Below are 55,982 nucleotides of genomic sequence, written 5' to 3' on the forward strand. Positions count from 1 at the left end.
AACCGCGGGTGGTGCCGGAATCGTCGACTGGGTCGCTCGGGTAACGGGGCGCTGCACGACGACCTCGCCCCGCCCGTCTGGACCGGCGTCGTCGCCGACGTGCGCAGCCGCTACCTCGGCCCCGACCGCCGAGCCGGCTCCAGCACTTACTCCCACCCCAAGGAACGCCACCAAGACGTCCTGGCCCGCTCCCCCGTTCTCCCAGGTCGAGACTGCCCACTGGGACCGCATCCACACCCGCACCCTGGACGAGGTCATCGGCTACCAGTTCAGCCTCTCCTACAGCAGCCCCGCCCAGCTCGGCACCGACAAGGACGCCTTCGAACGCGATCTCCGCGAAGCACTCACCGCCTTCCAACCCGACGGCCGATTCGACGAACGCATCCGCACCGAAGCCATCATCGCCACTCGCCCCAACGCCGAGGGAAGCTGAGGTGTGACCGGCGTCGTGCCGGGCCCAGGGCACCGCGGCAACCACCACGCCGTGCCGCTTGCACCTCACCCGGGGCGCGTCGGCCTCCAGGAACAGCTTCAGTCCGGCCGCGTCCAGGTGTTGCCAGCGGCGCCGACCGGCTCCGGCATCGAACCACATGTCCTGCGGCGCTGCCTGCTCGCATCCGACCAATGCCTTCAATACGGTGGTGAACCGCACGCCGTTCTCCCTGCGCATCTGATCCCGAGCATCAACACCTCAAGATCTGCACAGGGGACGGCGTGCACTGCGTCAGGCGCTCCGAAGCAACCCACAGATGGAGCACAAGAGCTTCATTTACCGCGGTGAAACCCAAGGCTTCGGCTTCGTCGGGAGAAGATGGCGCGGAATCCTCCGTTGAGGCCGCCAAGAGTCCAGGCTGGAATAGTAACTGAGGGTCACGGTCACGGCCAGCACGTGCTCGTGACTTTCCAGAGCGGATTCTGGAAGATTCCAGTACTCAGTACCACTGCATTCGAGCGCGAGATAGTTCCGTGTACTGATGTGTGTTCGACTGGGGACTTGTTCCAGTGGGGTTTCCTGTCCACGGCTGCCCCAGGACAACGTCATGTGGGGAGAGGAGTTTTTCCCACCCCATGGCGCTTCCGCATCCTTCGCGTCAGGCTGCCACTCCAGCATTGCATAGCCGTTCGCACCCTCCCATGGCCTCATTGGCAAAGGTGCGATTCTCTTCCATCCTGCCGTTGACATGGTCTCGGCAATCTTTTCGAGGCGCTCGCCCGGATCTCCATCGAATCCGTAGACCGCGATCACGTTGCGAGTGCATCCCACGCTCGGTAGGCGTCGGGGCGCTGCCACGGCAAAATGAAATATCGAGCGGACGGCACCGTGGCAGTAATCCCATGTGTCGGTGCCGAACCGGCGCAGCCCTGAAGCATCGCGTTCGAGTATGCTGAGGTTCTCATCCAGCCAGGAAACTGCGGAGGAATGCAGGTCGAAAAATTCCTGCCTGCGGGTCCATCGCGGCAAGTTGAATTGCCTCCTGCTGAGCAGAGCGGCCCCGAGCGTCCATGCGATGGCATTTATCGCCCGGGTCATGAGAAGGCGCAGTTGCATGTAGCAGTCCTCCTTGCAGTGGCATTCCCTTGCTGCCTGCGTGCCGATCAGCGATTACCGGCAGGGCCCCGGTCGGCAGCATACCCGTGTGGGCGTCGGCGAACTCGTAGATCGAACGAGGTCGCCGACGCCCACAGTTGCTCAAGCGGCTGTTGATGCCGGAGCGCGCCTCGTCAGCACGAGAGCTTTCCGGCCAGGCACTGGTTGATGAGGGTGGCGTATTCCGCTTGTCCGGTCTGGTTCGGGTGGTAGAAGCCCGCTACCTGGGTGGTGAGCGACGGTGCAATGAGCCAGGGGCTGCTGTCACACAGTGCGTGTCCGACGAACGCCGGCTGCGGGTTGACGTACTGGATGTCGACTCCATCGGCTTTGACCTGTGCCACGGCCTGGGAAATGGCAGTGTCAAGCTCGTCGCCGAAGTTGTTCAGCATCGTCTGGTCGGATACCGAAAGTTTGGTTGCAGTACCGAGCCATGTTCCTGAATTGCAGGGACTGGTCGGGGTCAACCGCGTGGGAAGACCGCGATGCGGCGATTAGCCCCTGAATCCAACGCCCTCGACCTGGCCGTCGGCACCTGGCTGGTGCCGGGAGTCGCTCTCGGCACCGACCGGCCCCGAGCCTTCTCTCCAAGGGTGTCCAACGCCATGATGAGGCTAGCCAACCCACGGAGGTCGCCGGGCTGGCCGATGGTGGCAGGGGCGCGCAGCGGTGCGGCAGACGCTGATGGCGGGATGGTTCAACGCCGACCGGCGTGGAACGGGAGCGGACGTATGACGAAGGGCGGGCCGCCCCGGTGTGAACCGGGGCGGCCCGCCCTTGTCGGGTCTCGCGTGAGTTGCGGCGAGGGGCTGCGTCAGTGGGTCTTGCCGTTGCCGCCGTTGCCGCCGTTGTTGTTGTTCCCGTTGTTCGTGCCGGGGCTGGCGGGGGTGGACGGGGTGGACGGGGTGGAGGGCTTGCTCGGCTGCTGGCTGTAGGGGGCCAGCGGGAGCTGAATATCCGGCATGCCAGACATGGCGTCCGTCATGGCCTGCTTCCAGATCGGCCCCGAGGTCTCGTAGCCGTAGGCGGGATCGTAGGAGTTGCCGCCGATGTCCACGCCGTTGAGCGACAGGCTCGGGTTGTTGGGGTTGGTCATCATCGTGGCGTCGGAGATCTGCGCGGTGAATCCGGCGAACCAGGCCTGGGCCTCGCTGTTGGTGGTACCGGTCTTACCGGCGTCCGAGTAGCCGATGTCACCGACGGTGGCGCCGGTGCCGCCCGGGTCGGCGACCACGGAGTTGAGGGTGCGGTTCACACCGGCGGCGACCGACGAGGACATCGCCTGGTGGCAGTCGGAGGCGGGGACGGCGAGGCTCTTGCCCTGGGAGTTGGTCACCGAGCTGATCGCCGTGGCGTTGCAGTAGGTGCCGTCGGCCGCGAAGGCCGCGTAGGCGTTGGCGATCTGCAGCGTGGTCAGCGAGTTCACACCGAGGGTGAGGGTCTGCACCTGGGAGATCGGCAGCAGTGCGGTACCGGCCTTGTTGGTTCCGCCCTGGTAACCGAGGCCGAGGCTCTGCGCCATGTGAACCACGTTGCAGAGGCCGACCTTGGCCTCCAGCGGTGCGAAGTAGGTGTTCACCGAGGCAGCCATGGCCTGCACCATGTCGATGTTGCCGTAGTTGGTGTCGCTGTCGTTCTCCATGCCGGGCGCCGGGAGGAGGTTGTCGCCGGCGCAGTCCTGCATCTCCGGGTAGTCGCCGTGGACCACTGCATTGATCGAGTAGGTCAGCGGGTAGCCGGCCTGGAGCGCGGCGGCCGCAGTGACTGCCTTGAACACGGACCCGGTCTGGAAGCCCTGGCCGCCGTCGTGGAGGGAGTCGACGTTGTAGTTGATCTCGGTCTGGTTCTTGCCGGTGCCGTACGGCTTGCTCTGCGCCATCGCCAGGATCTTGCCCGTCCCGGGCTGGACCATGGTGGTTGCGGCTACCGCGCTGTCACTGGAGTACACGTGGTCCTGGACGGACTTCTCCTCGGCGGCCTGGTCCTTCGGGTTCAGCGTGGTGTGGATGGACAGGCCGCCCTGGTCCCACAGGGCCTGCCGGGCGGCCTTGGTGGCGCCGAAGGCCGGGTCCTGGAGCAGCACCTGTTCCACGTAGTCGCAGAAGAAGCCCTCGCCCTTCTGCGCGGTGATGCAGCCCTCCTTGGGGGAGCTCACCTTGAGGTTCAGCGGGGTGGCCTCGGCGGCGGTGGCCTGGGCCGGCGTGATGGTGCCGTACTTGGCCATGTCCGCCAGCACCTCGTTGCGGCGCTGGAGCGCGTACTGCGGGTAGACCAGCGGGTCGTATCCGGTCGGCGACTGCACCATGCCGGCCAGCAGCGCGGCCTCCGGGATGGTGAGCTGGCTGGCGTTGACGCTGAAGTAGCGCTCGGAGGCGGCCTGGATGCCGTAGGCCTGCTCGCCGAAGAACGTGATGTTCAGGTAGTCGGCGAGGATCTGGTCCTTGCTGAGGGTCTCCTCCAGCTTTATGGCGTACCGGAGCTCCTGGATCTTGCGCCCGGTGGTCTGCCGCTGGGCCTCCAGCACCTTCGCCGTGTCGTTGCCCGCCTCCTCCACGAAGACGTTCTTGACGTACTGCTGGGTGAGGGTCGATCCGCCCTGGGCGACACCGCCGGAGCTGGCGTTCTTGGTGAGCGCGCGGAGCGTGCCCTCAAGGTCGATCGCACCGTGCTGGTAGAAGCGGTTGTCCTCGATGTCGATCAGCGCGCTGCGCATGACCGGCGCGATCTGGCTGAGCGGGACGACGGTGCGGTCCCGGGAGTAGACCGTCGCGATGACCCCGCCGTTGGCGTCGTAGATGGTCGACGACTGCGACAGCGGCGGTGCGGTGAAGGAGTCAGGGATGTTGTTGAAGTCGTCCGCTGCCGACTTCGCACCGAGGCCGAGTGCCCCTACGGCCGGTACCCCCAGACCCGCTACGAGTGCGCCTGCCAGCACACTCGCGCCGAGTAGGCGTACACCGAGACCGACCTTGTGGAGGGGAGAACCCGAGCGCTTCGCTGCCATGGCAGAACCATACGTGGCTGTTTCCCGTACAGGCGGGCAGTTGTTCGCCTACTCTTGTCACAAGCTTGCGACAAGTTCCTGTGCGCCCCCTGACATCACTCGTGTGGGTGATGAGATCTGTCCTTTTTGTCGCGCTTTGGCGTCCTTTAGGGCTGTAGGAGCCAGGTCATACGGGTACCCGAACCCTGTCTGGCCTTCTTACCTGCAGTCACTCCCGTGGGTGATCTATTCCCTACGCATAGTCCGAATGGGCCATACAGGATTGGGCCCCAAGGGGCTGTTGCATCTCGCCGTTCTTCCGTAACGTCCTCAACTGGCAACAGTGCATATGCCGTTGCCGCCGTGGGGGAGCCTCGATTCGGGAGAGGACGGCACCAGCATGAGCTGGGTAGACGACTGGAGTGCGCAGGCAGCCTGCCGCACCAGTGATCCGGACGAACTGTTCGTTCAGGGGGCGGCACAGAACCGCGCCAAGGCGGTGTGCACCGGTTGCCCGGTGCGCACAGAGTGCCTGGCCGACGCCTTGGACAATCGCGTCGAGTTCGGCGTCTGGGGAGGGATGACGGAGCGCGAGCGCAGAGCGCTCCTGCGTCGCCGCCCGACGGTGATCTCGTGGCGCCGACTGTTGGAGACGGCTCGTAGCGAGTACGAGCAGACCTACTCCATCGGCGACGCCGACTACGCAGAAGCAGGCTGACCCCCGAACACCCTCAGGGGACAGACTGTCGAAGCACCACCCGTAGCTTCCGCATGCCCCGCGCGCTCCGGCCCCAACCTGGTCGGACTCGCGGGACGCCGGAGGCAGCCGGGTAGCACAGTGCTGCCCTCGACGGCCTGGTGATCCAGGTGTGCACCGGCGTGCAACCGGCGCACGGGCGGCGCACTCCTGGTGACCTACCCAACCGTCAGGCGGCTTATGCCTTCCCGTGGTTGAGTCGTTCGCCGATCTCCCGCAGCCCTTCCAGGTCGTGGACGTCGCCGGCCAGGGCCGCCACCTCCACCACCGGCACATCGGGGTAGACCGACACGAAACGGTCGCGCATCCGACGCTCCCGGGCGATCCGCTGCATCCGCTCCGCGTGCAGCCGCAGCAGGCCCGCCGCCAGCACCTCCGTCTCGGAGGGCACGGCGCCGACCGCCGGACCGGCCTCCTCCTCCGCCGCGTCCGACGTGTCCGCCGACGTGTCCGCCGCTGCGTCCGCCGGGTCCGGCTCGGACTGCTCGGGGCTCTCCAGGGTCTCCGCCGCCGCCAGTGCCCGCTCCGCGGTCAGCTGAGGCGCGCCCGTGCTGTGGACGCGGTTCAGCACCAGGCCGGCCAGCGGCATCCGGTCCGTCTCCAGCCGGTCCACGAAGTACGCCGCCTCGCGCAGGGCGTCCCGCTCGGGCGCCGCGACCACCAGGAACGCCGTGCCCGGAGCCTGCAGCAGTTGGTACGTGCGGTCCGCTCGCTCGCGGAAGCCGCCGAACATCGAGTCCATCGCGGTGACGAAGGTCGACAGGTCCTGCAGCACATTGGCGCCGAGGACCTTCCCCAGCACCCCGGTGAACATGGCCATGCCGACATTGAGGAACTTCATCGCGCTGCGCCCGCCGACCTTCGCCGGGGCCATCAGTATCCGGATCAGCTTGCCGTCCAGGAAGGAGCCGAGGCGGTTCGGCGCGTCCAGGAAGTCCAGGGCGGAGCGGCTCGGCGGGGTGTCGACGACGATCAGGTCCCAGCGGTCCTCGGCCTGGAGCTGGCCGAGCTTTTCCATCGCCATGTACTCCTGCGTCCCGGCGAAGCCGGACGACAGCGACTGGTAGAACGGGTTCTCCATGATCTGCCGGGCCCGCTCGGGGTCGGCATGGGCGAGCACGACCTCGTCGAAGGTCCGCTTCATGTCCAGCATCATCGCCTGGAGCTCGCCGGGACCGCTCACCCCCTTCACCACGCGCGGGGTGTTGTCCAGCTCGGTCAGGCCCATCGACTGGGCCAGCCGCCGTGCCGGGTCGATGGTCAGCACCACGACCTTGCGCCCGCGCTCCGCCGCCCGCAGGCCCAGCGCGGCCGCGGTGGTGGTCTTGCCGACGCCGCCGGAACCGCAGCAGACGACGATGGCGGTCGCCGGGTCGTCGATCAGCGCGTCGACGTCCAGCCGACGGCCGGCCAGCGGATCGGCCGCCCCGGCCGGCCCCGGCGCGGCGGGCTTTCTCGGTGTGGTGCTCACGCTGTCCCCTGCTCCTTCAACGCCGCCGCCAGTCGGTACAGCCCACCCAGGTCCACTCCGCCGCTGAGCAGCGGCAGCTCGTACGTCGGCAGCTTCAGCGCCTGGACGTCCACCCGCTGCTCGCGTTCCAGCACGACGCGGGCCGCATGTTCCCGGCCCTCGGCCAGCAGCGGTTCCACCAGCTTCCTGGTGGCTGTCGGCACGGTCTTCCTGGCCCCGCCCCGTCCCGGACGCGCGCCGACCCCGGCGTCGGCCAGCACCATCGCCAGCTCGCCGTCGTGGTCGCCGCCGGCGGCCAGTATCGCGGCCTCGTCCAGCACCGGGGGGCGCACCATGTTGACGAACACCCCGCCGGTCGGCAGTCCGGCCGCGCGCAGCTCGGCGACGCCGTCCACGGTCTCCTGGACCGGCATCTCCTCCAGCAGGGTGACCAGGTGCACCACCGTCTCCGGCGAGCGGATCACCCGCATGACCGCCTGCGACTGGGTGAAGATCGGCCCGAACCTGGCCAGCCCGGCGACCTCGGTGTTGATGTTGAGGAAGCGGCTGATCCGGCCGGTCGGCGGGGCGTCCATGACGACCGCGTCGTAGACCCGGCGGCCGTCCGGCCCCTTGCGGCGGACGGCCTCGCAGGCCTTGCCGGTGAGCAGCACGTCCCGGAGTCCGGGGGCGATGGTGGTGGCGAAGTCGATGAAGCCGACCTTGCGCAGCGCCTTGCCGGCCCGGCCGAGCTTGTAGAACATCTCCAGGTACTCCAGCAGGGCCTGCTCGATGTCGATCGCCAGGGCGAAGACCTCCCCCTCCCCGCGCCCGGCTGCACCCTTGCCGCCAGGACCAGGACCCTTGCCGCCGGGGCCGGGGGTGCCGCGCTTGCCCAGGGCCCCGGCGGCGACGCTCGCGACCTTCCGTTCCTCGTACGGCAGGGCGGAGATGCCGAACAGCTCGGCGATGCCCTGCCGCTCCTCGACCTCGATCAGCAGCGTCCGCCGTCCCTCTGCTGCCAGGGCCATGGCGAGGGCGGCTGCCACCGTGGTCTTCCCGGTCCCGCCCTTGCCGCTGACGACGTGCAGCCGCACGCCCTCCCAGTCCGGCATGGTGCGTCTCCGTCCGCTGATGTCCGCTGATATCGGTAGGTGTCGCTGGATCTCGGTAGGTGTCGGTCGGTGTCCGGTCGGCGTTCGTCGGTGCCTGCTGGTCGAGCATCGACGCGCCGGTCGACCCTTCCCGCGAGGGTAACCACGCCGCGCGCACTCCGTCGGGAGTCATCTTCCCAGCCTGACTACTTTGCCCCCCTTTGTGGCGTAGATCACACGCGCATCTCCGTCCCGCCGAACGGTTAGAGTCCACCCATGACCAAGTGGGAATACGTGACCGTGCCGCTGCTGGTGCATGCGACGAAGCAGATCCTGGACACCTGGGGCGAGGACGGCTGGGAGCTCGTCCAGGTCGTGCCCGGGCCGAACAACCCCGAGCAGCTGGTGGCCTACCTGAAGCGGGAGAAGTCCTGATGGGCAAGGTCGAGAGCAAGCTGGCCGAGCTGGGCCTGGTGCTGCCGGAGGTCGTGCCGCCGCTGGCGTCCTACGTCCCGGCCGTCCAGTCCGGCGAGTACGTCTTCACCTCCGGCCAGCTGCCGATGGTGGCCGGCAAGCTCGGCCTGACCGGCAAGGTCGGGGCCGAGGTCACCGCCGACGAGGCGAAGCAGCAGGCGCGGATCTGCGCGCTCAACGCCCTCGCCGCGGTGAAGTCCGTGATCGGCGACCTCGACCGGATCGAGCGAGTGGTCAAGGTCGTCGGCTTCGTCGCCTCCGCCCCCGACTTCACCGGCCAGCCCGGTGTCGTCAACGGTGCGAGCGAGCTGCTGGGCGAGGTCCTCGGCGAGGCCGGCGTGCACGCCCGCAGCGCGGTCGGCGTCGCGGTGCTGCCGCTGGACGCCCCGGTCGAGGTGGAGATCCAGGTCCGCGTCAGCGCGGTCTGAGGCCGGCACCACGGGCCGCAGCAACGGCCACCGGACGAGCGAGTGTGAACGGGTACCGCGTACCCGTTCACTCCCGGCAGGCGGCCACGTAGCATCCGGCCATGGGTGATCAGCAGGAGCAGCAGCGGCCGCACAGCGGTGCGGCACAGCCGGTGAAGGATCCGGAAGCACGTGCGGCGGCGGTGCCGGCCGCCTGGGCGGCGCGCATCGGCGCACTCGCCCGGGGTGAGGCCACGCCGGTGCAGCCCCGGCTGGCCGCGACCGTGGTCCTGCTCCGGCAGCACGACGCAGGCAGCGGCGAGAGCGGCGAGAGCAGCAGCGGCGAGCACGGCAGCGGCACGGGCGGCACCGGCCGCCCGCAGGCGTACCTGCTGCGCAGGCGCGCGTCGATGGCCTTCGCCGGGGGCATGTACGCCTACCCGGGCGGCGGCGTCGATCCGCGCGACAGCGCCGGCGCGGGCACCGCGCTCCGGTGGGCCGGTCCCGGGCCGGAGGAGTGGGCCGAGCGGCTCGGCTGCTCGGCGGAGACCGCGCAGGCCGTGGTCTGCGCGGCCGTCCGCGAGACCTTCGAGGAGGCCGGCGTCCTGCTGGCGGGGGTCGACGAGCGGTCGGTGGTCGCGGATGTCAGCGGGCCGGAGTGGCGCGAGGCCCGGGCCGCGCTGGAGGGGCACCAGCTGTCCTTCGCGGAGTTCCTGACCGAGCGCGGCCTGGTGCTGCGCAGCGACCTGCTGGGGGCCTGGTCCCGCTGGATCACCCCGGAGTTCGAGGAGCGCCGCTACGACACCTGGTTCTTCGTCGCGGTGCTGCCCGAAGGTCAGCGCACCGCCGAGGTTCCGGGGGAGGCGGACCGGGTGGAGTGGCTGGAGCCGTCCGAGGCGGTGAAGCGCGCGGACGACGGCGAGTTCCTGATGCTCCCGCCGACCGTCTCGACCCTGCGCGAACTGCTGCCGTTCGCCACCCCGGCCGAGGCGCTGGCGGCGGCCGGGGACCGCACTGTCGCACCGGTGCTGGCCCGGGGCGCGGTCGACGCGGACGGAAACGTGACGGTGAGCTGGCCCGGCCACCCGGAGCTGACCATGGAGTCCGGGAGGGCTGTCCGTTGAGCGGCGGCGCGGCGGGATCCGCCGCCGCTGGAGGCGGAACCGGCCGGGGGATCGCCGGTCGGGCGACCGAGCGGGCGTTCTGCGTGCTCGCCCCCAACGCCTCGCCGATGACGCTCGACGGCACCAACACCTGGGTCCTCGCCGAGCCGGGCTCCGAGCTGGCCGTCGTGGTCGACCCGGGACCGCTGGACGAGGGCCACCTGCTCGCGGTCCGCGACCATGTCCGGCAGAGCGGCCGCCGGGTCGCGGAGATCCTGCTGACGCACGGCCACCCGGACCACGCCGAGGGCGCGGCGCGCTTCGCCGAGCTCACCGGCAGCGGGGTGCGGGCGCTGGACCCGGCGCTGCGGCTGGGCGCGGAGGGGCTGCACGACGGCGAGGTACTGGAGGTCGGCGGCCTGGAGCTGCGGATCGTCGGCACTCCCGGCCACACCTCGGACTCGCTCAGCTTCCGCATTCCCGCCGACGGCGCGGTGCTGACCGGGGACACCATCCTCGGCCGGGGCACGACCGTGGTCGCCCACCCGGACGGACGGCTCGGCGACTACCTGGACTCGCTGCAGCGGCTGCGGGCCCTGGCGGCCGGGCACGGCGTCGGCACGGTGCTTCCCGGTCACGGCCCGGTACTGACCGACGCCCTCGGCGCGGTGGAGTTCTACCTGGCGCACCGCGCCTCGCGGCTGGCCCAGGTCGAGGCGGCGGTCGAGGCGGGCCTGCGCACCCCGGCGGAGGTCGTCGCCCGGGTCTACGCGGACGTCGACCCGCTGCTGTGGCCCGCCGCGGAGTGGTCGGTCCGGGCCCAGCTGGAGTACCTGAGCGAGCGCGGGGCGGTCTGAGGCCGCCGCCCCGGGCCCGAGGCCGGACCCGGTCGCGTTCCCGGGAACGGTTCCTGCGAACGGGTGGGGCACGACGACGGACGGGGCGCACGACAACGGGTGGGGGCATCGGCCGTAGGCCGTACCCCCACCCGGGTGTCTGTGGCGCCGACGTCAGCGCATCAGCGCATCAGTACGTCAGCGCGAACGGCGTGCCAGCCGTTCGACGTCGAGCAGGATCACCGCGCGGGCCTCCAGCCGCAGCCAGCCGCGCCCGGCGAAGTCCGCGAGCGCCTTGTTCACGGTCTCCCGGGAGGCACCGACCAGCTGGGCCAGTTCCTCCTGGGTGAGGTCGTGCACCACGTGAATGCCCTCGTCGGAGGGCACACCGAAGCGGCGGGACAGGTCGAGCAGCGCCTTGGCGACACGTCCGGGGACGTCCGAGAAGACCAGGTCCGACATCACGTCGTTGGTGCGGCGCAGGCGCCGGGCGATGGCCCGGAGCAGCGAGATGGCCACCTCGGGACGGGTGGTCAGCCAGGGCTGCAGGTCGCCGTGGCCCAGGCCGAGCAGCTTGACCTCGGTCAGCGCGGAGGCGGTGGCGGTGCGCGGTCCCGGGTCGAAGAGCGACAGCTCGCCGATCATCTCGCTCGGGCCGACCACGGCCAGCATGTTCTCACGGCCGTCGGGAGAGGTGCGGTGCAGCTTCACCTTGCCCTCGACGATGACGTAGAGCCGGTCGCCGGGGTCGCCCTCGTGGAAGAGGGACTCGCCGCGGGCGAGCGTGGTCTCCGTCATGGAGGCACGCAGCTCGGCAGCCTGCTCGTCATCCAGTGCGGTGAAGAGCGGGGCACGCCGCAGTACGTCGTCCACTCGGTCCTCCTTGTCGGCCGTGCAGGCTTGAGGTGCGATCCCCATCATGCCCGACCGGGAAACAGTGCGATCAATCACAACAAGTGTGGCTTATGGAAACCAGTGCTCCGTACGGGGGTACTGCCGGCAATGATCCGGCATCCGTCGCTGCGGCGTCGGGCACTTCTCCGTTTCTCGCTCGCAGGGCCCGCGCGGATCGGCGCGCCACAGGTCAGGGGGCGGTGCCGGTCAGGGGGCGGTGCCGCCCAGGGCGGCGATCTCGGTGGGGGAGGCGTTGCCGCCGCTGCACACCACGGCGACGCGCCGACCGGCGAATTCGTCCGGTCGGGCGAGGACGGCCGCGAGCGCGGCGGCGCCCGCGCCTTCGGCGAGGGTGTGCGCATGGCCGGCCAGCAGCCGCTGGGCGGAGCCGATCTCCTTGTCGGAGACCAGGTGGAAGCCGGACAGGCCCGTCCGCATCAGCCGCTGCGGCAGTTCGAAGCCGCGCCCGGTGGCCAGTCCCTCGACAGCGGTCAGGTTCGGCCGCTCCACGCAGACGCCCGCCTGCCAGGAGTCGTGGGCGGCCGGGGCGGCGGCGGACTGGACCGCGATCACCCGGCAGCGCGGTGCGAGCTCGGCGGCGACCAGGCAGGCGGCAGCGGCCCCGGTGCCGCTGCCGACCGGCACGACCAGCGCGTCCAGGTCCGGCCGGGAGCGGAAGAGCTCCAGGTAGAGGGTGCCGACCCCGGCCACCAGGGCGGGGGTGTCGCCGGGGCTGACCAGCAGGCTGCCCTCCCGCGCCGCCGACTCCTCGGCCCACTGCTGCGCCGTCGCCAGCGACGGCCCGTACAGGACCGTCGTCGCGCCGAGTGCCCGGACCGCCCGGACCTTGGCCTCGTTGGCGGCGGCGGGCATCACCACCGTGCAGGGCGTGCCGAAGGCCGCACAGGCGTAGGCGACGGACTGGGCGTGGTTGCCGGTGGAGTAGGTGACCAGCCCGCGCGCCCGCTGCTCCGGGGTGAGGCCGGCCAGCAGGGTGAGGCCGCCGCGCACCTTGAACGCCCCGACCGGCTGGGTGTTCTCGTGCTTGACGAACACCGTCGCCCCGGCCACCGCGTCGAGCGCCGGATAGGACCACATCGGGGTGGCGGGCAGCCGGTCGGCCAGCAGCGCCTCGGCGGCGAGGACGTCGGCGAACGTGGGTCCGGGTTCCATGGCGCCATCGTCCCGGCAGACCGGCGGGGGGTCCAGGGCAGGCCGCCCGGGACCTTCGTCCCGGAGCGGGTCGGCGCGGGTCGGCGTGGGTCGGCGTGGGTCGGGGCGGGTCGGGGTGGCGGTCGGGGTGGCGGTTTGGTGGCGGCACGGCCGCGACCCTGGGACGGGAGCGTCCGACGGTGCATCATGGCCGACGGAGGACGGAGGTCAGTGGATGGACGCCGTGACGGTCACCGTGGTCTGCGGGCTGCTGCTCCTTGCGGGCGCGGTCGGCACCGGTCGGCGGCTGGTCAGGTATCCGGGTGGCTGGGCGTGCTCCTTCGGCGGCGCCTTCTCCTCCCGGCGGCGGGAGTTGGCCGAGGCCCGGAGCGCGGTGCGGGCGCTGGAGCGGCAGCGGCGCCGTGAGCTCCACTCCGCGGACCGGGAGTTGCGTCGGGTGGAGGCCGAGCGGAACCGGCGGATCAGGGCGCTGCACCGGCAGCGGAAGCAGCTGGACGCCGTGGGCCACGGCGAACTGCTGCACAGTCTGGGTGGACTGACCCTGCATCAACACGCCGTGCTGGTACGCGGTAGGGCAGTCCCGCTGCACCGGGCCCGGATCGGCCACGATCTGGCCCGTCATCAGCATGTGCTGCTGGTCACCGGGCAGGACGGCAGGCGGCGGCGGCTGACCCTGGACCGTGACCGGTACTCGGACGACGCGGTGCGCACCCTGGTGGCACGGGCACAGGGTGCGCTGGTCGATGAGGAAACCTTTCAGCAGAAGCGGGAGGCCGACATCGCCGAGACGGAGGCCCAGCTGAAGCAGGCGCAGGCCGATCTCGCGCCGGTGCAGCAGGCCCGCGAGCGACAGGCGAAGGCGGTCGAACGCTGGCGCAACGACCCGCGACCGGTCAGGGCCGAGGCCCGGCTGAAGGCGGTCGGTGAGCGCTGGTGCGCCGACACCGGACGTCGGCCCGGCTGACCGGCGCAGGCAATCCCGCTGATCGGCCGCCCGGCCGAGGGGCAGCTGAGGCACCATAACGTTCATGAGTCGTACGACAGTTCTCCCGAGTCCCGCCGTCCCCAGCCGTCTCGGCAGACTCACCGAAACCGAGCGAAGGGTCTGGAAAGCCTTCCCTCTGGGGCAGTTGGTCGACCTGCGGACGGGCGACCCGGAGCTGGACGACCCGGCCGGGGCGGACGCCTGGCCCGCCGGGCGCAGCGTGCGCGGCGAGGTGTTGGCCGCGCTGCTGCTCGGCGCCTGCCCGGCCGTGCCCGGAGCGGTCGCCGCACTGCGGCTCGCCGGGGCTCGGATCACCGGTGAACTGCGCTTCGACCACGGCACCGTCTCCTCGCTGCTGTTCCTGCGCGACTGCTGCTTCGAGGGGGCGATCGTGCTCGACGGCGCGGTGGCCGAGTCGATCGACCTGAGCGGCTCCCGGCTAGTGACGCTCAGCGCCTACGGCGCCCGGGTGCACGGCACCTTCGATCTGCGCGACACCGTGGTCGGCGGCGCGGACGGGGTCGCCGTCCACGCGGACGGCATCCGGATCGACGGCGGGCTGCTGGTCAACCGCTGCGTCACCAACGGCTCCTTCGACCTGATCCATGCCGAGATAGCCGGCCAGGTGGCCTTCGTCGACGCCCAGCTGAGAAGCGCCGGACCCGGCGGGGTCTGCCTCAACGCCGGCGGTATGCGGGTCGGCCGGAGCCTGCTCGCCCAGCGCCTCCGCACCCGTGGCGAACTCCGGCTGCCCGGCGCGCAGATCGGCAGTTCGCTGCTGCTGACCGGCGCGCAGTTGGACGGCGACGGCGCCGACGCGCTCTACGCGCCCTGGCTGTCCGTCGCCAGCGAGACGGCCCTCCGCCTCCATGTGGCCGACCCGGCGCGGAGCGAGCACGGCGAGGACGTCGACCGCCCCTTCAGCGCCCGGGGGACGGTCCAGCTGATCAGCGCCAGGCTCCGGGGCGGCCTCGACTGCTCCGGCGCGCAGCTCACCGCGACCGCCGGCCGACCGGCGCTGGAGGCCGACCGGATGGTGGTCGAGGGCAGCCTGCTGCTGACCGCGGGCTTCCACACCGAGGGCGAGATCCGGCTGACGGCGGCCACCGTCAGCGGCCACCTCGACATCCGGGGTCTGGACAGCCCCAAGGCCGTGCTGATGCTCCAGGCGGCGAGCGCGGCCGGCGGCATCCACGACCGGATCGACTGCTGGCCGGAACAGCTCCGCCTGGACGGCTTCACCTACGGCCCGTTCATCGAGTACCGGGACGCCAAGGAGCGGATCCCGCTGCTCCGCCGCCAGGCCAGGACCGCCGACCCGGGCCGGCTCGGCGCCTTCCGGGCCCAGCCCTACGAGCAGTTGGCGTCCTACTACCGCTCGATCGGCAACGACGGCGAGGCCAGGACGGTGATGCTGGCGCGCCAGCGGGCGCTGCGCGCGGTGCTGCTGCCGCGCTGGCGGCGGGTGCCCGGCGCCGCCCTGGACCTGCTGGTCGGCTACGGCTACCGGCCGCTCCGGGCCATCGGCTGGGCGGTCGCCCTGCTGGTCGCCAGCAGCGCCTACTTCAGCCAGGTCCGGCCGGTGGACGTGAGCCGGGAGGACACCTCGGTGTTCAACCCGGTTCTGTACGCGGCGGACCATCTGGTCCCGGTGATCCACTTCGGCGAGTCCGACGTCTGGCAGTACCACGGCGTGGCGGCGGTGGTCACGGTGGTGCTCACGGTCCTCGGCTGGACCCTGGGCATCGCCATAGCTGCCGCCGCCACCAGGACCCTGACCCGCAACTGAGGAGGGGCGGGCGGGCGGCGCCGGGTGCGGCTCAGGCCAGGGTGAGGAACAGCTTCTCCAGCTCGGCCTCGGTCATCGGCGGGGTGCCGTCCTCGGCGCCCGCCAGGCACTGCCGCATCCCACTGGCCACGATCTTGAACCCGGCACGGTCCAGCGCCCGGGAGACCGCGGCGAGCTGGGTGACCACGTCCTTGCAGTCGCGGCCGGCCTCGATCATCGCGATCACCCCGGCCAACTGGCCCTGCGCCCGCCGCAACCGGTTGAGGACGGCATTGACCGCCTCGTCGTCGACCTTCATCCAGGGCCTCCTGCGGCTGCTTCGACTGGTCCGGCCATGGTACCCCTGGGGGTATGAAGGTCCGATCTGTCGGACCGGCTGCGGGGCGCCGGTCGCGGCCGCCTCCGGTCAACGGGGGCCGTCGGCCGGGCGCACCTCCTGGAGCAGTCCCCAGGCGAACGTGGCCACCCAGGAGCGGGTTCGGCCCTCAGCGCCCAGGGCCTCCGTCTCCAGGGCCTCCGTCTCCGGGGCCTCGAAGGCGACGCCCCAGCGGGAGGGCGCGCTGCCCTCCAACGGCCGGGCGCCGGGGAAGGCCGCGCCGACGTCGTCCACCACACAGCTCCAGGGCCGCAGGTCCGCCGCGGTGCGCAGCAGCGGCGCGGTGGTGTCCGGAGCGCGCACCAGCCACTCGTTCCAGACCGAGCCGCCGGGCCCGAGCAGCAGCTCGAACCTCAGCTCGGGCCAGAGCGACAGCGGCCACAGCAGCGCGGTGCAGCTCAGGTCCCCGGCGCGGCGCCGGACCCGCGCCTCGGCGGGGCCCAGCACCGACTCGTACCGGCGCGCCCCGTGCGCGGAGCGGGGTGACCGGATCATCGCCTGCCAGCGCCGGTTGGCCTCGCGCATCCGGGCGCGGTCGGAGCCGAGCCGGCGTACCGCCTGCTCCACCAACTCCGGCCGGAAGTCCGCCATCCGACGCAGCAGCACCAACTGGAACTCGTCCGGGCCGAACCCTTCGATCGCCATGCCCTCCAGCCTGCCGTACCCGAGGGGTGGGGCCGCCGGGTCAGCCGGCCAGGATCCGGGCCTTCTCGGCGGTGAACTCCGCCTCCGTCAGCACGCCCTGGTTCCTGAGGTCGGCCAGGGTGGCGAGCTGGGAGACCCGGTCGACCGCCGGGGCGGCTGCGGCGGGAGCCGCCGGCGCCTGCTGGGCGGCGACCTGGGCCGCCGCCTGCGCGGCTGCCTGGTCCACCAGTTGCTGCTGGCTGAACTCGGCGCTCTGCTGCTGCTCGGCGCTGCGCTCGGCGGCGTTCCGCTGCATCCTGCCGGAGACCGCGGTGGCGGTGCCGGCGATCACCGTGGTGCGTGCCATCGTGCCGAGCAGGCCCGGCCGTCCCATCCGTCGACGGATCATCGTCTTCCCCTGCTCCCTCAGTCCTTGTCCAGTGAGGTGATCGCCTGCAGCACGGCGTCCCGGGGAATGCGCTCCAGCAGGACGACCCGTCCGTGCGAGCCGCGCAGCGCCGCACCCAGCCGGGCCGCCCAGGTGTTCTCCCAGACCACCACCATCGCGGAGGAGCCCGGCTCCATACCGGCGCCGACCGACGCCAGGTCCTCGTCGCTGAGCAGGTCGAACTCGTCGCCGGTGACCCGCTCGAAGGCGAGGGCGACGTCCGAGTCGGACAGCTCCACCACGTCGACGGAACCGTCGCCGTCCTTGCGCAGGAAGGTCAGGTCGAGGATCCGGACCGTGCCGCTGTCCTGCAGCTCACGCAGGGCGGGAGCGACGTCGCCGTTGAATCTGCTGTTGTCGAACGCGATCACTGCGACGTCCACCGGGCCGACCGTGTCGGCCGTGAGGGTGTTGGGCACGGAACTGCCGCCTTCCTTGATGAATCCACATGAACGGGGACAAGTCGGAAGCGGTCCCAGCCTAAGCGCATTCCGCGGGTTCGGCGTCTTCGCCCGGGTACGGGTACGGGGTGCGGCGGGCGGTCAGGCCTTTGCCGCCTTCGCGGCGGCCTTCGCCGCCTGCTTGAAGGCGCGGACCTTGTCCAGCGACTCGGGGCCGGTGATGTCGGCGACCGAGCGGAAGCTGTCCTTCTCGCCGTAGGGGCCCGCCGCCTCGCGCCAGCCCTGCGGCTGGACGCCCAACTGCTTGCCGAGCAGCGCCAGGAAGATCTGCGCCTTCTGCTTGCCGAAGCCGGGCAGCTCGACCAGCCGGTCGAACAGCTCCGTGCCGCTGCCGACGCCGCTCCACACCTTGGTGACGTCCCCGTCGTAGTGCTCGTCCAGGAACGCGCACAGCTGCTGGATCCGCTTCGCCATCGATCCCGGGTAGCGGTGGACCGCCGGTTTCTGCGAGCAGAGCGCGGCGAAGGCGTCGGGGTCCTGGGTGGCGATCGCGTGGGCGTCCAGGTCCTTCCCGCCCAGGCGTTCGAGCAGGGTGTACGGACCGGTGAACGCCCACTCCATCGGTACCTGCTGGTCCAGCAGCATGCCGATCATCGCGGCCAGCGGGCTGCGGCTGAGCAGCGCGTCGGCGTCGGGGTTCTGGGCGAGGTGGAGGGCGGTCGCCATCGCGGTCTCTCCTTCAGGTCTGACGGTTCACGCATGTCACGGTTCACGCCCATTGTCCGGGGCGGACCCCGGTCCCGCCCGGGAAGGCGCGAGGTCCGGATTTCGCCGAACGAGGGCGACAGCGGCCCGAGTCGGGCGCAGACTTGCGGCCATGGGGGGACGCGACCGGAGCCGGCGCCGATGAGGGCGGCCCACTCCGTGGCCGCCGCAGGCCGGAGGTTCGATCCGGCCCTGCCCGCCCTGCTCGTCGCGGGACAGGTCGCCCTGGGGCTGCACGGTGGGCCGGCGGTGTCGGCGGTCGCGGTCTCCTGCGGCGCACTCGCCCTGCGCCGGTACGCCCCGCTCGCCGTCCTGGCCGTCGTCCTGGCCGCCGCCCCGCTCGGCGCGGGTGCGGTCGCCCCCTGGGCTGCGGCCGCGATCGCGCTGGGTGCGGTCGCCCTGCACCGCACGGCCGGGTACGCCGCCGTCGGATGCGCGGCCGTCGCACTGGCCGGAGCGGCTGCGGCAGGTATCCAGGGGCGCCCGCCGCGGGAGGTCCTCGGAGCGGCGCTGGTGGCGCTGGGTGCCGCCGCGGTCCTCTGGGCCCTGGGCCGATCCCGGCGCCGCCGCAGGGCGTTCCGGGACGCCCTGGCCGCCTTCCGGGTCGGCTGCACGGCCGCGCCCCGGTTCGCCGTCGCCCGCGAACGCGAGCGGATGGCGGCGGAGCTGCACGATGCCGCCGCCCGGCGGCTGACCGGAATCGTGGTCTCGGCCGCCGCCGCCCTGCGGCTGCGGGAGCCCGCGCGGGCGGCCGAGGCGCTGGCTCACGCCGCCGTCACCGGCAGACAGGCGGCGGCCGAACTCGACCGGCTCGCCGGGCCGGAACCCGACGGGCCCCGGGCGACGCTCGCGGACATCGACGCCCTCGCGGCCGGGTCCGGCGCCGACTACCGGCGCACGGTGGAGGCCGTGCCGCCGGAGGCCGCCGAGGTGGCCCACCGCGTCGTCGGCGAGGCACTGACCAACGCCGCCCGGCACGCCCGGGGTGCGGCGGTACGGGTCAGGCTCGGCGGCGGCAGCCGATTGACCGTCACCGTCGAGGACGACGGCGGCAGCGCTGCGACCGCCGGGCTCGAAGCCGGGCTCGGCAGCGGCTTCAGCAGCGGTCTCGGCAGCGGCATCGGGCTGGCCGGGCTGCGCGGCACCGTCGCCGCCGTCGGCGGGACGCTGTCGGCGGGCCCGGCCGGGACCGGCTGGCGGGTGAGGGCCGAACTGCCGCTGGCCGCACCGGCCGTGAGTCGCCGGTGGCCGCACTGGCGCGGTCCGGGCGCCCTGGACTGGGCGCTGGTCGCACTGGCGATCGCGCTGTCCCTCGGCGCGGACCTGCTCTCCACCGGCCTGCCCGACTCCCTTGCCGGTCCGCTGCCGCTGGTGTCCGTGGTCCTGCTGTCGGCGCTGCACGCCGTGCCGCTGGGCTGGCGGACGCGGGCGCCCGCCCGCAGCCTGGCGGCGGTGCTGACCGCCCTGCTGCTGTGGCTGGCCTGCGATTCGGCGGTCCCGGCCGTGCCGCCGGTCAGCGATGTGTTCCTGGTGTACTGGTGGGTCGAACTGACGCTGCTCCACGCCGTCGGTGCGTACCCGCCCCGCCGGGGCGGCCGGCTCGCGCCGCTCGCGGTCGCGGTCGTCGGCGGACTGGTGCTCGCCGAGGGGCCGATGATCAATGGCAGCCGGATGGGCGCCTGGGCGGTGCTGGCCGCGGCGCTGGCGGTGCCCGCGTACACGTCCTGGTCGTTCGGTCGGCGCGCGGCGCGGGGACGGGAGCGCCGCCGGACCGCCCTCACGCGGGCCAGGGCGGAGCTCGACCGGGACACCGGCGCAGCCGTGCGCGAGGAGCGACGGCGGATCGCGGACGGTCTGCGCGGCACCACCGGCGGGCACCTGCGGGCGATGGTCGACGCGGCCGACGCCGGTCGGCTGGAGACCGTGCTGGCCCAGGCCCGTGCGGCCCTCGCCGCGCTTCGCGAACAGCTCGGCGAACTGCACCGGCCAGAGGATCCGCACCGGCCGGAGGATCCGCACAGCCCGGATGCTCCGCACGACCCGGAGGACCCGCACGACCCGCCCCCGACCATCGGCGGCGCCCTGACCCTCGCCACCCGGTACGACGCCACCTTCAGCTATGCGGCCCCCACATGCCGCCCGCTGCCGCCCGCGCTGGAGGTCACCGCCTACCGGGCCGCCGCGATGCTGCTCGCCGACGGTGCGACGCTCACCGTGCTGCACCACGACGGGGGAGTCGAGCTGTCCGGTCCGCGGCCCGCCGACCCGGCGGTACGACGGCGGTTGCTCGCCATGGCCGACGCCGTCGGCGGTACGCTCGCCACGGCCGACGACGGCGCGGCGCTGGTGTGGCTGCCGGAGGTGTGCCCCTCGTGATCACAGTGGTGGTCGCCGACGACCAGACCGTCGTCCGCGCCGGAATAGCGGCGATCCTCGAAGCCGAGCCCGACCTGTCCGTCGTGGGGCAGGCCGCGGACGGCGATGCCGCCGTCGCGCTCGCGCTGGCGCTGCGCCCGGACGTGGTGCTGATGGACGTCCGGATGCCCGGGACCGACGGACTGGCGGCCGCCGCCCGGATCACGGCCGCCCTGCCCTCGCTCCGCGTGGTCGTGCTCACCACCTTCGACCTCGACGAATACGTGTTCGCCGCGCTGCGCGCCGGAGCCGTCGGCTTCCTGCTGAAGGACTCCGCGCCGGAGCGGGTGATCGACGCGGTCCGGGTGGTCGCGGGCGGCGACGCCCTGCTGGACCCGGTGGTCACCCGACGGCTGATCGGCCGCTTCGCGCAGGGACCCGGCCTGCAACCAGCCACCGGCCTCGACCGGTTGACGCCGCGTGAGACCCAGGTGCTGCGGCTGGTCGCCCGCGGCCTCAGCAATGCGGAGATCGCCTCGGTCCTGGGCATCGGCCCGGCCACGGTGAAGGACCATGTCGCCGCGGTGCTCGCCAAACTCGGGGTGCGCGACCGGATCCAGGCGACCATCACCGCCTACGAGACCGGTCTCGTCCGCCCCGGCGTGGCCTGAACTCCCGGGCCGGGCTTCGCGGACCGGCCCGGTGGACCGGGCCCGGCCGCTGGGGGGAGGCCCGGCCCCGCCGCGCGGCGGGGCCGGGGTCACCACCGACCGTCCTCCGGTCCGACGGAACCCGGCCGACGCGCTCATAGCGTCGAAACCATGACTTCCACCCTGCTCCGCCGCGTCCTCGGCATCGTCCTGCTGGCCGGCACCCTGGTGCTGGCCCCGCTCTCCGGCGCGGCCGGATTCGTCGCCCTGGCGACCGTCAGCGCGAACGTCCCGCTGCTCGCGGTCGCCGGCCTCGTCGCCGCGGCCGGGGTCGGCTACCTGCTGGCCCGGGGCGCGTTCGCGCTGCTCGGCAAGGGGCGGCCGGCCGCGCTGCTGTACTCCGGAGCCACGACCGCCGGTGTGGTGGCCCTCGCCCTCGCCACCGTCTTCCAGCCCATGCCGCACCCCGGCCCCGGGCCGGTCCCCGCCAACGTGCGCTTCTGGGACCTGCCCACCGGCTCGCGGATCGCCTATGTGTCGCTGCACGGGTCAGGCACGGTCCGCCCGACACCGGTGATCTTCCTGCACGGCGGCCCCGGCACCCCGGCCGAGGGGATGCCGGCGGGCGGCAGCCGACTCGCGGCAGCGGGCTTCGACGTGTACTCCTACGACCAGCTCGGGGCCGGCCGGTCCACTCGGCTGAAGGACGTCACCGGCTACACGGTCGCCCGGGACGTGGCCGATCTCGACGCGATCCGCCGCGAGATCGGCGCGGACAAGGTCATCCTCGTCGGCGACTCCTGGGGCGGTTCGCTGGCGGCGCAGTACCTGCTCGCGCACAGCGCCCACGTGGCCAAGGTGGTGTTCGTCTCGCCCGGCGCCCTGTGGGGCCACCAGTACCCCGGCACCCGCGCGGGAGACCCGTGGACCAGGCTCACCGCGCCGGAGCGTGCCCGCTACGACCAACTCCTCTCCGAGCCGAGGCTGATCGCCGCCTCGCTGCTGCTGGGCGTCAACCCGAATGCGGCGCACGCGCTGTTCGGCGACGACGAGGCCGACCACTGGCTGCACGAACTGGCCCTGACCGGCAAGGACAGCACCACCTGCGCGGGCGCCGCGCCGGTGCCGGCGCACGACAACCCGCAGGGCTTCTACACCAACCAGGTCACCAGCAGTGACTTCGACCGGCTGCCCGACCCGCGCCCCGCGCTGCGCGCGGTCCACGTCCCCGCGCTGATCCTGCGCGGCTCCTGCGACTTCATGAAGCCGGAGGTGACGGCGGAGTACCGCAGCACGCTGCCGGACTCCGAACTGGTCCTGGTCGACGGCGCGGGCCACGACATCTCCGCAGGCCGGCCTGCCCTCTACACCGCCCTGCTGACCGCCTTCCTGCTCGACCGCCCGCTACCGGCAACCGCGAGCTGACGGTGGGCCGCTAGACCAGGATCGGCTTGACCGCAGGTGAGCCAGGGAGTGTCTCGACGGCCTTGCACAGGGCCGGTACGTGGGACCTGTCGGACGTGACGAGGAGGACGGGTGGCGTCGCCAGCGCGGCCGTCGCCACGACCAGGGCATCGACCAGGCATTCGTGACCGTCCAGCCCGGCGGCGTCCAGCAGCTTCCGGGCTGTGGTCACCACGTCGTCGGTGACCGGCTTCTTGTCGAAGCGGGACAGCAGGTAGGCGAGACGCTCGGCTGCCTTGCCGGTTCGCCTGACTTCCAACGGAGTGACTGCGGAGTGGACGACGCGGCTGCCGTTCCGCTCGGCGACCTCGATCCTGGCCCGCATACCCTCGTCGCCTTCGACGTGCAGGGACAACCCCTGGGCATCCAGTACGAGGGTTCCGCCGTGCTGGACGCGGGTCTTCAGGCGCTTGCTGACCATTCCTCCTCCGCCCGGCGCAGGGCATCGTCGGAGACGGCGCCGAATTCCTCGCGGTCGGCGGCCACCACCTCGCGCAGCTTGGCCATGGCGAGCCACTGCTCCAGCGCTTCGGCGATGACGGCGGAGAAGCCGGTCTTCCCGGTACGCTCCTCGACCTCGTCCACGAGCGAGGTGGCCAAGGAGACGGAGCGCTTGGTGGCCCGTTCCGGTATCGGCGACTGCGCGTGTGCACTCATCCCTGAAACAGTAGTACCGGTGGTAGGAAATTCTGCTGCGGATCGAGGCGGCGGAGTGCTTCGCGGCGGCTCGGGATCGGGAGGGAGGGTGAGCGTGTCCGCTTCTTCCGTTGGGTGTCGGTGGGGGGTCGTAGGCTGGCGGGCATGGCGAAGAGTGGCGTGGTGGCGGCTGCTGGTGGGCCGGGGTTCAGGAAGGCCAAGGTGCCGGACACCCGTGCGGGGTTGGTACGGCAGGCGCGGAAGATCAATCGGGCGCTGGCGGACGTCTATCCGTATGCCCATCCCGAGCTCGACTTCGAGAATCCGTTCGAGCTGCTGGTGGCCACGGTGCTGTCGGCGCAGACGACCGACCTGCGAGTGAACCAGACGACGCCGGCGCTGTTCGCCAAGTTCCCGACCGCGTCGGCGCTGGCGGCGGCCAATCCGGAGGAGCTGGAGGAGGTCATCCGGCCGACCGGGTTCTTCCGGGCCAAGGCGAAGTCGCTGCTGGGGCTGTCGGCCGCGCTGCGGGACGACTTCGGCGGCGAGGTGCCGAGCCGGTTGGCGGACCTGGTCACCCTGCCCGGTGTCGGCCGGAAGACCGCCAACGTGGTGTTGGGCAACGTCTTCGGCGTTCCCGGAATCACCGTCGACACCCACTTCGGGCGGCTCGCGCGGCGCTTCGGCTGGACCGAGTCCGACGATCCGGTGAAGGTCGAGCACGAGGTCGGGGCGATGTTCCCGAAGAGCGAGTGGACGATGCTCTCGCACCGCGTCGTCTTCCACGGCCGCCGGATCTGCCACTCCCGGCGTCCCGCCTGCGGCGCCTGCCCGATCGCGGCGCTCTGCCCCTCCTACGGCGAGGGCGAGACCGACCCGGTCAAGGCGGAGAAGCTGCTGAAGTACGAGAAGGGCGGCCGGCCCGGCCAGCGGCTGAAGCCGCCGGCCGACTATCCCGGGCTGCCGGCCTCCCCGGCCGGAGCCGGGGACGCCGGAGCGACCGGGGACGCCGGAGCGACCGGTACCGACGAAGGCAGCGGCCGATGACGGACATGGTCCAGATCGCCCGGGACGGACTGCCCGACTGGCTGGCCCCGGTCCGTGACGCCGCCGAGCGGGTCGAGCCGCGGCAGCTGAGCCGTTTCCTGCCGCCGGCCGAGGGCGGTCGGCGCTCCGCCGTGCTGGTCCTCTTCGGCGAGGGCCCCGACGGCCCCGACCTGCTGCTGATCGAGCGCGCCCGCTCGCTCCGCTCCCATGCCGGGCAGCCCTCCTTCCCCGGCGGTGCGCTCGACCCCGAGGACGGCGACCCGGACGGACCGGGCCGGGTCAACGCCGCGCTGCGCGAGGCCAGGGAGGAGACCGGCCTGGATCCGGCCGGTGTGCAGGTCTTCGGGGTGCTGCCGGACCTCTACATCCCGGTCAGCGACTTCGTGGTCACTCCGGTCCTCGGCTGGTGGCGTGAGCCGTCCCCGGTCGGGCCGGTCGATCCGGCCGAGGTCGCGGCGGTCTACCGGGTGCCGGTGTCCCAGCTGACGGATCCCGGGCGGCGGGCCCGGCTGCGGCATCCCAGCGGCTTCCGGGGCCCCGCGTTCGAGGTCGAGGGGATGCTGGTGTGGGGGTTCACCGCCGGTGTGATCGACCGGATCCTGCACTTCAGCGGCCTGGAACGGCCCTGGGACACCAGTCGGGAGATCGAATTCTCGGGTCGGCAGCAGTAGCCCGCAGCCGCGGCGCAGGAAGGGAGGTCAGCGGCTTGCAGGAACCATTCCGCCCCGTCCGAACGTGAGAAGAAGACAAGCTCTGCCACTCGGGCTCCGGAGCGCCGACCGCGCATGGGATGGTTGGCCGTTGCTCCTTCGGCCGGGGGAGCGCCCCGCCCTGCCCAGGAAGCTGCCGTGAACGTCCTCGACATCCTGCTGATCCTCGCTGCCTGCGGGTTCGCCGTCTCCGGCTACCGGCAGGGCTTCGTCGTCGGCGTGCTCTCGGTCGTCGGGTTCCTCGGCGGCGGGGTGATCGCCGTCCAACTGCTGCCGTACCTGCTGCAGCACCTGCCGGGCGGGACCACCTCCTCGGTGGTCGCGGTCGTCGTCGTGATCGTCTTCGCCTCGCTCGGCCAGGCGTTCACCACCCACTGGGGCTGGAAGCTGCGCGGACCCATCGACCGCAGCCGGGTCCGGCTGCTCGACGCCGTCGGCGGCGCGCTGGTCAACGTGGTCGCGATGCTGCTGGTGGCCTGGCTGATCGGCTCGGCGCTGGCCGGGACCTCGCTGCCGACGGTCGCCCGCGAGGTCCGGACCTCGGCAGTGCTCAGCGCCGTGCAGCGGACGCTGCCGGCCGACGCGCCGTCCTGGTTCTCCAACTTCACCTCGGCCCTCGCCCGGAACGGCTTCCCCCAGGTCTTCAACCCCTTCCAGAACGAGCCGATCGCCGACGTCCCGCCGCCCGACCCGGCGCTGGTGAACAGCGCGGCCGTGGTGCAGGCGCGGAAGAGCATCGTCAAGGTCGTCGGCACCGCGCCCAGCTGCGGCAAGGTGATCGAGGGCAGCGGCTTCGTCTACGCGCCGCACCGGGTGATGACCAACGCCCACGTCGTGGGCGGGGTGAGCGATCCCACCGTCCAGCTCGGCGGCCGGACCTACGACGCCACGGTCGTCCTCTACGACTGGCAGCGGGACATCGCGGTGCTGGACGTGCCGGGGCTCAACGCCCCCGTCCTCGAATTCGCCGGCGGCGCCCAGGACAGCGCCGGCGCGATCGTCGCCGGCTTCCCGGAGAACGGCCCCTTCAACGTCCAGGCCGCGCGCGTCCGGCAGCAGCTGAACGCCCAGGGCCCGGACATCTACCACCGGGGCACGGTCACCCGCGAGGTCTACTCGATCCGTTCGACTGTTCGACAGGGCAACTCCGGCGGACCGCTGCTCACTCCCGGCGGCGAGGTGTACGGGGTGGTCTTCGCCAAGTCGCTGGACGACGCGCAGACCGGCTACGCGCTGACGGCGGAGGAGGTGGAGGCGGACGCCAACCAGGGCAGTACCGCCACCGCCCAGGTGAACACCGAGGGTTGTGCGCTCTGATCCGACCGCCGGTCAGATCACGGTTGAGCTGGGACGTCGGTGCTGTCGGCGGCAACTGGTAGCGTCTGGGTCGCCCACCCGAACCGATCAAGGTGTCGTCGGGGTCAGGGCGGTCGGCGCAGGGCCGGCGTGAGGTCGGGTATCAGGGGGAGGACGAGACATCATGATGGGTCACTCGCACGCCGTGAGCGGGGCGTTGCTGTTCGCGGCCACGGCGCCCTTCCTGCCGGAGGATCTGATGCACCGCCATCTCTCCCCGGCGGAGATACTGATGGGCACGGTGCTGACCGCGGGCGCGGCGCTGCTCCCCGACCTGGACCACCACGACGGGACGATCGCCAACTTCCTGGGGCCGGTCTCCAAGACGCTCTGCCGCTTCGTCGCCTGGATCTCCGGCGGCCACCGGCACGCCACCCACTCGCTCCTCTTCGTCGCCCTGATGTCCTTCGGCACCTGGGCAGGCGTGAGCTACCTGGGGCGGCCGTTCACCCTGGGCATGACGTTCTTCCTGATGGCGCTGGCCGTACGGGCGCTCAACCTCTGCCCGCCCGGCCACGGCTTCTCGGCCTGGGGGACGATCGTGGCGATGGCCGCACTCGGCACCGGCGTGATCGACAAGTTCATCCCCTCCGCGCCGGGCTGGCTGCCCTACGCGGTCGGCCTCGGCTGCGTGGCCCATCTGCTCGGTGACTCCATCACCAAAATGGGCGCGCCCTGGCTGTGGCCGCTGAAGAACCGCTACGAGATCGTGGTGATCAAGAGCAGCGGCAACAAGCTGGAGACGGAGATACTCGTCCCGCTGATGGGTCTCGCCACGGTCGGCCTGCTCTGGTTCACCGCGCTCTCGCCCGGCTCGTTCCCGAAGCTCTGATCGGCAGCACGCTGCCCGATGCCGCCCGGGTCAGCGCTGGCGGAGCCGTGAGGTCACCCAGCGGGCCCGGCGGGTGAGGATGCTCGGGAGGCCGGCGTGGTCCAGCACGGCCGCGCCGCCGACCGAGTAGGGCGCGGCTCCGGGGCTGCCCAGCGCAGAGCGCAGAGGCGCTGTCTGCTGAGGCGAGCGGCGACGGGACAGGGGCGCGATGGCGCGATCGTGCATCCAGCTCATGAGAGAGCAGTGCCCAGACCCGGGGATCGGTAATCCCGTGCGACGAGGCCAATTGGCCTATGCGCTGGTCCTATTTTCAGACTGGCGGCTTCCGCTGCGGCCCTCGCCACAGCTGTCGCCCAGGTCCCGCCACCGGCCGGTGGCAACGCGGTGAACAGCGGGAGCTGACGTCGGCTCAGCGGTCCGGCTCCGGGTCGCGGAGCCAGTTCAGCAGCTCCCGCGAGAAGCCCTCCGGGTCCTCCTCCTGCGGGTAGTGGCCGATTCCCTCCAGCAGCCGCCAGCGGTAGGGCGCCTCGACGTACTCGCCGGAGCCGGCCGCCGTCCGGTTCAGCAACAGCGGGTCCAGGGCCCCCTGCAGATGCAGCGTCGGCACCCGCACCGGCCGCCGCATCCGGCGGGAGTACTGGAACCCGTCGGGTCGGCCCATGGACCGCATCAGCCAGCGGAAGGGCTCGATGGAGCAGTGCCGGGTGTTGGACAGCAGCATGGCGTGCCGGTACGTCAGCAGCGCCTTCTCGTCCGGCGCGCGCCCGGGGGCGGCCCACTCGGTCAGGTAGTCGGCGACCAGTTCGGCGTCGTTCGCGGCCAGCTGACGCTCCGGAATCCAGGGCCGCTGGAGCGCGAGCAGGTGCTCGGCCGCCGCGATCTGCCGCCGGTCGCTCATCAGTGCCCGGCGCAGTCGACGCGGGTGCGCGCTGGAGGCCACGGCCAGTCGGCGGATCAGGGTGGGCCGCATCACCGCCGCCGTCCAGGCGAGGAAGCCGCCCCAGTCGTGGCCGACCAGGGCCGCGTCCGAGGCGCCGAGGGAACGGATCACCCCGGTCAGGTCCAGGGCCATGTTGCTGGGGTCGTAGCCGCGCGGCGTGCGGTCGCTGCCGCCGACACCGCGCAGGTCCACGGCGACGGCCCGGAAGCCGCCCTCGGCGAGCGCGACCAGCTGGTGCCGCCAGGTCCACCAGAACTGCGGCCAGCCGTGCACCAGGAGGACCAGCGGCCCCTCGCCCATCTCGGCGACATGGAAGCGTCCGCCGTTGGCGGAGACGTCCCGATGGGTCCAGGGGCCGTCGAGCCGAGGGTCGAAGGAGAAGTCGGTGGAAGAGCTGCGGGATCCGCCGAACGTGGGGTCAGACGCCATGGGGACAAGCCTGTCACACTCCCGGCGATACCGTCGGGCGCGTGCCGTGCCGTCAGCGGCGGATCGCGGGCAGCTCGTCGGCCGGGCCGACGGCGGGTCGGGGCTTGGCGGTCTTCAGCACGTCCACGGTCGCCTTGGTCGAGGCGATGGTCCGGTCCGGCGGCGAGATCTTCTTGACCAGCCGCCAGGCGACCAGCCCGGCGATGATCGCGAGCAGTACGAAGGCGCCGCCGGTGATCAGGAAGCACCAGGCCAGGCCGAGGCCGGAGGCGTGGATGCCGTAGGCCATGGCGAAGCTGAACACCGGGATCGAGGCGACCAGGATCACCCCGGCGGCCAGCCCGGCCGCAGCTCCGGCGCCGCCGCGGACGACGTCCTGCGTGATCTCCTTCTTGGCGAGCCTGATCTCGTCATGCACCAGCGCGGACAGGTCGGCGGTGGCGGAGGAGAACAGCTGGCCCACCGTGCGCTCGGCCCCGTCGGAGGAGGTACTGCCGTTCTCGGACCTGTAAGCGGTGGACATCCGGTCTTCTCCTCAGGTCTTCCTGTCGCGTCGTCAGAGCTCTGCCTCAGATCATGCCTCCTCGCGGAGGGGTGCGACCACTCGGCCTGCCGATCGGAGCCGGGCGGCTTTCCCGGACGGCCCGGGAGCCGCCGTGTCAGACGGGTCGTCCGCCCTGCTGTTCGGCCTCCTCCTGCTCGTACAGCCGCTGGTAGGTGCGGTTGCGCAGCCGCAGCAGCACCGCCGCGACCAGGGCGCAGATCAGCGAGCCGACCAGGACCGCCGCCTTGGCCTGTCGGGCGAGGGCCGGATCGTCCGCGAAGGCCAGCTCGCTGATCAGCAGTGAGACGGTGAAGCCGATGCCGGAGAGCACGGAGACCGCGAACAGGTCGCTCCACTCCAGCTCGGGGTTGAGCTCGGCCCTGGTGAAGCGGGCGGTCAGCCAGCTGCCGCCGAAGACTCCGATCGGCTTGCCGACCAGCAGCCCGAGCAGGGCGCCCAGTGGCGCGGCATGGGTGAAGACGTCGGCGAGCGCGTGGGCGTTGAGGGTCACTCCGGCCGACAGCAGGGCGAACACCGGCACGCAGAAGCCTGCGGAGAAGGGCCTGACCAGGTGTTCGATGTGCTCGGCCGGGGAGTGCGCCTCGCCGGGGTCCTTGGTGCAGCGCAGCAGCAGGCCCATGGCGACGCCGGCGACCGTGGCGTGGATGCCGCTCTCGTGCATCAGCGCCCAGATCACCACGGCCAGCGGCAGGTAGAGGTACCAGCCGTGCACCCGCAGCCGGTGCAGGGCGTAGAAGAGCACCAGGCCGAGGAAGGCCAGGCCGAGCGCCCAGAGCTTGATGCCGTGGCTGAAGAAGATCGCGATGATCAGGATCGCGATCAGGTCGTCCACCACCGCGAGGGTCAGCAGGAAGGCGCGCAGCGCCGACGGCAGGTGGGTGCCGGCCACGGCGAGCACGCCGAGGGCGAAGGCGATGTCGGTGGCGGTGGGGATGGCCCAACCCCCGTGGTGGCCGTCGGCGCCGCTGTTGACGAGGGTGTAGACCAGGGCAGGCACGGCCACCCCGCAGACCGCGGCGACCACCGGCAGCGCGGCCGCCCGGCGGTCACGCAGTTCGCCGGCCACCAGCTCGCGCTTGAGCTCGATGCCGGCCACGAAGAAGAAGACGCTGAGCAGCCCGTCCTTGGCCCAGTCGCCGAGCGGGAGGTCCAGGTGCAGCGGATGGGACGGTCCGACCGTGTGCTCGACGACGGTCTCGTAGGAATGCGGCCAGACGTTGGCCCAGACGAGTGCTGCCACGGTCGCCAGCAGCAGCAGGACGCCGCCCACGGTCTCGGCGCGGAGGGCGTCGGCGAGGAAGGTCCGTTCGGGGAGCGGGAGCCGGCCGAGGAACTGCCGTCGGGGGGCCTGGGTGGAGCCCGACTCGGGATCGGGGCCGAGCGGCGGACTGCCGTCCGGGCGGGGAGCGGGGCGGTCACTCACGCGCGGGGCCTCCGAACCGGTCCGACAAATCGGGCATCTCCCCCGATCCTAGGAGCTGCCCGCGCCGAGGGCCGCCCCAGCGCGGTGCTGGGGCGGCCCTCGGCGGTCGGTGCGCGTGCTCGGTGCGCGCGGTGGGTCAGCTCTGGTCGGTACCGCCCGGGAGCTGGCTCTGGATCAGGTCCATCACCGAGGAGTCGGCCAGCGTGGTGGTGTCGCCGACCGCGCGGCCCTCGGCGATGTCGCGCAGCAGCCGGCGCATGATCTTGCCGGAGCGGGTCTTCGGCAGCTCGCTGACCACCTTGATCATCTTCGGCTTGGCGATCGGGCCGAGCACCTTGGCCACGTGGTTGCGGAGCTCGGCCACCAGGTCGTCACTGTCGGCGGCGGTGCCGCGCAGGATCACGAAGGCGGCGATGGCCTGACCGGTCGTCGCGTCGGTCGCGCCGACGACGGCGGCCTCGGCCACCTTCGGGTGCGAGACCAGCGCCGACTCGACCTCGGTGGTGGAGATGTTGTGGCCGGAGACCAGCATCACGTCGTCCACCCGGCCGAGCAGCCAGAGGTCGCCGTCCTCGTCCTTCTTGGCGCCGTCGCCGGCGAAGTAGCGCCACTCGGGCTCGGCCGGGTCGTGGCCGGTGCCGAAACGGGACCAGTAGGTGTCCAGGTAGCGCTGGTCGTCGCCCCAGATGGTGCGCAGCATCGACGGCCACGGCTCGGTCAGCACCAGGTAGCCGCCGCCGCCGTTGGGCACCTCGTGCGCCTCGTCGTCGACCACGGTCGCCGAGATGCCGGGGAGCGGGGTCTGCGCCGAGCCGGGCTTGGTCGCGGTGACGCCCGGCAGCGGGCTGATCATCATCGCCCCGGTCTCGGTCTGCCACCAGGTGTCCACGATCGGGCAGCGGTTGCCGCCGATGTGCTCGCGGTACCACATCCAGGCCTCGGGGTTGATCGGCTCGCCGACGCTGCCGAGGATCCGGAGCGAGGACAGGTCGAACTTGGCCGGGATGTCGTCACCCCACTTCATGAACGTCCGGATGGCCGTGGGGGCGGTGTACAGGATGGTGACGCCGTACTTCTGGACGATCTCCCAGAAGCGGCCCTGGTGCGGGGTGTCCGGGGTGCCCTCGTACATGACCTGGGTCGCGCCGTTGGCCAGCGGCCCGTAGACGATGTAGGAGTGCCCGGTGACCCAGCCGATGTCGGCGGTGCACCAGTAGACGTCGGTCTCCGGCTTGAGGTCGAAGACCGCGTGGTGGGTGTAGGCGGCCTGGGTGAGGTAGCCGCCGGTGGTGTGCAGGATGCCCTTGGGCTTACCGGTGGTGCCGCTGGTGTAGAGGATGAACAGCGGGTGCTCGGCGTTGTGCGGCTGGGCGACGTGCTCGGTGGACTGACGGCCCGTGATCTCGTCCCACCAGACGTCCTTGTCCGCGTTCCAGGCGGTCTCCTGGCCGGTACGGCGGACGACCAGCACGTGCTCGACGGTGGGGCAGCTCAGCACGGCCTCGTCGATGGCGGGCTTGAGCGCGGTGGGCTTGCCGCGGCGGTAGCCGCCGTCCGCGGTGATGATCAGCTTGGCGTCCGCGTCCTGGACGCGGGAGGCGACGGCCTCGGCCGAGAAGCCGCCGAAGACGACGGAGTGCGCGGCGCCGATGCGGGCGCAGGCGAGCATCGCCACGGCCGCCTCGGGGATCATCGGCAGGTAGATCGCGACCCGGTCGCCCTTGGCGACGCCGAGCTCGGTGAGGGCGTTGGCAGCCTTGGAGACCTCGTCCTTGAGCTCCGCGTAGGTGATGGCGCGGCTGTCGCCGGGCTCGCCCTCGAAGTGGATGGCCACCCGGTCCCCGTTGCCGGCCTCGACATGGCGGTCCACGCAGTTGTAGGCGACGTTGAGCTCGCCGTCGGCGAACCACTTGGCGAAGGGCGGGTTGGACCAGTCGAGGGTCTCGGTGGGCTCGGTGGCCCAGCTCAGCCGGCGCGCCTGGGCGGCCCAGAATGCCAGCCGGTCCTCCTTCGCCTCGGCATAGGCGGCTGCGGTGACATTGGCGGCGGCGGCGAGCTCGGCGGGCGGGGTGAATCGACGCTCTTCCTTGAGCAGGTTTTCCAGGCTTTCATTGCTGCTCAACGCGCACTCCTCATTCGAGTCTTGGGCGCGGGCGTCCCGTGGTGTCCCGTCGTCCCAGTGGTGGTCATGGCCTAGCTCACCAGGATGCGGCCGCGCTGACAAGACTCCTCGGCGAATTGGTGTAGACCTCTGTCCGATTCTCGGGTGCGATCGTCGGTCCAGGTCAGGCGGCGGACTCCAGGTGGGGTCGGACCGGATCGAAGGTACGCCTGTTGTGGGACAGCACGTACGTCTGCGCCTTCGCGAAATCGAAGTACAGCCCGGTCAGCCGAAGCCCGCCGGCCGCCGCGCGCCGCCGGACGGAGGGGTTGGCGGCCAGATTGTCGAGCTGCTGGACGACGTTGGTCAGGCAGAGTCGCTCCAGTGCGTCGGCCGACCCGCCCCCGGCGATCCGGGCCGGGGAGTGCCGGACCCGCTGCAGCGAGTCCTGCCCGTGCCGCAGCCAGCGGGTCAGCGGCGTGCGCGCCAGCCCGTCCCGGCGGTGCGCCCCGTGCAGCAGCGACTGCATGGCGCCGCAGCCCGAATGGCCGCAGACGGTGATGGTGCCGACCTCCAGGATCTCCACCGCGTACTCGATGGCGGCGGCCACCGAGTCGTCCGGCGGCGGGACCAGGTTGCCGATGTTGCGGACCGTGAACAGCTCGCCCGGTCCGCTGTTGGTGATGACGTTGGGGACGAGCCGGGAGTCCGCGCAGGTGATGAACAGCTGCGAGGGCGACTGGCCCTCGCGGGCCAGCCGGGCCAGCTCGGGCTGCAGCCCGGGTGCGGTGTGCTGCTGGAACTCCCGGACGCCGCCGAGCAGCTGCTCGCAGGGGAGCGGCTGCTCGGCGGGGAGGAACTGCTCGGGCGGGAGGCCCTGCTCGCGGTGGAGGCCCTGCGGGCCGATGCTCTGCATGGGTCGCGTCTCCTGGTGACGAGGACGGCGTGGCGACATGAGCGCGGCAGGGGTGGGCCACGGTTAACCAAGTGTCGGTAAATGAAGAGTAATGAATCCTTTACTTTGATGAGGGCTGCGGCCCGCCGAATTCACCCGACCGGGTGTCAGCCCGCTGTGGCCGCTGCGCTGCTGTGGTCGCGGTGGTGCCGCCGTGGCGTGGCCGGGTTCGTCAGGCCGGCACCGAGGCGGCGGTCCGGGCGTCCTCGCCGAGCACGAAGTCCGGGTCCACCTGGTCGGCCAGGTCCTGTCCGGTCTTGGCGTTGCCCCAGCTCTCCGCGTTGCGCAGGTGGAAGCGCACCATCTGCTCGGTGTAGCGGGCCCAGTCGCGCTGCGCGTAGGAGTCGTCGACCGCCCGGTGCAGCAGCCGCAGGGTGTCCAGGTTGCCCGGTTCCAGCTCTGCGAGCCGGGGCGCCCGCCCCTGCTCGGCCCGGCGCACCCAGTCGGACTGGCCCAGCCAGCCGATCAGGTCCGCCCCCACGGTCTCGCGCAGGTACGCCACATCGTCCTCGTGCTGCACCTTGTTGCCGACGACCCGCAGGTTGATCCCGAAGTCCGCCGCGTACTCGCGGTACTGCCGGTAGACCGAGACGCCCTTGCGAGTGGGCTCGGCGACCAGGAAGGTCAGGTCGAAGCGGGTGAACAGGCCGGAGGCGAAGGAGTCCGAGCCGGCGGTCATGTCGACCACCAGGTACTCCCCGGGCCCGTCCGCCAGGTGGTTGAGGCAGAGCTCCACCGCGCCGACCTTGGAGTGGTAGCAGGCCACCCCCAGGTCCTCCTCGGCGAACGCGCCGGTGGCCATCAGCCGCAGCGGGGCCCCGTCGACGCTGACCTCCCGGGCGCAGAGGTCGTACACGGGGTTGGACTCGGCGATCCGCAGCAGCCGGGAGCCGCTGCCGGGCGGGGTGGTCTTGATCATTGACGCGGCGTCCGCGATCCGGGGATTGCCGCCGCGCAGGTACTCCTTGATCTGCGGGAGGTGCGTCCCCATCGAGGGCATGGACGCCGCCTGCTCCTCCGTCAGTCCCAGGGTGGTCGCCAGATGCTGGTTGATGTCGGCGTCGACGGCGATCACCGGGGCGCCTGCTGCGGCCAGATGGCGGACGAGGAGGGAGGAGAGGGTGGTCTTGCCGCTGCCGCCCTTGCCGACGAAGGCGATCTTCATGGGAACTCCGGGGTGCTTACTGTGGAGGGCGATGCTCGCAGTGCCTGCGGGGAGCAGTCTGCTGCCAGGGTCTCGGCCGAGTCTTATTGAAAAGCGTTATCGTCACCGATAGTGGTCATCGTAGCGATTGAAAACCGCTTCGTGATCGGGTTTGACGCACTGTTGACCCTTTCGAGGGAGCGTGATGCCACGCCCCGAGGCGCCCCCGTGCACCCGCGTTACGTACGCTCAGGGCGTGAGCACTCCTTCCGTGGACCCCCTCGAACCACTCGCGCACCTGCCCGGCGTCGCCGAGTCCGTCGCCGAGGCCCGTCGCGCCGTGGACCGCCTCTACGGCCACCGGGTGATGCGCCGCCGCGCGGGCGAGGTGACCTCCGAGTCCGCGCTGCGCGGAGCCCGTGCCTCCGCCGCGCTCGACGGCGCCGACTGGCCGCTGGAGGAGGTCCGCCGCCGTACCGACTTCGGCAGCGACCCGGAGGCCCGGGTCGTCGGCGGGGCGCTGCGGCTGAACGCCGAGGCCGGACAACTGCTCGGCACCTGGCGGCACTCGCCGCTGCAGGTGCTGGCCCGGCTGCACCTGCTGGCCTGCGGCGACGATCCGCAGTCCGCCGAGGCCGCCGGCGCCGGACGCCCGCGCCGCGGGGACGAGCCCGCGGCGCCGCTGTTCGGCCCGGCGCTGCCGGTGGCCGATGAGGTCGAAGGAGCGGCGCCGCTGTTCCCCGAGGCCGTCGCCGGCGGAGCGTCGGCCGACACCTTCGAACTGCCGGCCGCGCCCGGCCCGGAGGAGGTCGCCGCCCGGCTGGACGGGCTCGCCCGGCTGCTGGCCGCCCGGGGCGGGAAGAAGCACCCGAACGAGAGGACCGCGCCCGCCCTGGTCGTCGCCGCCGTCGTCCACGGCGAACTGATGACCCTGCGGCCGTTCGCGGCCCACAACGGCCTGGTCGCCCGCGCGGCCCAGCGGATCGTGCTGATCGCCGAGGGCCTCGACCCGCAGGCCATCTGCCCGTTGGAGGTCGGCCTGGCCGAACTGGGGACGGACGCCTACCGCAACGCACTCGCGGGCTACGCCTCGGGCAGCGAGCAGGGCATGGCGCTCTGGGTGGTGCACTGTGCGGCGGCACTGCGGTTGGGCGTGCGGGAGAGCACGGCGGTGTGCGAGGCGATGCAGCGCGGCATGGTCTGAGCCGCCGTCAGCGTGCCTCCGGGCACAGCAATGCGGCGGCACCGTCACAGTGCCGCCGCTGGCACAGATTCCGAGTGACCATGCGTGCGCCAGGAATGCCCATCCGGCTGGGATCTTGCCCGTTGGCCGGGTGCGGCGGCCCGATCGCGGGTCGGCTGCACGTGGGTGCTCGGTCTCTGTGCTCGGTCCGTGGGGCCTGAAACTCAGTGGGCCGGTGCTCTGGTCCACCCGGTCTCGCGGGCCGTCTGTCTTCCTTTGTAGCGCGGTTCCGGGCAAAGCGGAACCCGGGGGCGCATTTCTTTACCTTCCGCCCGGCGCCGGGCGGGTCGCCGCCGGGCAGCTCGGCGCCGGAGGGCTCAGCTCGGCTGCGTCCGGCGTCTGGCGGCGTACCAGACCAGTCCGGCGGTCGCGGCTGCGGCGCCCACGGCTGCGGCGGCCAGCACCGGCCGGCTGCGGACCGCCGTCAGCGAGGGGCTGCGCTGCTTGAGCCGGACCGGCCGGTCGAACAGCAGCACCGGCCACTCCCGGGCCAGCGCCTCGCGTCGCAGTCCCCGGTCCGGGTTGACCGCGTAGGGGTGACCGACCGCCTCCAGCAGCGGCAGGTCGGTCACCGAATCGCTGTAGGCGTAGCTGCGTTCGAGGTCGTAGCCCTCGACGGCGGCGAGTTCGCGGATGGCGACGGCCTTGTTGCCGGCGTAGGCGTAGAAGTCGATCTCGCCGGTGTAGCAGCCGTCGGCCTCGGTCATCCGGGTGGCGATGACATGGTCCGCCCCGAGCATCTCGCCGATGGGCTCCACGATTTCGGAGCCCGAGCTGCTGACGATCACCACGTCGCGTCCGGCGATGTGGTGCTCCTCGATCAGCGAGGCTGCCTCGTCGTAGATCAGAGGGTCGATCAGCTCGTGCAGGGTCTCGGCGATGATCTCGCGCACCAGTTGGACGTTCCAGCCCCGGCAGAGCGAGGACAGGTACTGGCGCATCTTCTCCATCTGGTCGTGGTCCGCGCCACCGGCCAGGAAGACGAACTGGGCGTAGGCGCTCTTGAGTACGGCCCGGCGGTTGATCAGGCCGCCCCGGTAGAGCGGCCGGCTGAAGGCGAGTGCGCTCGACTTCGCGATCACGGTCTTGTCGAGGTCGAAGAAGGCGGCGGTCCGCAGCTGCCGGGCGAGGGGCGCCGGGGCTGCGGGGATCGGCTGGCGCTGGGGGTCGCGGTGGGTGTCCACGAAGACGAGGATAGGAGCTCGCACGGACAGCGTGCGGTGCGGCGGTCGCACCGGGGCGGGCGCGGTGGCGGAGAACCGTCGGCAGCGGCCGCCGGTCCTCGAATCGCGCGGGTCCGACTGACCGCAGAGTTCGATTCCGGTCGCCATTCCGGCTGTTCTTCCGATCACGCTTCTCGGGTCGCTCCCGGCGATTCTTCCGCGGGCGCTTCCGACGGTGGCTGGCGCGGTACTTCCACCGGTGATTCGGCGCCTGATTCCGGTCGTGATTCCGGTCGTGATTCGGAGGGTGATTCGGGCCGTGATTCCGGGGCCCACCATTCGGCCCAAGGGCCGGCCCGCTGGTTTGCTCGGGAAGGGCCCCGGGTACACCATGGAGGTCACGGCTCGTTCGCGACCGTGTCGCCCCGGTCTGGCTCCTCCCCCCCGAGTCGGACTGTGGAGGACGACCCCCGCTCTCCCCCCCCGGCGGGGGTCGTCGCACGTCCGAGCCGCCTGGTGAGTAGCCGGTCGGCAGTGTGCCCCGGCGCCGACGGCGCCCCGGGCCGCTCCCTCGGAGCGTGTCCGCCGACTGCCCGGACCGGCCTGTCGCCGGCCTGTCGGCGATCCGCCGCAGGAGCTGTCCGCCCCCGGTCGAGGTCGCCCTGGGGGCGTTGTCGGACACGGTGTCAATCCCGTGCACGATAAGTCACCCGAGCGGGTGGCGGGCTTTTCCACACCCCTTGGTTTCTCCACAGATCACGGTCCCGCTTCCCGGCCGGTCCGTGAATCGCGGCAGGGTTGCTGACAGCTCAAGAACGCCCGCCGCGAGCAGCACCGTGAGCGCCGTTCACCACCCAGCGCGACTCACCGCGCATGCTGCCCGGGGGAGAGAACCATGTCCGGATCCGGCCAGGGGACACAGTCCGCCGTACCGTCCGCAGACCCGCCGTCCGAGGGGCCGTTGCTGGTCACCGAGGACGATCAACTCATCGAGCAACTGCTGCGCATCTGCGCCGCCGTCGGCGCTGTGCCGCAGGTGGTGTGCGGTGCGCCGCCGGGTCGGCAGGCCTGGGAGACGGCGCCGTTGGTGCTGGTCGGCGACGATGTCGCGCACCGCCTCGCCGGGCTGGCCACCCGTCCGCAGGTGCTGCTGGTCGGACGCGACCTGGACGACGTCGGGGTCTGGCAGCGCGCCGTCGTCATCGGGGCCAGGCACGTCGTCTTCCTGCCGGACGGCGAGCTCTGGCTGCGCGACCGGATCGCCGATGCCGCCGAGGGCGTCGGGCCGCAGGCGCTCACCGTCGCCGTGCTCGGCGGACGCGGCGGGGCCGGGGCCTCCACGCTCGCCTGCGCCCTGGCGGTCACCGCCGCCCGGGAGGGCCACCGCACGGTCCTGATCGACGGCGACCCGCTCGGCGGGGGCCTGGACATCCTGCTCGGCGGGGAGTCCGAGGCCGGTCTGCGCTGGCCCGACCTGGCCGGCTCGCGGGGGCGGGTCAGCGCCGTCGAGCTGGAGCGCTCACTGCCTCGGATCCATGAACTGCTGGCCCTCAGCTGGGATCGCGGCGACCTGCTGACCATTCCGGTGGAGGCGATGCGGACGGTCCTGGGCGCCGCCCGCCGACGCGGTGGCGTGGTCGTGCTCGACCTGCCCCGGCGCATCGACGAACCGGCGGGCGAGGCCCTGGAACAGGCCGACCTGGGGCTGTTGGTCATTCCGGCCGAGCTGCGCGCCATGACCGCCTCCGGCCGGGTCGCGGCCGCGGCGCGGATGCGGCTCACCGACCTGCGTGCCGTCGTCCGGGGCCCCGCGCCCGGCGGAGTCACCGGGGAGGAGGTGGCCCGGGGCCTGCGGCTGCCGCTGGCCGGCGAGATCCTCGCCGAACCCGGGCTGAGCGGCGACCTGGAACGCGGAAGACCGCCGGGGGACCGGCCGAAGGGGCCGCTGGGGCGCTTCTGCTCCGCCTTCCTGACCGAGGCTCTGCCGAGCGCCGGAGCCGGGGTGGGGGCATGAGGCAGGGCCTGCGGTCCCCCGACGCCGGGCGCCAGCGGGAGGCCCTGGTGGACGCGGTGCGGCTGCGGCTGGCCGAGGCCGGTGCGGAACCGGGCACCACCGAGGTCGCCGCCGCGCTGCGGGCCCAGGGCCACCCCTACGGCACCACCGAGGTGGTGGAGCTGGTCCGGCAACTGCGCTCGGACATGGTCGGCGCCGGTCCGCTGGACCCCCTGCTCGCCGATCCGGCGGTGACCGACGTCCTGGTCAACGGCCCCAACGAGGTCTGGATGGACCGGGGCAACGGACTGGAACGCGTCCCCGACATCCGCTTCCCGGACCGCCAGGCGGTGCGGCGGCTGGCCCAGCGGCTGGCCACGGCCGCCGGACGCCGACTGGACGACGCCCGGCCCTGGACCGACGCCCGGCTCCCCGACGGCACCCGGCTGCACGCGGTGCTGCCGCCGGTCGCCGTCGGCTGCACCTGCATCTCGCTGCGGGTCAGTCGGGGCCGTCCGTTCACCCTGCCGGAGCTGGTCCGGGCCGGCTCGCTCAGCGAGCAGGGTGCGGCGCTGCTCCGCGCCATGGTCGGCGCGCGGATGTCGTACCTGGTCAGCGGCGGCACCGGGACCGGGAAGACCACGTTGCTGGCCACGTTGCTGGGACTGGTCGGCCCGGCCGAGCGGCTGGTCGTGGTCGAGGACTCGGCGGAGCTGCGACCCGACCATCCGCACGTCGTCCGGCTTGAGGGCCGACCGCCCAACCAGGAGGGAGCGGGCCTGGTCGACCTGCGTGACCTGGTCCGGCAGGCGCTGCGGATGCGTCCGGACCGGCTGGTGGTCGGCGAGGTCCGCGGTGCGGAGGTGGTGGACCTGCTGGCCGCGCTCAACACCGGGCACGAGGGCGGCTGCGGGACCGTCCACGCGAACGCCGCAGCGGACGTCCCGGCCCGGCTGGAGGCGCTGGCCTCGGCTGCCGGACTGGACCGGGCGGCGCTGCACAGCCAGTTGGCAGCGGCCCTGGACGCCGTGGTCCACCTGGTCAGGGACGGCGCCGGACGGCGGATGGCCGAGGTGCGGCTGTTACGGCGGGGCGCCAGCGGACTGGTCGACACCGAACCGGCGGCCTGGTTCGGGGCGGACGGGCGGATGCGGCGGGGCAGCGGATGGGCCCGGTTGGCCGGGCGCTGCGGAAACGACGAGCGATGGATGACGGGGTGAGCGGCGTGGAGAGCGACCTGGTGGGCGGCGCGGTGGGCGGAGCTGTACGGCTGGACGGACTGCTGGGAATGCCCGGCGAGATGCTGCAGGCGCTGGTCTCGGGGTTGGTGCTGTGCCTGGTGGGCTGGCTGGCCTGGCGGCTGAGCAGCCTGGACGAGGCGGTGCGCCGACGGAACCGGCTGTTCCCGGGGCGGCGGCGGGAGGCGCCGGACGGGGAACAGCCGGTCCAGGAGGCCCGCCGCAGCCGTCGGTGGCGCTCCCGGGGGCGGCCGGGCCCGCGTTCTGGACGGCGCTGGGGGCGGGGCTACGGGCGGCGGTCGGGACGGCGGCTGGGACGGCGGCTGGGACGGCGGTCCCCGCTCGGCCCCGGCTGGCTGCGGCCCCCGCCGCCGGAGCTGCTGTTGCTGCCGCTGGGGCTGCTGGCGGCCTGGCCGACCCACTCGCCATTGGTGGCCGCCGCCGCTGCCGGCGCCGTGGTGCCCGCGATACGGCTGCGAAGCCGGAAGCAGCGGGCGGCGCTCCGGGAGCAGCGCCGCGGGGCGGTGGTGGGGATGTGCGCAGCGCTCGCGGGGGAGCTGCGCACCGGGGCGACCCCGCAGCAGGCGGCGCGACTGGTGGGCGCGGAGCTCGCCACGGACGGGCGGCCGCCGGACGGAGCCCGCGGTGTTCCGGGCGTAGTGGGCGTCCTGGGCCGTTGGGGCCGGAGCCGGTCGGCGGGGCCGCCGCTGGACAGCACGTTGCTGTTGGCCGCTGTGCTCTACGGCGGGTCGGTGCCGGAGGCGTTCCGGGCCATGGCGGCCCTGCCCGGTGCCGAGGGCGCGGCCGGGATCGCGGCCTGCTGGGAGGTGGCCTCGTCCAGCGGAGCGGGCCTGGCTGCGGGGCTCGACCGCGTCGCCGAGGGGCTTCGGGCCGAACGTGCGCTGCACGAGACGGTGCGGGCGGAGCTGGCCGGACCGAGGTCGACGGCGGCGCTGCTGGCCGCGCTGCCGCTGTTCGGGCTGCTGCTCGGGGCCGGATTGGGCGCCGATCCGCTGCGGGTGCTGCTGCACACCCCGAGCGGCCTGGTCTGCCTCGCCCTCGGTGCGCTGCTGGAGTGCGCCGGGATCGCCTGGACCGGCCGAATCGCCCGGGGCGCGGAACTCGCGGTCCCGGAGCGGGCCGAGGGCAGCGGCCCCGGCCGCAGCGGCCCCGGCCGCAGTGGCAGCGGGTCATGGAGCACCCGCGCCGAGACAGGGACAGGAGCAGGAGCATGAGCGGATTGGTCTGGTTGGCGGCGGTGGCGAGCGGTGTGGCGGCGGCCCTGCTGGGCGGGGCCGGGGCGCTGGCTGCAGCCAGGGTGAGGGCGCGGTCCCGCGCCGCAGGGGTCCCGATGGAGCCGTTGCCCGGACACCGGTGGCGGCGCGGCCGGCCGGGTCGGTCCGCCGGGCGGACGGACGAGCGGCCCGGGCTGCCCCCGCAGACGGTCCGCTGCGTGACGGCGCTGGTCATCGGGGCCGGGGTGGCGGTGACGGTGGCCGGGCTGCGCGGGCTGCTGGCCGGCGTGCTGACGGCTGCGGTCGGCTACCGCTGGCTGCCGGACCCGCCCTCGGCCGAGCAGCGGCGGGCGAGCCGGGAGGCAGCCGCGCTCGCCGCGCAGCTGCCGCTGACCGCGGACCTGCTGGCCGGCTGCCTGGCGTCCTGGTGCGCCCCGGACGCGGCGGCGGTCGCGGTCGGCGCCGCGGTCGGCGAGCCGATGGCGTCCAGGCTGGCGGAGGTCGCCGCCGACCTGCGGATGGGCGGGGACGCGGAGGAGAGCTGGTCCCGCTTCGGCGCGGATCCGGTGCTCGCGCCGCTGGGCCGCTGCCTGGTCCGGGCCAGCGCCAGCGGAGCGCCGCCGGCCGCAGGGCTCGCCCGGCTCGCCGAGGGCTGCCGGGCCTCCGCCGCGACCGCCGCCCAGGCCCGGACCCGCCGGGCGGGCGTACTGGCCACGGCGCCGCTCGGGCTCTGCTTCCTGCCCGCCTTCGTGCTGATCGGCGTGGTCCCGGTGGTCACCGGGCTGGCCGGCACCTTCCTCGTCCACGCCTGAAGCGCGGCACCGTCGGAAACAGAACAGGAGAACCATCATGAGCAGTGCGTCCTTCGCCTCCAGGGTCACCGCGACCGGCGGCAGCAACCCCTCCTTCGGCACGCTGCTGCTGCGCCGGACCAGGACGCTGCCGCTGCTGGTCGCCGCCGTGGCCTGTGCCTGGCTGCTGCACCTCGGCCACCTGGTCCGCTGCCGGACGGACCGGCACCGGGCGGACGCCGGGATGACCACCGCCGAGTACGCCGTCGGCACCGTCGCGGCCTGCGGCTTCGCCGCGCTGCTGTACAAGGTCGTCACCAGCGGGGCGGTGTCCTCGGCGCTGTCCGCCCTGATCACGCGGGCCCTCAGTGCGGTCTGACCGGCGGTCCAGGTCCCGGTGCCGCCGCCGACCCCGCTTCCGCCGCCGACCCGGGTACCGCTGCCGACCCGGGCTCCTCGGCCCCGGGCTCCTGGGTCGGTCCACCGGTGACCTGGGCCGGTCCACCGGTGACGGCGGGTTCGTGACGGCGGAGACGGCGGTGCTGCTGCCGGTCCTGGTCGCGCTGACCGCCGTGCTGCTCTGGGGTGTGCTGGTGGGCGCGGCGCAGATCCGCTGCGTGGACGCGGCCCGGGAGGCCGCCCGGGCCGCAGCCCGGGGCGACCCGGCGGGGCGGGTGGCCGCGGTGGCGCAGGCCGCAGCCCCGAAGGGGGCCCGGGTCGCCGTCAGCGAGCAGGGCGACACCGTCCGGGTCGAGGTCTCGGCCCGCAGCCAGGGGCCGGGCGTGCTGGGCGGAGTGCTCTCGCTGCCGGTCTCGGCCTCGGCCTCGGCCCTGCGCGAGCCGGGGGACCCCTGATGCGCCGCCCGGGGCCGGAGCGGGAGACAGGCTGCCCGGGGCCGGACCGGGAGGCCGGCAGCGCCTCGATCTGGCTGATCGCGCTGGCGCTGCTGGCGGGCTGTGCCATGGTCGCCGGGCTCGGCCTCGGCGCGGCGGTCGCCGCGCGCCACCGCGCGGAGTCCGCGGCGGACCTGGCGGCGCTGGCGGCGGCCGACCGGATGCTGATGGATCCGGCGGCAGCCTGCGGCGAGGCGGCCCGGGTCGCCCGGGCGCAGCAGGCCCGGCTCACCTCCTGCACGGTCCGCAGCGACTGGCAGCAGGACTCGGTGGAGGTCTCGGTCGAGGTTCCGGTGTCCGGCCTGCTGTTCTCGGGGCTGCCGCCGGCCAGGGGCCGGGCCCGGGCCGGACCGCTCTTCGCTGCCGGCGGCTATGCCAGCAGCGTGCTGAGCAGCCGGACGGCCCCGGCCTTGTCCAGCGGATCGTTGCCGTTGCCGCACTTGGGCGACTGGATACAGGAGGGGCAGCCGCGCTCGCACTCGCAGGCGGTGATCGCCGCCAGCGTCGCGCCGAGCCAGTCGCGGGCCCGCTGGTAGCCGCGTTCGGCGAAGCCCGCCCCGCCCGGGTGGCCGTCGTACACGAAGACGGTCGGCAGGCCGGTGTCCGGGTGGACCGGGGTCGACACCCCGCCGATGTCCCAGCGGTCGCAGGTCGCGAAGAGCGGCAGCAGGCCGATGGAGGCGTGCTCGGCGGCGTGGGCGGCCCCGGGCAGCTCCTCGGGGAGGATGCCCGCCGCGTCGAGCTGCTCCTCGGTCACGCACCACCACACCGCCCGGGTGCGGAGGGTGCGCGGCGGCAGGTCGAGCTTGGTCTCGCCGAGGATCTCGCCGGTCAGCGGCCGCCGCTTCAGGTACGAGACGACCTGGTTGGTGACCTCGACCGAGCCGAAGCACAGCCGGGCGTCGCCCCACTTCACCTCGCTGTCCGTCTCCAGGATCCGGATGGCGGTGGTGTCCCGGGCGACGGTGCTGTAGTTCGGGTCCGCCTCCACGACCAGGGCCACGGCCTCGTCCAGGTCGAGCTCCCGGACGAGGTAGGTACGGCCCTGGTGGAGGTGGACGGCGCCGGTGTGGACGGCGGTGTGGGCCGAGGCGGCGTCCACCGTGCCCAGCAGACGCCCTGTGTCGGCCTCCACGACCCGTACCGGGGGTCCGCCGGTGGTTCTGATGTCCACGGCGTCCGCGGCCCGCTCACGCCGCGTCCAGTACCAGGTGGGGTCCTTGCCCGGCTCCTCGCGCCGGCGCAGCATCCCGCGTCGCTCCAGCTGCGGCAGCAGCAGCGGCGTGGACGGCCCGAACAGGTCCAGGTCGGCCCCGGTGAGCGGCAGTTCGGCGGCGGCCGCGCACAGGTGCGGGGCGAGCACATGCGGATTGTCCGGGTCCAGCACCGTCGACTCGACGGGCTGGCGGAACAGGGAGTCGGGATGGTGCACCAGGTAGGTGTCCAGCGGGTCGTCGCGGGCGATGAGGATCGCCAGTGCGCCCTGGCCGCCGCGTCCGGCGCGCCCGGCCTGCTGCCAGAGGGAGGCGCGGGTGCCCGGGTAGCCGGCCAGCAGCACCGCGTCCAGCCCGGAGACGTCCACGCCCAGCTCCAGCGCGCTGGTGGAGGCGAGGCCGAGCAGTCGGCCGGAGTGGAGGGCGCGTTCGATGGCCCGGCGCTCCTCGGGCAGGTAGCCGCCCCGGTACGCGGCGACGCGCCGCGCCGTGTCGGAGCCGGCGGCCTCGGTCAGCCGCTCCTGGGCGATCACCGCCAGCAGCTCGGCCCCGCGCCGGGAACGGACGAAGGCCAGCGTCCGGGTCCGGTTCAGGACCAGGTCGGTGAGCAGGTCGGCGGCCTCGGCGGTGGCGGACCGGCGGATCGGTGCGCCCTGCTCGCCGTGGAGCTCGGTGAGCGGCGGCTCCCACAGGGCGAACACGGTCTCGCCGCGCGGCGAGCCGTCGTCGGTGACCTCGGCGACCGGCAGCCCGGTCAGCCGTTCGGCGGAACGGCCGGGCTCGGCGGAGGTGGCGGAGGCCAGCAGGAAGACCGGGGCGGAGCCGTAGCGGGCGCAGATGCGGCGCAGCCGGCGCAGCACCTGGGCGACATGGGAGCCGAACACCCCCCGGTAGGTGTGGCACTCGTCGATGACGACATAGCGCAGGGCCCGCAGGAACGAGGCCCAGCGGGTGTGCGCGGGCAGGATGCCCCGGTGCAGCATGTCCGGGTTGGTGAGCACCAGCGAGGCGTACTGGCGGACCCATTCGCGTTCCTGGAACGGGGTGTCGCCGTCGTAGGCGGCGGCGCGCACCCGGTCGAGCCCGTCGTCGGCGGCGTGGCGCAGCTCGTTGATCCGGCGCAGCTGGTCGGCGGCCAGCGCCTTGGTCGGCGACAGGTACAGGCAGGTGGCGCCCCGGCCGTTGGGCGCCTCGGTCCCGTCGAGCAGGCCGCTCAGCACGGGCGCCAGGTAGGCCAGCGACTTGCCCGAGGCGGTGCCTGTGGCGATCACCACATGGCTGCCGTCGAGGGCGAGCCCGGCGGCCTCGGCCTGATGGGTCCACGGTTGGTCGATTCCGGTGTCCCGCACAGCCGCGACGACCTCGGGCCGGATTGCTGACGGCCAGTCCGCCCAGCGGGCGACGCGCTCCGGGATGTGCTCCGTATGGGTGAGCCGATCTTGCCGTCCTCGGGCCTCCGTCAGCCTGACGAGAACGGTCGCGGGCGAGTCCGGGCGCGGCTTCATCGGGACCAAGTCTGTCATCAGAGCGGTGGAGATTCGTCCTAAGGCGTCGTGCTGCCCTGGTCGTAAGTGGTTGAATGCCATCGCGGCACTACTTCGGCGTGACAACTTCGAAGTGGGCCAAGATTCGCAACAATGCCGTCGCGGCAGTGTGCCCCGCACCAGCGGGCTGTGGTGACGCGAGAGCAAGGTGCTGGAGGTTCCGTGGACCTGTCCCTGTCGACCCTTACCATCGGCGACCGCACGGTCGTCAATGTCGGGGGCGAGATCGATGTGTACACCGCCCCGAAGCTGCGTGAGCAGCTCGTCGAGCTTGTCAACGAGGGGCACTACCACCTGATCGTGGACATGGAAGGCGTCGACTTCCTGGACTCGACCGGGCTGGGAGTGCTCGTCGGCGGGCTCAAGCGGGTACGTGCCCATGAGGGTTCGCTCCGTCTGGTCTGCAACCAGGAGCGCATTCTCAAGATTTTCCGTATCACCGGGCTCACCAAGGTGTTCCCCATCCACGGTTCCGTGGACGAGGCCGTAGCCGCTAACGACTGACCCGCTCGCAGATCGAGTCAGTCATCGCGACACCCGGGGCCCCAGCTGCTGAGGCCCCGGGCCGGTCGGAGAAAGCTACCTTCGAGGGGGAGCCATGGCCACTGTCGAACTCCGATTCAGTGCGCTCCCGGAGCACGTACGGACCGCGCGGCTGGTCGCCGCCGCCGTCGCCCGCCGGGCTGGAGTCGACGAATCCGTTCTCGACGAGGTACGCCTCGCCGTGGGCGAAGCATGTTCACGCGCGGTCGGACTGCACCGGCGCAACGGTCTCGACGAACCCGTTCGAGTGAAACTCGTCGAGCAGGAGAAGCGGTTCTTCATCGAGGTCGGTGACGGCGTCGGTGGCAAGAACTCCGTCGACGGCCATAAGTTCGCGGACGGTTCCGACGCCGCGGCCGAGGACTCCGCCGAGGCGGCCATGGGCCTGGCTGTGATCAGCGGCCTGGTGGACGACCTCGACATCGGCAGTGACGAGGACGGAGGTCTGGTCAAGATGAGCTGGCCGGTCGCCGTCCACCCCGTACTGCCCTGAGCCCGGATCCGACTGTCGCTGCTGGTTGACGTCGCGTCGACTGACGGCGGGTCGGCTGACGGCGTATCCGTTGACGTGGCGTCGGCTCGCCGCCGTCCGGACGCCGACGAGCCGGAGAACCAGGTTCCCAGCAGCAGCCGTAGCTGAGTGCTGACGTCCCCTCGGCCTGCCCCGCGACTGCGAAGGCCCCAGGGAAGGCCGCCGGATGCGGGCCTCGGCCGCCCCGCCGAGCGGCGCCGGCAGCGGGTCGCCGGTCATCAGCCCGCTCCAGTCCTGACCTGCAGCCCGTATGCGGCGCGGGCAGCCGGCACCCCGAGCGTCACCCCGGTCGGTCGGTGGCCGGGTGACGCACAGTCCGGTCCGGCCGCGCCGACCGGGGCATCGGGTCGCGGGCATCGGGTCGCGGGCATCGGGTCGCGGCCCGGGACACCCGAACGGAGCACCGGGACCCGACCAGTTGGTGACGCGTGGTCGATTTGTCCGTGTTTCATGGCTTATGACACTTATCTGATGTCTATGGTGAAGGCCAGTCCTCGTCGTGCCTTCCCAACGCCCCGGAGCTCAACGTGTCGTCCGCCGATCCAGTGGAGTCGCCATCCGGTCCGGTGCGGCGACCCGTGGACCTCGTGTTCGCCATGGTGCGCGGCGTGGGCCAGGTGGACCTGCAGCCCTCCCTGCTGACCGGCGCCCTCATCCTGGCGTCGCTCTGGGTGGCGGGCTGGCAGATCGGCCTCTTCGCGACGATCGGCACGGCGGTCTCCACCGTGACGGCCGTCGTGCTGCAGGTGGACCGGAACAGCATCGCGCAGGGGCTCCAGGGCTACTGCGGCTGCCTCACCGGGATCGCTCTGGTGGCCTCGCTCGGCAACCACCTCTCCACCTACCTGCTCGCCGTCTGCGGCGGGTTCCTGTGCACGGTGCTGACGGCCACCCTCGGGACGTTGACGGCCCCCTTCGGGCTCACCGCGCTGACCGCGCCGTTCTGCGTGATCTCCGGGGTGATGGTGGCCGGGGCCTCGTCCTTCTCCCGGATCTGGCACGGCGGCCCGGCGACGGCGGTGACCAGCACCACCCAGGGCAGCACCCGGCTCTCCTGGAGCATCCTCTGGCACGCCTTCCTCGACAACGTGTCGGAGGTGTTCCTGGTCAGCGACTGGAAGACCGGCCTGATCATGCTGATCGGGCTGGCCTGCGCCGGCTGGCTGGTGGTGTCGTTCGCGGTCGTCGGAAGCCTGGTCGGCATCCTCGCCTCCTGGGCGCTGGGGGCGCCGACGTCCCTCGTCGCCGAGGGCATCTACGGCTACAACGCGGTCCTGGTGGCCGTCGCCATGGGTGCGGTCTACCTGCGGCCGGGGGCCTGGAACACGGCCTACGTCCTCGTCGCGGGGTTCGCGTCGACCGGTCTGACCGCCTCGGTGACCTCCCTGTTCAAACCCTTCGGCGGTCACACCTTCACCTGGCCCTTCATCCTCACCACCTGGGCCTTCATGGCGGCGGTCCCCGCACTGCCGCGCTTCCGGCGGGCCGAGTGACCGGTTCGGCTCCGCCGCAGCGGTGACAGCACGTCGCCTCTCCCACCCACGGTCCCCACGCCTGAGAGGTACCAACAATGAATCTCGCCCCCCGTGAGATCGACAAGCTGCTCGTCTATGTCGTGGCCGACCTGGCCCGCAAGCGCCAGGGCCGCGGCCTCAAGCTGAACTTCAGTGAATCGGTGGCGCTCATCAGCGAGGCCATCCTGGAAGGCGCCCGCGACGGCAAGACCGTCGCCGACTGCATGGAACTCGGCCGGCACGTCGTCGGCGCCGACGACACCATGCCCGGGGTGCGCGAGATGCTGCCGCTGCTCCAGGTCGAGACCACCTTCGCGGACGGCACCAAGCTCGTTTCCTGCCACGACCCCATCGGGGGCTGAGGCGCGTGGCCGGCGGCAGTGGCGTGGTCGCCGTGTGCGGCCACGAGAGCGACGGCGGCAGCGCGCTCCGGGACCTCCTGGCGCCGGGACCCGGGCCGACACCCGGGCCGACACCGGGACCGGTACCGGGGCCGGGGGAGTTCCCGTTGTCCCTGGTGACGGGCGGCCGTGAACTCCTGCAGTGCATCCGTGACCTGCTCCGGCGCCAGGGCCCGGACGATCGCCAGGAGCCGCTCTGCGTCGTGCCGATGACCCTGGGGCGTGATCCCGAGCTGGTCGCGGATGCCGCGCGCACGCTGCTGGCGCTGCCGGTCGAGGAACGCGACCGGGTGGTCCTCGCCGAGCCGTTCGGCACGGCCCAACACCTGGTCGGCTGGCTGCGGGCGGCGGCCAACCGGGTGCCGGTCGAGGCCGGACTGCTGGTCACCGCCCCGTCCGGCGGGCCGTTCGAGGACGCGGAGCTCTTCCGGATCGCCCGACTGGTACGCCAGTACGGTCGGCACCGGATCGTCGAGGTGGCCTTCACGGACGGTGACCCCGATCCGGCCGAGGGCGCGCGCCGCTGCCGTCTCCTCGGCGCCCAGCGGGTGGCCCTGCTGCCCGCCGCCTTCGTCCAGCCCCAGCCCCAGCCCCAGCGGCAGCCCCGGCCCGCCCAAGCCGAGGCGATCCTCCCGGTCGGTCCGCTGCTCCCGGCTCCGGCGCTGCTGCGCGTGGTCGACGCGCGGGTGACGGCGGCGCGGAGCCGCCGGCGCGACCGGGGCGAGAGCGGAATCGCCGCCGGCCTCTCGGCCGCCCACGGCCACGGCCTGAGCCACAGTCACAGCCACGGCGACCAAGGCGACCACGGACACAGCCACGGCGACCACGGTCACGGCGACCACGGCCACGGCGACCACGGTCACGGCGACCACGGCCACAGCCATCACAGCCACGACCACAGCGACGTTCCGCCGGGCCGGGACCAGTCCCCGCAGTTCCCCGGTGACAGCGGCAAGCCCTGCGCGGCCCTCGCCGCCCACGCGAGAAGGAGCACTCCATGACATTCGGTCAGAAATACCTCTACGGCGATGATCCGGTCGAGATCAACGCCGGACGGCGCACCCTCACCGTCTCGGTCCAGAACACCGGGGACCGGGCCGTCCAGGTCGGTTCCCACTTCCACTTCTTCGAGGTCAACTCGGCCCTGCTGTTCGACCGGGTGGCGACCCTCGGCATGCACCTCAACATCCCCGCCGGCACCTCCGTCCGGATCGAGCCCGGCGGCACCAAGGAGGTCGAGCTCTGCGAGTTCGCGGGAACCGGCCGGGTGGTCGGCTTCAGCGGCCTGCTGAACGGCAGCGTCCGCTCACTGCCCGCGCGCGTCGAGGCCGTGCGCAAGGCCATCGAGGACGGCTTCCAGGGTGCCCAGAACAGCACGCTCGACGGCGGCCCGGGGGCCGTACCCGCAGCGAGCCCCGTCGGGAAGCCCGAGGTCAAGCCGACAGTCAAGCGGACGGCCAAGCAGACGGCCAAGCCCGCAGCCGAGCCCGCCGACAAGGCCTCGGCGAAGAGCACCGGCAAGAGCACCGCCAGGACCACGACCAAGACCGCAGCCAAGAGCTCTGCCAAGACCACTGGCAAGGCCCCCGCCCCGTCCAAGAAGAAGGGTTCCCGCTGATGCCCATCCTGCCGCGCAAGCAGTACACCGACATGTTCGGTCCGACCGTCGGCGACCGGTTCCACCTGGGCGACACCAACCTGCTGGTCGAGGTCGAGAAGGACTGCAACGAGGGCTGCTACGGGGACGAGATCCTCTACGGCGGCGGCAAGACCCTGCGGGACGGCATGGGCGCCAACCCGCAGGTCACCTCGGCCCAGGGTCAGTTGGACCTGGTGATCACCAACGTCGTGGTGATCGACCCGGTCGTGGGCGTGGTCAAGTGCGACATCGGCATCAAGGACGGGCTCATCGCCGGGCTGGGCAAGTCCGGCAATCCGGGGACCCAGCGCAATGTCAGCCCGCACCTGGTCATCGGCGCCGGTACCGAGGTCATCGCCGGTGAGCACCTGATCGCCACGGCCGGTGCCATCGACAGCCATGTGCACCTGCTCTCCCCGCAGCAGGCGGAGCACGCGCTGACCAACGGCATCACCACGCTGATCGGCGGCGGCACCGGGCCGACCGACGGCACCAACGGCACGACCTGTACCCCTGGCCCGTACAACCTCGGCCTGATGCTCCAGGCGGTCGAGGACGTGCCGGTGAACATCGGCATCCTGGGCAAGGGCAACGGCAGCCTCCCGGGGTCGCTGCGGGAGCAGATCGAGGCGGGTGCCTGCGGGTTGAAGGTCCACGAGGACTGGGGGGCGACCCCGGCCGTGATCGACGCCTCGCTGACCGTCGCCGACGAGTACGACGTCCAGGTGTCCATCCACACGGACACCCTGAACGAGGCCGGCTTCTTCGAGGACACCCGTTCGGCGATCGACGGCCGGGCGATCCACACGTTCCACAGCGAGGGTGCGGGCGGCGGCCACGCCCCCGACATCATCCGGGTGGCCGGTGAGCCGAACATCCTGCCGGCGTCCACCAACCCGACGCTGCCCTACACGGTGAACTCGGTGGACGAGTTGCTGGACATGGTGATGGTCTGTCACCACCTCAGCCACGAGATCCCCGAGGACGTCGCCTTCGCCGACAGCCGGGTGCGGGCCGAGACCATCTCCGCCGAGACCGTCCTGCACGACCTCGGCGTGATCAGCATCATGTCGTCCGACTCCCAGGCCATGGGCCGGGTCGGCGAGTCCTTCACCCGCGCCTTCCAGACCGCGCACCACTGCAAGGACAAGCGCGGCAGCCTGGCCGAGGACAGCTCGCGCAACGACAACAACCGGGTGCTGCGGTTCCTGGCGAAGGTCACCATCAACCCGGCCATCGCCACCGGCATCGCCGACCACATCGGCTCGCTGGAGCGGGGCAAGCTCGCCGACATCGTGCTGTGGCCGATCCTCTCCTTCGGGGCCAAGCCGAAGATGGTGATCAAGGGCGGCATGGTCTCCTGGGCGCAGATGGGCGACCCCAACGCCTCGCTGCCGACCCCGCAGCCGGTCTACTACCGGGGGATGTTCGGCCAGAACGGCCGGGCCATGCAGTCGACGCACGCGACGTTCATGTCCCAGGCGGGCATCGCCGCCGGGATCCCGGCCTCGCTGGGCCTGGAACGCAGGGTGCTGCCGGTGAGCCGGACCCGCACCATCGGCAAGAGCGACATGGTCAGGAACAGTGCGCTGCCGACGATCGAGGTCGATCCGGAGACCTACAAGGTCTCGCTGGACGGCCATGTGGCGACCATCGACCCGGCCGCGAAGCTTCCGCTCACCCAGCTCTACTTCCTGGTCTAGGGCCGGGGAACAGGCACTCGTGTACACGGACAACGAAGCCGGCCAGGTCGGCGAGGGCCGGATCGACCTGGCCGCCGGCCGGGCCGGCGGCGGCACGTCCCTCGGAGCGCTGCTGGTCAGCCTCCAGCTCAGCGACTCGGCCTTCCCGAGCGGCTTCTACACCCTCTCGCACAGCCTGGAGGGCTTCGCCCAGGCCAGGGCCGTCGACGCGGAGTCGCTGCCGCTGCTGCTGGAGGACCTGCTGCGGCACAGCGTCGGCCCCGCCGACGCGACCGCCCTCGCGCTCGCCCACCGGGCCGCGGCGGCGGACGACTGGCAGCGGGTCGCCGGGATCGACGAGCACCTGTACGCGACCAAGCTCGGCCGGGAGGGCAGGCTGGCGTCCACCCGCACCGGACGCCAGCTGCTGGACCTGGCCGCCGAGGTCTTCGACCGGCCGGGGATCACCGGTTACCACCGGGCGGTCGTCCGCCGCGAGGCGCCCGGCACCCAGGCCGTCGCGGCCGGCGTCATCTACGCGGCCACCGGCGTGGCGGTCCGGCACGCGGTCGCGGCCGACCTCTACGCCTTCTGCGCCAGCTTCGCCGGTGCGGCCCTGCGGCTGCGGCTGACGGACCACCGGCGGGCGCAGGTGCTGATCCGGGGCGCGGCCCCGGTGATCGAGGAGGTGGTGGCCCAGGCGGTGCGCCGCGAACTCGCGGACGTCGGCGCCACCGCCTTCCTGGCGGACGTGATGTCAGGACAGCACGAGCGCGCGGAGGCCCGGCTCTTCGCGAGCTGAGCCGGCTCGACCGCCCATCACCCCTGAACCTCTAGGAAAGGCAGCACCACCATGGACGACAACGTTCTGCGGGTCGGCATCGGCGGCCCCGTCGGCTCGGGCAAGACCGCGCTCATCGAGGCGCTGGTCCCGCTGCTGATCGAGCGGGGCCACCGACCCTCCGTGATCACCAACGACATCTACACCCAGGAGGACGCCGAGCACGTCCGCCGCACCCTGGCCGGAGTGCTCGAACCCGAGCGGGTCGTCGGCGTGGAGACGGGCGCCTGCCCGCACACCGCCGTCCGCGACGACCCGACGATGAACCTGGCCGCGGGCGCCGAGATGCTGGAGCGCTTCCCGGACACCGACACCCTGCTCTACGAGAGCGGGGGCGACAATCTGACGCTCACCTTCAGCCCGGCCCTGGTCGACCTGTTCCTGTTCGTGCTGGACACCGCCGAGGGCGAGAAGATGCCGCGGAAGCGCGGTCCCGGGATCACCGACAGCGACCTGCTGGTGATCAACAAGATCGACATCGCCCAGTACGTCCGCACCAATGTCGCGACCATGGAGTCGGACGCCCTGCGGGTCCGCGACAACCGTCCGGTCGTGCTCACCGACTGCCTGACCGGCGAGGGCATCGACGAGATCGCCCGCTATCTGGAGTCGCGCCGCAGGGTCCTGCTCGGCAGCGCCTCCTGAGGGGCTGTGCCGATGACGCGTGACCGGCTGACCCCGTCCTACTACGAGCCGCTGCGGACCCCGCCCGAGGTGATCGGCTGGGCGTCCGAGCCGGACACCCTCGGCCCCGGCTCGCCCGCCAAGGTCGGCATCCTCGAACTCGGCTTCGAGGTCCTCGGCGGCCGCACCGAACTGGTCGAACGCTTCCAGAAGGCTCCGCTCCACATCGTCAAGCCGCTCTGGTACGACCCGAACCTGCCGGAGATGGCGTTCCTGATCCTGATGTCCAGCGGCGGCGGAGTCGCCCAGGCCGACCGCTACCGCACGGACGTCCGCTGCGGTCCCGACACCCTGGTCCATCTGACCACCCAGGCCGCCACCAAGGTCTACCGGATGGAGCACGACTACGCGACCCAGCTGGTGAACATCGACGTCGGACCCGGCGCCTATGTCGAGTACCTGCCGGACCCGCTGATCCCCTTCAAGGACGCCCGCTACTACCAGCGCACCGAGGTCACCGTCGCCCCCGGCGGGACCGTGGTCCTCGGCGACACCCTGACCGCCGGACGGCTCGCCCGGAACGAGCGGCACCAGTACCGGGTGCTCGCCACGGACCTGCGGATCATCCGCCCGGACGGCCGACTGCTCGCCGTGGACACCCTCCGGCTGCAGCCGGAGGATCCCGGCTCCGGCTCGAAGGGGGTGCTCGGCCCCGGCGTGCTGGCCGGCTACGACCACGTCGCCTCGCTGTTCGTGGCCACCGACCGCCGCCCCGCCGACGAGGTCGCCGACACCCTGCACCGGGCCCTGGCCGGGGCCGGGCTGCCCTACGGCGTCAGCGTGCTCCCCTACGACTGCGGGGCCTGGCTGCGCCTGGTCGGGGACGGCCCGGTCGAGGTGGCGCGGGCCCAGCGCACCGCCTGGGACGCCGTACGCCGACTGCTCATCGGCCGACCGGCGCCCGACCTGCGCAAGCCCTGACCGACCGTCCCAGGCCGTCCCAGACAGCTCCAGGCCGGACCGGACCGGCCCGTCCCAGGGGTCCGACCCTGTCCCAGCCCCCGTCCCAGCCCGTCCGGTCCATCGCAGTGAGGCAGGTAGCGTCCTGATGTACACCGCTTCTTCCCCGGTCATGCCGGCCGGCTACGACTCCGGCGACACCGCCTGGCTGCTCGCCTCCACCGCGATGGTGCTGCTGATGACGCCGGGTCTGGCGTTCTTCTACGGCGGTATGGTGCGGATCAAGCACCTGCTGGTGATGCTGAAGATGAGCTTCTCCGCGCTCGCCCTTGGCACGGTCGTCTGGTACCTCGTGGGCTACTCCCTCGCCTTCGGCCACGACGTCGGCGGGGTCGGCCTGATCGGCAACCTCGACCACGCCTTCTTCCGGGGCGTGCAGTTGACCACGCTCACCGGAGCCATCCCGACCTATGTCTACAGCACCTTCCAGATGGGCTTCGCCATCGTCACGGTGGCGCTGATCAGCGGATCCATCGCCGACCGGGCCACCATGAAGGGCTGGCTGGTCTTCTCGGTGCTGTGGCTGGTGATCGTCTACATCCCGCTCGCCCACTGGGTGTTCGACCCGCAGGGCTGGATCGTCGAGCAGCTCGGGGCGCTGGACTTCGCCGGCGGGCTGCCGGTCGAGCTCGACTCCGGGGTGGCCGGCCTGGCGGTGGCCCTGGTCCTGCGGGCGCCGCGGGACTTCGCCCGCCGGGAGGAGCGCCCCAACAACATCCCACTGGTCGTCATCGGCGTGGCGCTGCTGTGGTTCGGCTGGTTCGGCTTCAACGCCGGTTCGGCGCTGAACACCCAGGGCACGGCCGCCGCCGCGTTCATCAACACCCAGTTGGGCGCGGCCGGGGCGATGATCACCTGGCCGCTGGTGGAGAACTGGCGCACCGGTCGGGTCACCATGCTCGGGGTCGCCTCGGCGGCCATCGCCGGGATGGTGGCCATCACTCCGGCCTGCGGTGAGATCAATCCGACCGGCGCGGTGATCACCGGGCTGGTGGCGGGCGTGGTGTGCGCCTTCGCGATCACCCTCAAGTACCGCTTCGGCGTGGACGACACCCTGGACGTGGTCGGCGTGCACGGGTTCGGCGGCCTGACCGGTCTGATCATGGTCGGACTGTTCG

General features: G+C 72.3%; 54 protein-coding genes and 3 pseudogenes (1 of these 57 cut by a window edge). 33 read left to right on the forward strand and 24 right to left on the reverse strand.

What is annotated here, in order from left to right; translation table 11 throughout:
* Positions 1-433: 433 nt before the first annotated feature.
* The 4 genes and pseudogenes from BS75_RS50530 to BS75_RS22720 all read right to left on the reverse strand — a co-directional run.
* A pseudogene (locus tag BS75_RS50530) lies at positions 434-586 on the reverse strand (transposase family protein); the annotation flags it as partial.
* A 183-nt stretch (positions 587-769) separates the two neighbouring features.
* Positions 770-1,549 (reverse strand): hypothetical protein, encoded by a 780-nt coding sequence (locus BS75_RS48440; protein ID WP_152645746.1) that lies wholly within the window; start codon positions 1,547-1,549, stop codon positions 770-772.
* A gap of 173 nt (positions 1,550-1,722) precedes the next feature.
* The gene (locus tag BS75_RS22715; protein ID WP_034089571.1) at positions 1,723-1,980 is read right to left on the reverse strand and encodes an SGNH/GDSL hydrolase family protein; all 258 of its coding nucleotides are present in this window, start codon (positions 1,978-1,980) and stop codon (positions 1,723-1,725) included.
* A 422-nt stretch (positions 1,981-2,402) separates the two neighbouring features.
* The gene (locus tag BS75_RS22720; RefSeq protein WP_034089572.1) at positions 2,403-4,592 is read right to left on the reverse strand and encodes a transglycosylase domain-containing protein; all 2,190 of its coding nucleotides are present in this window, start codon (positions 4,590-4,592) and stop codon (positions 2,403-2,405) included.
* 379 nt (positions 4,593-4,971) lie between these two features.
* Between BS75_RS22720 and BS75_RS22725 the strand changes: the two genes are divergently transcribed.
* A complete protein-coding gene (locus tag BS75_RS22725; protein ID WP_042437451.1) occupies positions 4,972-5,289 on the forward strand; it encodes a WhiB family transcriptional regulator in 318 nt (105 codons plus the stop codon).
* A gap of 217 nt (positions 5,290-5,506) precedes the next feature.
* Here the strand turns inward: BS75_RS22725 and BS75_RS22730 are convergent, their stop codons facing one another.
* On the reverse strand, positions 5,507-6,799 hold the full coding sequence (locus BS75_RS22730) for an ArsA family ATPase (RefSeq protein ID WP_042437450.1): 1,293 nt from the start codon (positions 6,797-6,799) through the stop codon (positions 5,507-5,509).
* Positions 6,796-7,893, reverse strand: coding sequence for an ArsA-related P-loop ATPase (locus BS75_RS22735; RefSeq protein ID WP_034089573.1), 1,098 nt, complete (start codon positions 7,891-7,893; stop codon positions 6,796-6,798). Before BS75_RS22735 ends, BS75_RS22730 begins: the two co-directional genes overlap by 4 nt.
* 255 nt (positions 7,894-8,148) lie before the next feature.
* Here BS75_RS22735 and BS75_RS48445 point away from each other — a divergent pair, with 255 nt between their 5' ends.
* From BS75_RS48445 to BS75_RS22750, 4 genes are all read left to right on the forward strand, one after another.
* Positions 8,149-8,307, forward strand: coding sequence for a DUF4177 domain-containing protein (locus BS75_RS48445; protein WP_095874066.1), 159 nt, complete (start codon positions 8,149-8,151; stop codon positions 8,305-8,307).
* Positions 8,307-8,774 (forward strand): RidA family protein, encoded by a 468-nt coding sequence (locus BS75_RS22740; protein ID WP_034089574.1) that lies wholly within the window; start codon positions 8,307-8,309, stop codon positions 8,772-8,774. The genes BS75_RS48445 and BS75_RS22740 overlap by 1 nt, the downstream gene beginning before the upstream one ends.
* Before the next feature lie 101 nt (positions 8,775-8,875).
* On the forward strand, positions 8,876-9,877 hold the full coding sequence (locus BS75_RS22745; protein ID WP_231607866.1) for an NUDIX hydrolase: 1,002 nt from the start codon (positions 8,876-8,878) through the stop codon (positions 9,875-9,877).
* On the forward strand, positions 9,874-10,713 hold the full coding sequence (locus BS75_RS22750; RefSeq protein ID WP_034089575.1) for an MBL fold metallo-hydrolase: 840 nt from the start codon (positions 9,874-9,876) through the stop codon (positions 10,711-10,713). The genes BS75_RS22745 and BS75_RS22750 overlap by 4 nt, the downstream gene beginning before the upstream one ends.
* A gap of 177 nt (positions 10,714-10,890) precedes the next feature.
* On the opposite strand, the gene BS75_RS22755 is transcribed toward BS75_RS22750, so the two are convergent.
* Both BS75_RS22755 and BS75_RS22760 read right to left on the reverse strand, forming a co-directional pair.
* Entirely contained in the window at positions 10,891-11,565 is a 675-nt protein-coding gene (locus BS75_RS22755; RefSeq protein ID WP_034089576.1) for a Crp/Fnr family transcriptional regulator, read from the reverse strand.
* 228 nt (positions 11,566-11,793) lie between these two features.
* Positions 11,794-12,759, reverse strand: coding sequence for a threonine ammonia-lyase (locus BS75_RS22760; protein ID WP_034089577.1), 966 nt, complete (start codon positions 12,757-12,759; stop codon positions 11,794-11,796).
* 214 nt (positions 12,760-12,973) lie between these two features.
* On the opposite strand from BS75_RS22760, the gene BS75_RS22765 reads away from it, so the two are divergent.
* Entirely contained in the window at positions 12,974-13,723 is a 750-nt protein-coding gene (locus BS75_RS22765; RefSeq protein WP_034089578.1) for a hypothetical protein, read from the forward strand.
* Between the two features lie 166 nt (positions 13,724-13,889).
* Complete coding sequence (locus BS75_RS22770; protein WP_034089579.1) at positions 13,890-15,533, forward strand: hypothetical protein; 1,644 nt, start codon at positions 13,890-13,892, stop codon at positions 15,531-15,533.
* Positions 15,534-15,564: 31 nt separating this feature from the next.
* On the opposite strand, the gene BS75_RS22775 is transcribed toward BS75_RS22770, so the two are convergent.
* The 5 genes from BS75_RS22775 to BS75_RS22795 form a co-directional block, all read right to left on the reverse strand.
* A complete protein-coding gene (locus BS75_RS22775) occupies positions 15,565-15,831 on the reverse strand; it encodes a metal-sensitive transcriptional regulator (protein WP_034089580.1) in 267 nt (88 codons plus the stop codon).
* Positions 15,832-15,939: 108 nt separating this feature from the next.
* On the reverse strand, positions 15,940-16,554 hold the full coding sequence (locus BS75_RS22780) for a hypothetical protein (RefSeq protein WP_034089581.1): 615 nt from the start codon (positions 16,552-16,554) through the stop codon (positions 15,940-15,942).
* 40 nt (positions 16,555-16,594) lie between these two features.
* Positions 16,595-16,942, reverse strand: coding sequence for an SHOCT domain-containing protein (locus tag BS75_RS22785; protein WP_231607867.1), 348 nt, complete (start codon positions 16,940-16,942; stop codon positions 16,595-16,597).
* A gap of 17 nt (positions 16,943-16,959) precedes the next feature.
* Positions 16,960-17,400 carry a DUF6325 family protein gene (locus BS75_RS22790; RefSeq protein ID WP_034089583.1) on the reverse strand — a complete coding sequence of 147 codons (441 nt, stop codon included), beginning with the start codon at positions 17,398-17,400 and terminating at the stop codon, positions 16,960-16,962.
* Between the two features lie 123 nt (positions 17,401-17,523).
* Positions 17,524-18,108, reverse strand: a complete 585-nt coding sequence (locus tag BS75_RS22795) for an HhH-GPD-type base excision DNA repair protein (RefSeq protein ID WP_034089584.1) — start codon at positions 18,106-18,108, stop codon at positions 17,524-17,526.
* A 180-nt stretch (positions 18,109-18,288) separates the two neighbouring features.
* Between BS75_RS22795 and BS75_RS22800 the strand changes: the two genes are divergently transcribed.
* From BS75_RS22800 to BS75_RS22810, 3 genes are all read left to right on the forward strand, one after another.
* Entirely contained in the window at positions 18,289-20,523 is a 2,235-nt protein-coding gene (locus tag BS75_RS22800; RefSeq protein WP_034089585.1) for an ATP-binding protein, read from the forward strand.
* Positions 20,520-21,173, forward strand: a complete 654-nt coding sequence (locus BS75_RS22805; RefSeq protein ID WP_034093577.1) for a response regulator — start codon at positions 20,520-20,522, stop codon at positions 21,171-21,173. The genes BS75_RS22800 and BS75_RS22805 overlap by 4 nt, the downstream gene beginning before the upstream one ends.
* 150 nt (positions 21,174-21,323) lie before the next feature.
* On the forward strand, positions 21,324-22,577 hold the full coding sequence (locus tag BS75_RS22810) for an alpha/beta hydrolase (RefSeq protein WP_034089586.1): 1,254 nt from the start codon (positions 21,324-21,326) through the stop codon (positions 22,575-22,577).
* Between the two features lie 10 nt (positions 22,578-22,587).
* On the opposite strand, the gene BS75_RS22815 is transcribed toward BS75_RS22810, so the two are convergent.
* A complete protein-coding gene (locus BS75_RS22815) occupies positions 22,588-23,037 on the reverse strand; it encodes a hypothetical protein (protein ID WP_042437448.1) in 450 nt (149 codons plus the stop codon).
* Positions 23,019-23,273 carry a hypothetical protein gene (locus BS75_RS22820; protein WP_034089587.1) on the reverse strand — a complete coding sequence of 85 codons (255 nt, stop codon included), beginning with the start codon at positions 23,271-23,273 and terminating at the stop codon, positions 23,019-23,021. The genes BS75_RS22815 and BS75_RS22820 overlap by 19 nt, the downstream gene beginning before the upstream one ends.
* Positions 23,274-23,417: 144 nt before the next feature.
* Here BS75_RS22820 and nth point away from each other — a divergent pair, with 144 nt between their 5' ends.
* From nth to BS75_RS22840, 4 genes are all read left to right on the forward strand, one after another.
* Positions 23,418-24,299, forward strand: a complete 882-nt coding sequence (gene nth, locus BS75_RS22825; RefSeq protein ID WP_042437447.1) for an endonuclease III — start codon at positions 23,418-23,420, stop codon at positions 24,297-24,299.
* Positions 24,296-24,970, forward strand: coding sequence for an NUDIX hydrolase (locus BS75_RS22830; RefSeq protein ID WP_034089588.1), 675 nt, complete (start codon positions 24,296-24,298; stop codon positions 24,968-24,970). The genes nth and BS75_RS22830 overlap by 4 nt, the downstream gene beginning before the upstream one ends.
* A gap of 177 nt (positions 24,971-25,147) precedes the next feature.
* Positions 25,148-26,326 carry a MarP family serine protease gene (locus BS75_RS22835; protein ID WP_034089589.1) on the forward strand — a complete coding sequence of 393 codons (1,179 nt, stop codon included), beginning with the start codon at positions 25,148-25,150 and terminating at the stop codon, positions 26,324-26,326.
* A 163-nt stretch (positions 26,327-26,489) separates the two neighbouring features.
* Positions 26,490-27,197 (forward strand): metal-dependent hydrolase, encoded by a 708-nt coding sequence (locus BS75_RS22840; RefSeq protein WP_034089590.1) that lies wholly within the window; start codon positions 26,490-26,492, stop codon positions 27,195-27,197.
* Between the two features lie 30 nt (positions 27,198-27,227).
* On the opposite strand, the gene BS75_RS22845 is transcribed toward BS75_RS22840, so the two are convergent.
* From BS75_RS22845 to BS75_RS22875, 7 genes are all read right to left on the reverse strand, one after another.
* On the reverse strand, positions 27,228-27,422 hold the full coding sequence (locus BS75_RS22845; RefSeq protein ID WP_034089591.1) for a hypothetical protein: 195 nt from the start codon (positions 27,420-27,422) through the stop codon (positions 27,228-27,230).
* A gap of 184 nt (positions 27,423-27,606) precedes the next feature.
* The gene (locus BS75_RS43470) at positions 27,607-28,566 is read right to left on the reverse strand and encodes an alpha/beta fold hydrolase (protein WP_231607868.1); all 960 of its coding nucleotides are present in this window, start codon (positions 28,564-28,566) and stop codon (positions 27,607-27,609) included.
* Between the two features lie 52 nt (positions 28,567-28,618).
* Positions 28,619-29,089: a phage holin family protein gene (locus tag BS75_RS22855; protein WP_034089592.1), complete on the reverse strand. Its 471-nt coding sequence runs from the start codon at positions 29,087-29,089 to the stop codon at positions 28,619-28,621.
* Positions 29,090-29,225: 136 nt separating this feature from the next.
* On the reverse strand, positions 29,226-30,554 hold the full coding sequence (nhaA, locus tag BS75_RS22860) for a Na+/H+ antiporter NhaA (RefSeq protein ID WP_081982522.1): 1,329 nt from the start codon (positions 30,552-30,554) through the stop codon (positions 29,226-29,228).
* A 136-nt stretch (positions 30,555-30,690) separates the two neighbouring features.
* On the reverse strand, positions 30,691-32,676 hold the full coding sequence (acs, locus tag BS75_RS22865; RefSeq protein WP_034089593.1) for an acetate--CoA ligase: 1,986 nt from the start codon (positions 32,674-32,676) through the stop codon (positions 30,691-30,693).
* A gap of 163 nt (positions 32,677-32,839) precedes the next feature.
* The gene (locus BS75_RS22870; RefSeq protein WP_052069625.1) at positions 32,840-33,571 is read right to left on the reverse strand and encodes a carbonic anhydrase; all 732 of its coding nucleotides are present in this window, start codon (positions 33,569-33,571) and stop codon (positions 32,840-32,842) included.
* A gap of 211 nt (positions 33,572-33,782) precedes the next feature.
* Entirely contained in the window at positions 33,783-34,775 is a 993-nt protein-coding gene (locus BS75_RS22875; protein WP_034089594.1) for an ATP-binding protein, read from the reverse strand.
* A 184-nt stretch (positions 34,776-34,959) separates the two neighbouring features.
* Between BS75_RS22875 and BS75_RS22880 the strand changes: the two genes are divergently transcribed.
* On the forward strand, positions 34,960-35,958 hold the full coding sequence (locus BS75_RS22880) for a Fic family protein (RefSeq protein ID WP_034089595.1): 999 nt from the start codon (positions 34,960-34,962) through the stop codon (positions 35,956-35,958).
* Between the two features lie 356 nt (positions 35,959-36,314).
* On the opposite strand, the gene BS75_RS22885 is transcribed toward BS75_RS22880, so the two are convergent.
* Positions 36,315-37,148: an HAD family hydrolase gene (locus BS75_RS22885; protein ID WP_169790770.1), complete on the reverse strand. Its 834-nt coding sequence runs from the start codon at positions 37,146-37,148 to the stop codon at positions 36,315-36,317.
* A gap of 907 nt (positions 37,149-38,055) precedes the next feature.
* Here BS75_RS22885 and ssd point away from each other — a divergent pair.
* From ssd to BS75_RS52285, 7 genes and pseudogenes are all read left to right on the forward strand, one after another.
* The gene (ssd, locus tag BS75_RS22890) at positions 38,056-39,174 is read left to right on the forward strand and encodes a septum site-determining protein Ssd (RefSeq protein ID WP_081982524.1); all 1,119 of its coding nucleotides are present in this window, start codon (positions 38,056-38,058) and stop codon (positions 39,172-39,174) included.
* On the forward strand, positions 39,171-40,373 hold the full coding sequence (locus BS75_RS22895; RefSeq protein WP_042437443.1) for a TadA family conjugal transfer-associated ATPase: 1,203 nt from the start codon (positions 39,171-39,173) through the stop codon (positions 40,371-40,373). The genes ssd and BS75_RS22895 overlap by 4 nt, the downstream gene beginning before the upstream one ends.
* Positions 40,370-41,626 (forward strand): type II secretion system F family protein, encoded by a 1,257-nt coding sequence (locus tag BS75_RS46825; RefSeq protein WP_052069626.1) that lies wholly within the window; start codon positions 40,370-40,372, stop codon positions 41,624-41,626. Before BS75_RS22895 ends, BS75_RS46825 begins: the two co-directional genes overlap by 4 nt.
* Positions 41,623-42,438, forward strand: coding sequence for a type II secretion system F family protein (locus BS75_RS22905; protein ID WP_034089596.1), 816 nt, complete (start codon positions 41,623-41,625; stop codon positions 42,436-42,438). Before BS75_RS46825 ends, BS75_RS22905 begins: the two co-directional genes overlap by 4 nt.
* Positions 42,439-42,475: 37 nt before the next feature.
* Positions 42,476-42,796: a DUF4244 domain-containing protein gene (locus BS75_RS52280; RefSeq protein ID WP_408022549.1), complete on the forward strand. Its 321-nt coding sequence runs from the start codon at positions 42,476-42,478 to the stop codon at positions 42,794-42,796.
* 142 nt (positions 42,797-42,938) lie between these two features.
* A complete protein-coding gene (locus BS75_RS22915) occupies positions 42,939-43,271 on the forward strand; it encodes a TadE family type IV pilus minor pilin (RefSeq protein ID WP_042437441.1) in 333 nt (110 codons plus the stop codon).
* Between the two features lie 107 nt (positions 43,272-43,378).
* Positions 43,379-43,603: pseudogene (locus tag BS75_RS52285) on the forward strand (Rv3654c family TadE-like protein); the annotation flags it as partial.
* A 77-nt stretch (positions 43,604-43,680) separates the two neighbouring features.
* Here the strand turns inward: BS75_RS52285 and BS75_RS22920 are convergent.
* Positions 43,681-46,110, reverse strand: a complete 2,430-nt coding sequence (locus BS75_RS22920; protein WP_081982526.1) for a DEAD/DEAH box helicase — start codon at positions 46,108-46,110, stop codon at positions 43,681-43,683.
* A gap of 120 nt (positions 46,111-46,230) precedes the next feature.
* Between BS75_RS22920 and BS75_RS22925 the strand changes: the two genes are divergently transcribed.
* From BS75_RS22925 to BS75_RS22975, 11 genes and pseudogenes are all read left to right on the forward strand, one after another.
* Positions 46,231-46,572: an STAS domain-containing protein gene (locus BS75_RS22925; protein WP_034089597.1), complete on the forward strand. Its 342-nt coding sequence runs from the start codon at positions 46,231-46,233 to the stop codon at positions 46,570-46,572.
* A 94-nt stretch (positions 46,573-46,666) separates the two neighbouring features.
* Complete coding sequence (locus tag BS75_RS22930; RefSeq protein ID WP_034089598.1) at positions 46,667-47,104, forward strand: ATP-binding protein; 438 nt, start codon at positions 46,667-46,669, stop codon at positions 47,102-47,104.
* Positions 47,105-47,739: 635 nt separating this feature from the next.
* Positions 47,740-48,636, forward strand: a complete 897-nt coding sequence (locus tag BS75_RS22935) for an urea transporter (RefSeq protein ID WP_081983348.1) — start codon at positions 47,740-47,742, stop codon at positions 48,634-48,636.
* Between the two features lie 77 nt (positions 48,637-48,713).
* Positions 48,714-49,019: an urease subunit gamma gene (locus BS75_RS22940; RefSeq protein ID WP_034089600.1), complete on the forward strand. Its 306-nt coding sequence runs from the start codon at positions 48,714-48,716 to the stop codon at positions 49,017-49,019.
* A gap of 5 nt (positions 49,020-49,024) precedes the next feature.
* Complete coding sequence (locus BS75_RS22945) at positions 49,025-50,059, forward strand: sirohydrochlorin chelatase (protein WP_231607870.1); 1,035 nt, start codon at positions 49,025-49,027, stop codon at positions 50,057-50,059.
* Positions 50,056-50,431, forward strand: a pseudogene (locus BS75_RS52290) (urease subunit beta); the annotation flags it as partial. The gene BS75_RS22945 and the pseudogene BS75_RS52290, both read left to right, overlap by 4 nt.
* 244 nt (positions 50,432-50,675) lie before the next feature.
* Positions 50,676-52,400 carry an urease subunit alpha gene (gene ureC, locus BS75_RS22955; RefSeq protein WP_034089602.1) on the forward strand — a complete coding sequence of 575 codons (1,725 nt, stop codon included), beginning with the start codon at positions 50,676-50,678 and terminating at the stop codon, positions 52,398-52,400.
* Between the two features lie 61 nt (positions 52,401-52,461).
* Positions 52,462-53,181, forward strand: coding sequence for an urease accessory protein UreF (locus BS75_RS22960; protein WP_042437476.1), 720 nt, complete (start codon positions 52,462-52,464; stop codon positions 53,179-53,181).
* Between the two features lie 51 nt (positions 53,182-53,232).
* Entirely contained in the window at positions 53,233-53,865 is a 633-nt protein-coding gene (gene ureG / locus BS75_RS22965; RefSeq protein WP_034089603.1) for an urease accessory protein UreG, read from the forward strand.
* Positions 53,866-53,877: 12 nt separating this feature from the next.
* Positions 53,878-54,825, forward strand: coding sequence for an urease accessory protein UreD (locus tag BS75_RS22970; RefSeq protein ID WP_034089604.1), 948 nt, complete (start codon positions 53,878-53,880; stop codon positions 54,823-54,825).
* Positions 54,826-54,952: 127 nt separating this feature from the next.
* Positions 54,953-55,982: the 5' portion of an ammonium transporter gene (locus tag BS75_RS22975; protein ID WP_034089605.1), read on the forward strand. It continues 323 nt past the right edge of the window; the window shows 1,030 of its 1,353 coding nt (coding positions 1-1,030); the start codon lies at positions 54,953-54,955; its stop codon lies beyond the right edge, outside the window.

This window comes from Streptacidiphilus albus JL83, from assembly GCF_000744705.1.
GTDB classification, from domain to species: Bacteria; Actinomycetota; Actinomycetes; order Streptomycetales; family Streptomycetaceae; genus Streptacidiphilus; species Streptacidiphilus albus.

What these genes read in the sequence shown, in the direction of transcription:
- BS75_RS48440 (WP_152645746.1), bottom strand. Translation starts at nt 1,549, where the DNA reads ATGCAACTGCGCCTTCTCATGACCCGGGCGATAAATGCCATCGCATGG.
- BS75_RS22715 (WP_034089571.1), bottom strand. Translation starts at nt 1,980, where the DNA reads ATGCTGAACAACTTCGGCGACGAGCTTGACACTGCCATTTCCCAGGCC.
- BS75_RS22720 (WP_034089572.1), bottom strand. Translation starts at nt 4,592, where the DNA reads ATGGCAGCGAAGCGCTCGGGTTCTCCCCTCCACAAGGTCGGTCTCGGT.
- BS75_RS22725 (WP_042437451.1), top strand. Translation starts at nt 4,972, where the DNA reads ATGAGCTGGGTAGACGACTGGAGTGCGCAGGCAGCCTGCCGCACCAGT.
- BS75_RS22735 (WP_034089573.1), bottom strand. Translation starts at nt 7,893, where the DNA reads ATGCCGGACTGGGAGGGCGTGCGGCTGCACGTCGTCAGCGGCAAGGGC.
- BS75_RS48445 (WP_095874066.1), top strand. Translation starts at nt 8,149, where the DNA reads ATGACCAAGTGGGAATACGTGACCGTGCCGCTGCTGGTGCATGCGACG.
- BS75_RS22740 (WP_034089574.1), top strand. Translation starts at nt 8,307, where the DNA reads ATGGGCAAGGTCGAGAGCAAGCTGGCCGAGCTGGGCCTGGTGCTGCCG.
- BS75_RS22745 (WP_231607866.1), top strand. Translation starts at nt 8,876, where the DNA reads ATGGGTGATCAGCAGGAGCAGCAGCGGCCGCACAGCGGTGCGGCACAG.
- BS75_RS22760 (WP_034089577.1), bottom strand. Translation starts at nt 12,759, where the DNA reads ATGGAACCCGGACCCACGTTCGCCGACGTCCTCGCCGCCGAGGCGCTG.
- BS75_RS22765 (WP_034089578.1), top strand. Translation starts at nt 12,974, where the DNA reads ATGGACGCCGTGACGGTCACCGTGGTCTGCGGGCTGCTGCTCCTTGCG.
- BS75_RS22775 (WP_034089580.1), bottom strand. Translation starts at nt 15,831, where the DNA reads ATGAAGGTCGACGACGAGGCGGTCAATGCCGTCCTCAACCGGTTGCGG.
- BS75_RS22780 (WP_034089581.1), bottom strand. Translation starts at nt 16,554, where the DNA reads ATGGCGATCGAAGGGTTCGGCCCGGACGAGTTCCAGTTGGTGCTGCTG.
- BS75_RS22785 (WP_231607867.1), bottom strand. Translation starts at nt 16,942, where the DNA reads ATGATCCGTCGACGGATGGGACGGCCGGGCCTGCTCGGCACGATGGCA.
- BS75_RS22795 (WP_034089584.1), bottom strand. Translation starts at nt 18,108, where the DNA reads ATGGCGACCGCCCTCCACCTCGCCCAGAACCCCGACGCCGACGCGCTG.
- BS75_RS22800 (WP_034089585.1), top strand. Translation starts at nt 18,289, where the DNA reads ATGAGGGCGGCCCACTCCGTGGCCGCCGCAGGCCGGAGGTTCGATCCG.
- BS75_RS22810 (WP_034089586.1), top strand. Translation starts at nt 21,324, where the DNA reads ATGACTTCCACCCTGCTCCGCCGCGTCCTCGGCATCGTCCTGCTGGCC.
- BS75_RS22815 (WP_042437448.1), bottom strand. Translation starts at nt 23,037, where the DNA reads ATGGTCAGCAAGCGCCTGAAGACCCGCGTCCAGCACGGCGGAACCCTC.
- BS75_RS22820 (WP_034089587.1), bottom strand. Translation starts at nt 23,273, where the DNA reads ATGAGTGCACACGCGCAGTCGCCGATACCGGAACGGGCCACCAAGCGC.
- nth (WP_042437447.1), top strand. Translation starts at nt 23,418, where the DNA reads ATGGCGAAGAGTGGCGTGGTGGCGGCTGCTGGTGGGCCGGGGTTCAGG.
- BS75_RS22830 (WP_034089588.1), top strand. Translation starts at nt 24,296, where the DNA reads ATGACGGACATGGTCCAGATCGCCCGGGACGGACTGCCCGACTGGCTG.
- BS75_RS22840 (WP_034089590.1), top strand. Translation starts at nt 26,490, where the DNA reads ATGATGGGTCACTCGCACGCCGTGAGCGGGGCGTTGCTGTTCGCGGCC.
- BS75_RS22845 (WP_034089591.1), bottom strand. Translation starts at nt 27,422, where the DNA reads ATGCACGATCGCGCCATCGCGCCCCTGTCCCGTCGCCGCTCGCCTCAG.
- BS75_RS43470 (WP_231607868.1), bottom strand. Translation starts at nt 28,566, where the DNA reads ATGGCGTCTGACCCCACGTTCGGCGGATCCCGCAGCTCTTCCACCGAC.
- BS75_RS22855 (WP_034089592.1), bottom strand. Translation starts at nt 29,089, where the DNA reads ATGTCCACCGCTTACAGGTCCGAGAACGGCAGTACCTCCTCCGACGGG.
- BS75_RS22870 (WP_052069625.1), bottom strand. Translation starts at nt 33,571, where the DNA reads ATGCAGAGCATCGGCCCGCAGGGCCTCCACCGCGAGCAGGGCCTCCCG.
- BS75_RS22875 (WP_034089594.1), bottom strand. Translation starts at nt 34,775, where the DNA reads ATGAAGATCGCCTTCGTCGGCAAGGGCGGCAGCGGCAAGACCACCCTC.
- BS75_RS22880 (WP_034089595.1), top strand. Translation starts at nt 34,960, where the DNA reads ATGCCACGCCCCGAGGCGCCCCCGTGCACCCGCGTTACGTACGCTCAG.
- ssd (WP_081982524.1), top strand. Translation starts at nt 38,056, where the DNA reads ATGTCCGGATCCGGCCAGGGGACACAGTCCGCCGTACCGTCCGCAGAC.
- BS75_RS22895 (WP_042437443.1), top strand. Translation starts at nt 39,171, where the DNA reads ATGAGGCAGGGCCTGCGGTCCCCCGACGCCGGGCGCCAGCGGGAGGCC.
- BS75_RS22905 (WP_034089596.1), top strand. Translation starts at nt 41,623, where the DNA reads ATGAGCGGATTGGTCTGGTTGGCGGCGGTGGCGAGCGGTGTGGCGGCG.
- BS75_RS52280 (WP_408022549.1), top strand. Translation starts at nt 42,476, where the DNA reads ATGAGCAGTGCGTCCTTCGCCTCCAGGGTCACCGCGACCGGCGGCAGC.
- BS75_RS22920 (WP_081982526.1), bottom strand. Translation starts at nt 46,110, where the DNA reads ATGGCATTCAACCACTTACGACCAGGGCAGCACGACGCCTTAGGACGA.
- BS75_RS22930 (WP_034089598.1), top strand. Translation starts at nt 46,667, where the DNA reads ATGGCCACTGTCGAACTCCGATTCAGTGCGCTCCCGGAGCACGTACGG.
- BS75_RS22935 (WP_081983348.1), top strand. Translation starts at nt 47,740, where the DNA reads ATGGTGCGCGGCGTGGGCCAGGTGGACCTGCAGCCCTCCCTGCTGACC.
- BS75_RS22940 (WP_034089600.1), top strand. Translation starts at nt 48,714, where the DNA reads ATGAATCTCGCCCCCCGTGAGATCGACAAGCTGCTCGTCTATGTCGTG.
- ureC (WP_034089602.1), top strand. Translation starts at nt 50,676, where the DNA reads ATGCCCATCCTGCCGCGCAAGCAGTACACCGACATGTTCGGTCCGACC.
- ureG (WP_034089603.1), top strand. Translation starts at nt 53,233, where the DNA reads ATGGACGACAACGTTCTGCGGGTCGGCATCGGCGGCCCCGTCGGCTCG.
- BS75_RS22970 (WP_034089604.1), top strand. Translation starts at nt 53,878, where the DNA reads ATGACGCGTGACCGGCTGACCCCGTCCTACTACGAGCCGCTGCGGACC.